The following is a 55,533-nucleotide window of genomic DNA, read 5'->3' as shown; positions in this document are numbered from 1 at the left end:
AGGTGGTTGTACACCGCCAGCGAACCGGCCTGACCGGGCTTGTTCTCGATCGTCGCGACGACCGCGCCTTCGGCGTCGAGGAGGTTGAGCGCCGCAAGGTGCGACACCTTGGGCAACTGCTTGAGATTGTCGGCAAACGCCATTCCTGGCTTCCTTTCCGTTATTGCAATGGAAACGCCACCCGCAGGTGGGGTTCGTCGTCAGGGACCGTGCCGGCCGCGGCCGGCCGACGCTCAGATGCGCTTCGCGAGCTCCGCCGCCTTACCCGCGTAGCTCGCAGGCGTCATGGCGAGCAGGCGCTGACGGTCGCCTTCCGGGATCGCCAGCGTGCGGATGAAGTCCTGCAGCGCCTCGCGCGTGATGCCCTTGCCGCGCGTCATCGCCTTCAACTGCTCATACGGGTTCTCGATGCCGAAACGGCGCATCACCGTCTGCACCGGTTCCGCGAGGACCTCCCAGGCGCCGTCGAGATCGGCCGCGAGACGCGCCGGATCGGCTTCCAGCTTGTTCAGCCCGCGCAGGCAGGAATCGAGCGCCAGCACCGTGTGGCCGAAGCCCACGCCCATGTTGCGCAGCACCGTCGAGTCGGTGAGGTCGCGCTGCATGCGCGAAACCGGAAGTTTTTCGGTGAAGTGGCGCAACACGCCGTTGGCGATGCCGAGGTTGCCCTCGGCGTTCTCGAAGTCGATCGGATTGACCTTGTGCGGCATCGTCGACGAGCCGACCTCGCCCTCCTTCAGCTTCTGCTTGAAGTAACCGAACGAGATGTACATCCAGATGTCGCGGCAGGCGTCGATCAGGATCGTGTTGGTGCGCGCGATCGCATCGAAGAGCTCCGCCATCGCGTCGTGCGGCTCGATCTGGATCGTGTAGGGGTTGAATTCCAGCCCCAGCGATTCGATGAAACGGCGGTTGAAGCCTTCCCAGTCGAATTCCGGCCAGGCCGACAGGTGCGCGTTGTAGTTGCCGACCGCGCCGTTGAACTTCGCCGTCAGCGACACCGCGGCGATCGCGGCGCGCGTGCGGAGCAGGCGCGCCGCAATATTGGCCATCTCCTTGCCCAACGTCGTCGGACTTGCCGGCTGGCCATGCGTGCGCGAGAGCATCGGCAGGTCGGCGTGCAGGTGCGCGAGCGCGCGGAAGCGCGCGATCACCTGGTCGAGCGCGGGCAGCAGCACCGCGTCGCGGCCTTCGCGCAGCATCAGCGCGTGCGAGGTGTTGTTGATGTCTTCGGAAGTGCAGGCGAAGTGGATGAACTCCGACACCTTGGTGACTTCGGCGTTGTGGCCCAGGCGCTCCTTGAGCCAGTATTCCATCGCCTTCACGTCATGGTTGGTGGTCGCCTCGATGGCTTTTACCGCGGCGCTGTCGGCCGGGGAGAATGTTGCGACGACGCCGTCGAGCTCCGCCACCGTCGTCGCCGAGAACGGCGCGATCTCGGCCAGCCCGGGCTCGCCCGCCAGCGCCTTGAGCCATTCGATCTCGACGCGCACGCGATTACGGATCAGACCATGCTCGGAGAAATGCTCGCGCAGGCCCGCGACCTTTTCATGGTAACGGCCGTCGAGCGGGGAAAGAGCGGTCAGGGGTGATACGGACATGGCGGAGTTTCCGGACAAAAGTGCTATTTTAACCTCCTGCGCCGCCCTCGAGTGTTCGACGATCCCGAGCGCCCCGGGCAATGGCGCCTACCTGAGAGACTCCGTCAATGAGCGAATCGGAAAAATACCGGATCAAGGTTACCGCGGCGGCGGAATACGTACCGGGCCAGTCTGCGCCGGAGGAAGACCGCTACGTGTTCGCCTACCACATCACGATCAGCAACGTCGGCACCGTCGGGGCACAACTCCTCAGCCGCCACTGGATCATCACGGATGGCGCTGGAAAAGTGCAGGAGGTGCGCGGCCAGGGGGTGATCGGCGAACAGCCGGCGCTCGCCCCCGGCGAGCAGTTCAGCTATTCGAGCGGCTCGGTGCTCGAAACGCCGGTCGGCACGATGCAGGGCAGCTACCAGATGGTCGCAGCGGACGGACACCGCTTCGACGCCGAGATTCCGGCCTTCGTGCTGGCGATGCCGCGCGTGCTGCACTGAGGTCCGGCACTACGCGGTCGCCCCCTCCTGGAGCAGCCGCACCGGCAGCACGACCTGCACGGCGGTGCCCTTGCCGGGCTCGGATTCAACGCGGACGTGGCCGTCGTACAGGTGGGTCATCGTGTGCACGACGGCCAACCCCATGCCGGTACCCTGACCGACATCCTTGGTCGTGAAGAACGGCTCGAACAGTTTCTCGCGGTGCTCGGGCGCGATCCCTACTCCTACGTCCGTCACCGTGATCGCCACATAACTCCCCCTGAACTCGTGACCACAGGAGTCGCAACGCTGCGTGCCCTCGAAGGACGCGCGGCGGGCCGTCAGGCGAATCGTGCCGATGCCGGCGATCGCGTCGCGCGCATTGATCAGCAGGTTCATCATGATCTGATGGAGATGCGCCGGATCGACGGAGAGCCGCGGCAGGTCGGGGTCGATTTCGGCAACCACCGCAAGCGTATCCGGCAGGGTCGCGCGCAGCAGGCCCACCGCCTCACGGCCGATCACGGCAAGTTCGGAACTCCCCGGCTGCACCGCGCCGCCGCGGCGGAAACTCAGGAGTTGCTGGATCAGTTCCCGCGCACGCTGGCCGGCCGAGCGGATCTCCTCGACGTACTTCAGCACGCGCGCCTGCCCGCCGTCCTGTTTGAGCTGCGTGGCCGCGAGCTGCGAGTAGCCGAGGATGGCAGCGAGGACGTTATTGAAATCGTGCGCGATGCCGCCCGCCAGGGTGGCAACGAGTTCCATGCGCTCGAGCCGCGCGACGCGCTCGAACAGCTCATGGCGTCGGCGTTCGTCCTCGCGCAGCTGCGTGATGTCTTCCTTCAGCGCGACGAAATGACGGACCTCGCCGCGCTCGTCCCGCACCGGCGACACGGATACCGCCTCGCGGATCAACCGACCGTCGCGGCTGCGATTCGACATCTCGCCGCGCCAGGTCTCTCCGGCGAGAATCGTGCGCCACAGGCTTGCGTACTCCTCGTGCGTCGTTTCGCCGGACTTGAAAATGCTCGGCCGCGCCCCGATCAGCTCGTCCTCGGTATAACCGTAGGCCTTGCAGCAGGCGGGATTCACGTATTCGATGCGCCCGTCCTTATCCGTAATAAGGACCGAGCAGCCGGACTGCGCGATCGCTTCGGCAAGGGTCCGGTTGCGCACCTCGCTCGCCCGTAGCGCATCCTCCGCACGCTTGATGGGCGTGATGTCCGCGAAACTGGTGATCACGGACGTGATCCGGCCCGTCGTATCGGCAATCGGCTGACTGTTAACCTGGATCCACACCGCTTCGCGCCCGGAATGGGCAATGCCCATGACAACGCCGCGCTGGGGCTGTCCGGTACGGAGCGTGACCATTGCCGGATGGCGCTCGGGCGGACACGGCGAGCCGTCCTCGTGTAGAAAGGCGACAGGGAGTGTCGCGGCAGTCTGCCCTTCCAGCTCCCCGGCCGAAAGCCCGTATATCTGTTGCGCCGTGCGGTTGCAGGCGATGATTCGCCCGGCGCCGTCGCGCACGACGACACCTTCGAGCATCACATCAAACAGGGGGGACAGATCGTCCTGCCCCCTCGTCTGTAGCAGGAACCGCAACTCGTCGGCCATCGCGCGCATTATCGGTCTGGAAATTCGATTATACGTTCCGCATACGATCACATCCACTCGAATTTCAGCGACACAATCCACACCGCCCCAACGCGCCTGACACGCCGAATCGCTTCCTTGGCAGGCCTCTATCAAGAGACGACCGGAGATCCGGGCAACGGTCGACATCGCGAAGGCAACGTCACCGCACGAGGTCAGTTCGGTGCGGGCACCCGACTGCTACGCGGCGCGACTACCGCCCCCTCGGAGCCAGAACGCGTCGCGTGCGCACGACCACACTCCGTGCGCCCTGCGAGGAAGCCTAAGCGCCCAGGGCCGTCGGACTGTCTATGCCGGGAACCTGCGTCAGGACGACGGGCAGCAGCACCTCCACGCGAGTACCGCCCCCGGGCTCCGACTCGATCCGGACATGCCCGTCGTAGAGATGCGTCATGCCATGTACGACGGGCAGGCCCATTCCGGTACCACGCCCCGGCTCCTTCGTCGTGAAAAAGGGTTCGAACAGGCGCGATCGGTTCGACAGGGGAATGCCGCAACCGTTGTCAGAGACAGACAGAACGATGAATTCGCCGTCGAACTCGCGGCGACACGACGCACAGACCGGGCAATCGGCAGCGAGCACCCTGCGCGCGCCGACACGGATCGTGCCGCGCCCATTGACTGCATCGCGCGCATTGACGAGGAGATTCATGATGATCTGGTATACGTGCGCCGGATCCACTGACAGGGCGGGCAGGTCGCGCTCGATCTCGTCGATCACCGCCACGGAGTCGGGCAATGTCGCGCGCAGCAGGCCGACCGCTTCGCGACCGACCGACTCGAGTTGCGTCAGTCTCGGCTGTGCGGTACCGCTGCGACTGAAATCCAGAAGTTGCTGGATGAGCCCACGCGCGCGATTGCCTGCGATGCGGATTTCGTCGATATAGCCCTCGACGCGGGGCAGGCGGCCATCGACCTTCAGATGCGCGTCGGCCAGCTCCGAATAGCCGAGGATCGCAACCAGGACGTTGTTGAAATCGTGGGCAATTCCACTCGACAAGGTAGCGACGAGTTCCATGCGCTCGAGCCGTGCGACACGTTCGAACAACTCGTGGCGCCGCCGCTCTTCGGCGCGCATTTGGGTAATGTCTTCCTTGACGGCAACAAAATGACGCACGACGCCCGCCTCGTCACGGAGCGGCGCAACGGAAACAGACTCGCGGATGAGGCAGCCGTCACGGCTGCGGTTCGACAATTCGCCGCACCACACCCTTCCCGCCAGTATCGTCTGCCACAGTTCGGCATAGACCTCGGCAGATGTTTCACCGGACTTGAAGATGCTCGGCTTTGCGCCGAGCAGCTCCTCCTCCGCATACCCGTACGCCCTGCAGCACGCCGGATTGACATATTCGATGCGACCGTGGCGATCGGTTACGACAACAGCGCAGCCCGCCTGCGCGATCGCCGCAGCGAGCGTGCGATTGTGCGCCTCGGCTGCGCGCAATGCCGCCTGCGCGCTCTTCATCGGCGTGATATCCGCAAATGTCTCGACAACGCCCACGAGCGCTCCGTCGGTGTCACGCAGAGGCTGGCTGTTCAGGTTGATCCAGCAGATCTCCCCAGCGGCACGCACGACACCGAGCACGACTCCGTGCAAGGCTTCGCCACTGGACAAGGTCAGGTTGGCCGGGTGCTCATCGAGCCGAAGGATGGAATCATCCTCCCGGAGATAGTCGGGCATCGGAGCCAGCAAGCCTCCGGCGAGAAGATCGCCCGACGGCAACCCGAGGATGCGGCGGGCCATGCGATTGCAGCCGACGACCCGACCATGCGCATCTCGCACGACGACTCCTTCGAGCATCGCGTCGAACAGGGGCGCTAGGCTGATCGCAGGATTGCCGTCGCCCAATGCCTGCAGCACTTCAATCATTCGTCTCGATCCTTAACGGCGACGTCCGGGCCGATGTCCGCATGACTGGAGCTTAAGGCCTCGCTACTAATAATCCATACGGAAAAGCCACCGGATCTACGGATTTCTACTTAGACCGGGTAAAATATTCTTTTACAAATCAGTCAAATGCATGCCCGCAAATATACCCCACGCTTCCATATACATCGTCGACGATGACGATCAGGTACGGCGCTTCCTCGAGGAGGTGTTCAGAAGCGTTGGCATGCAGGTTTTCGCTTATGCGACGGGCGAGGCCTTTCTCCGCGATTGGCACCCGAGCCCCCCCTCCTGCGTGCTGCTCGATCTGCGCATGCCGCACATGGGTGGCACCGAGGTGCACGACGTGCTTCGCACACGCCACCCCCATGTACCGGTGATCTTCGTCACGGGAAATGCCGACGTACCGACCGCCGTCAGCGCAATGCGGTTCGGTGCCTTCGACTTCATCGAGAAGCCCTTCAACATCCAGCATCTGATCGAGCGCGCGCAGGACGCGCTGCGCCACAGCAGCCAGCACCCGGCCGAGCGTCCTCATGGCATTGCCTGGATGGACACGCTGACCCCGCGCGAACGCGAAATACTGAACGGCATCGTTGCCGGTCATCGCAACAAGGCGATCGCCATCGACCTCGGAATCAGCGAGCGCACGGTGGAAACGCATCGTGCCAATATCATGCAGAAGTCGGGGGCACATTCGGTCGCCGAGCTCGTTGCGATCGTGCTTGCCCGTCCCGCCGCCCGCTGAACCTACGCTTCCGTCCTGCATACACCGGCGAGTCCGATGCGTACTTGTACCGAACTCAACGGGAAGTCCCGATTGGCATAGGCAACCCGTCGGAATACGGTTAACCCCGTAAGTCCAGCTGATGCCAATTGCACGTCGCAGCGAGCCCAATCGCATATGCGGCGCAGGGAAATGGGAAGCGCAAATATGTCCAAGACAGTCTTTCTTGTTGACGACTCGGCAACGATCCTGCTGAGCATCTCGGGCATCCTGACAAAGGCGGGTTTTGCAGTCGAAAAGGCGGCCAGCGCGGAGGAGGCATTGAAGAAATTCGGCGCCTCGGTGCGTGCCGACCTGCTCATCACTGACCTCAACATGCCCGGGATGAACGGCATCGAACTGATCCGCGAGGTGCGCAAGCTGCCCGCGTACAAATTCATGCCGATCCTGTTCCTCACCACCGAATCACAGCAGAGCCGCAAGATGGAAGCCAAGGCAGCAGGGGCTTCCGGCTGGATCGTGAAGCCGGCGACCGCCGACGAACTGCTCAACACGATCAAGCTCGTGATCAAGTAAGAAGGAGCCGGCCATGAGTGCGCACAGCCCTCTCGGCGAACGTTACCGGGTCTATCGCAAGCGGTCGCTGGTCGCCGGGATCGCGTCCGTGGTGACGATCGCCCTGCTGCATTTCCTCATGCATGACTGGTACCACGAGGCCCTCGGCATCTCCGACCGGACTCTCGACACCGCGGCTGTCGCCGTTGTCGTCGTCATCTTCACTGCGATGCAGCGCGCACTGTCGTCCGGTCTTTACCAGGACACCTGCTTCGGCTTGGAACCAGACCTGAAGGACGAGAACCTCCATTGCCCGTCCAGCAGGGCATGCAGGCGCATTGCGGTGCCGGAGCTGCGCGAAATTCCGACCTACACGCAGGTGCTGTCACGGCATCTGGTCAGCGTCACCGAACAGACGGAGACGGCTGCTTGCGAGCTGACGATGCGCCTGCAGACCATCGACGAGGTGGTTTCCGAACTCAACCGTTTCGTAGCCAACGAGGCCGCCGAGTCGGAATCGATGTCCGAACAGTCCGCACACCAGATCGACGAGAACCGTGATCTGATCGCGCGTCTCGAAGCGTTCATTCAGAGCCGAATCGAGGAAGCGCGACTGGACGAGGAACGCGCCGCGGCCGCGGTGCGCGAGACCCGCTCGCTGCAATCGCTGGTGGAGCTGATCAAGCACATCGCCGGGCAAACCAATCTGCTCGCCTTGAACGCCGCCATCGAGGCAGCGCGGGCGGGCGAATCGGGACGCGGCTTTGCGGTGGTGGCGGACGAGGTGCGCAAGCTCTCGCAGGAAACCGAGGCGGCGGTCAGGAAGATCAACGACGGCATCATCTCGGTCGCGGCATCGATCGAAGGCCAGTACCGCGACAAGGCCGCCAACAGCCACATCGGCGAGGAACAGGACAGCCTGCACCGCTTTGCCGAGCAACTCAGTTCGCTGGGCGAGTCGTATGCGCACCTGAACGAACGGGAGCGGAGCACCCTCGGCACCATTACCGCGAGCAGCAGCCGCCTGTCCGAAATGTTCGTCCACGCGATGGCCAGCGTCCAGTTCCAGGACGTAACGCGGCAGCAGATCGAGCATGTGATCAAGGCACTGCAACGTCTGGACGCGCACACCGAAGCGCTCGCGGACGTGCTCGAGCGTGGCGAGGATGCGTCAAGCGAGGACTCTGTGGTGCCGCTATCGACGCAGCTCGCGGAGATCTTCGACAGCTACGTGATGAACCAGCAGCGCCACACGCACGACGCCGCGATGCGGGGCGGGAACGCGCCGGCAGCTGTCGCGAGCGCCTCGGCTGGCAATGTGGAACTCTTCTGACGGAAGCGCCATGACTACCGAAACAGCGACACCGATGCCCGGCCGGCCTTCACGAATCATGCTCGATACGGACATGACGATCTATCGCGCCAGCGAACACAAGGACGCGCTGCTGCATGCCCTCGGCGAAACCGAGAACCTCGAGATCGACCTGTCCGCGGTCGGCGACATCGACACCGCCGGCCTGCAGTTGTTGATCCTGCTGAAACGCGAAGCCCGCGCCAGCGGCAAACAACTGGCCCTCAGCGGTCACAGCGCTGCCGTGCGGCAAGCGATCGATTTCTGCAACCTCGCGGCCGCGTTTGGCGACCCGATGGTGATTCCGGCCTGAGCGCGGGGACTTACGACATGGACGAACTCACCAGCACTTTTGTCACCGAAAGCCGCGACATGCTCGCGGAGATGGAGGCAGGCCTGCTGCGCCTGGAACAAGCCCCCGACGACGGCGACAACCTCAACGGCATATTCCGCGCCGCACACACGATCAAGGGCGGTTCGGGCGTCATCGAATGCCATTTCATCGAAAACTTCACGCACCAGGTGGAGAACCTCCTCGATCTGTTGCGCAACGGCCGCATTCCCGTCACGGGCGAACTGGCGACGCTGCTGCTATCGTGCTGCGATCAGCTCGGTGCCCTCCTCGACACCCTTGCAAGCGGACAGGCGGAACCATTGGCAGAGGTGCTCTCCCGCGGTGACGAATTGACCGCGGCGCTGCGGCGATGTGTGCCGCCCGACGAAGCGACGGAGGAAGGTGGCGTGCCGGCCGAACGCCCGCCGGAAGTCCGCAGTTGCGGCGGTGGCGTGGTTTCCACCGACGGCTGGCACATCTCGGTGCGCTTCGGCGAGAACGTATTGCGTGGCGGCATGGATCCGCTGTCCTTCCTGCGCTACCTGGGCACGCTGGGCGAAATCCTGTCGCTCGAAACGATCAGCGATGCAATCCCACCTGCCGAGCAGATGGACCCCGAATCGTGCTATCTCGGCTTCGAGATCCGTCTCCAGACCCGCGCCAGCAAGGCCGAGATCGAACACGTGTTCGAATTCGTGCGCGACGACTGCAGCCTGCGCATCCTGCCGCCCCGATCGAAGGTGCAGGACTACATCCAGCTGATCAACGAATTGCCCGAGGACACGATGCGCCTGGGCGAAATGCTGCTGCGTTGCGGAGCCCTGACACCGGCGGAGCTCGATGCGGGCCTCGCCGCACAGCAGCCCCCTGCTCTGCCCGCAGCCGAGGGAGAGTTCGACGATGCGCAGGCGCTGCCAGCTCCGCCCATCGGCGAAGTGCTCGTCGAACAGCAGGTCGTGCATCGCGAGGTCGTCGAGGCCGCAGCCTCGCGTCAGGCCGCCGTAAGCGAGAAGAAGGCGATCGAGTCGCGCATGGTTCGCGTGCAGGCCGACAAGCTCGACCAGTTGATCGACCTCGTCGGCGAACTCGTGATCGCGGGTGCGAGTGCGAACCTCCTCGCACAGAAGAGCGGACAGGTCGAACTCGTGGAGAGCACGTCGGTGCTGTCCCGCCTTGTCGAGAACATCCGCGATGCGGCACTGCAACTGCGCATGGTTCAGATCGGCGAAACCTTCAACCGCTTCAACCGGGTCGTGCGCGACGCCTCGCGCGAGCTCGGCAAAGACATCGCGCTGGTGGTGACCGGGGCCGAGACCGAACTCGACAAGTCGGTCGTGGAAAAGCTGGGCGATCCGCTCATGCACCTCGTGCGCAATGCGATCGACCACGGCATCGAACCGGCGGCGGTGCGACTCGCTCGCGGCAAGAGCAAGAAAGGCAGGGTGGGGCTGAATGCCTATCATGATTCGGGTTCGATCGTCATCGAGGTAAGCGACGACGGTAGCGGGCTCTCGCGCGAGCGCATTCGCCACAAGGCGATCGAGAAAGGGCTGATCGACGAGTCGATGCCTCTTGGCGACGACGAACTCATCAACCTGATCTTCGAAGCCGGATTTTCGACCGCCGAAAAGGTCACGAACATTTCCGGACGCGGCGTCGGCATGGATGTCGTACGCCGCAATATCCAGGCGCTGCGTGGCACGATCACGGTCTCAACGCGCGACGGCGAGGGCTCGACCTTCACGATCCGCCTGCCGCTGACGCTGGCAATCATCGATGGTTTCCTCACCAGCGTCGATAAATCCTCCTACGTGATCCCGCTCGACTCCGTCGTCGAGTGCATCGAACTCGGCGCAGAGCGGCTGGACCGCAACTACCTCAACCTGCGCGGCGAAGTGCTGCCCTTCGTCAATCTGCGCGAACTGTTCGAAATCGACGGCGAGCCCCCGTCCCGCCGCAGCGTAGTCGTGGTGCAGTACGCCGGCAGCAAGGTCGGCATCGTCATCGACAAGCTGCACGGGGAGTTCCAGACCGTCATCAAACCGCTCGGCGCCCTCTTCCGTCACCTGCGCGGGATCGGGGGGTCGACCATCCTCGGCTCGGGCGACGTGGCACTGATCCTCGACGTGCCGGCCTTGGTCGACATCGCGTCGCGGCGCGAGCGAAGCGTCTGTCTCACCACCTCCGCCGTCCGTTAAGCGGAACGGATCGACCGCAATAATCACTCATCGCAAACACGTGGGAGTCAATAACATGAAGAACCTTCGAATCGGGATCCGCCTCGGGCTGGGCTTCGGCTTCGTCCTGCTAATGCTCGCTATCCTGTCCATGGTGTCCTACGTGCGCGTCGGGCAGATCAGCGGCGCGGTCGATGACTTGGCAAACGACAAATTCCCCGAGACGGTCTGGGCCAACGACATCATCGATCAAGTTAACCTCGTCGCACGTGCGACCCGCAACGCCGTGCTTGTCAGCAGCGCCACTGACGTGCAGAAGGAACTCGCACGCATCCCCGACGCCTCCAAGCGCATTTCCGAACGCATCGAAAATCTAGAGCGCACGATTACGACCCCGGACGGCAAGAAACTGCTGGCCACGATGACCGAGACGCGCACGCACTACCGCAGCGATCTCGCGAAACTCACGGGCCTGATCAATGACGGCAAGAAGCAGGACGCGATTGACCTTCTCATGGGCTCGATGCGCAAGAGCCAAGCCGATTACCTCGAAGCGATCAACAAACTGATCGAACGCCAGACCGAGCTGATGCACGAATCGGGCAAAGAGGCGGTCGGTGTAGCCACCCAGACGCAGAACATCATCGTCGCGATCGCGATCGCGGCGTTCGTCCTCGCTGCCGCGTTTGCATGGTGGGTCACGATCTCGATCACCCGCCCGGTTGGCGAGGCGGTCGGTGCGGCCAACCGCCTCGCGGATGGCGACCTGACCGTGCGGGTCGAGGCGAATTCGAAGGACGAAGTCGGCCAGCTAATGGCTGCGATGCAGAACATGGTGAACAAGCTCGCGGGAACGATCAGCGAAGTCCGCACCGCCGCCGACAATCTTTCTAACGCGGCGGGTCAGGTATCCGCCACCGCACAGTCACTATCGCAATCCTCGTCCGAGCAGGCGGCTTCGGTCGAAGAAACCACTTCCAGCATGGAGCAGATGACCGCGTCGATCGCCCAGAACACCGAGAACGCCAAGGTCACGGACGGCATGGCCTCGAAGGCCGCCGTCGAGGCCGGCGAAGGCGGCGCCGCCGTCACGGAAACCGTCGAAGCGATGAAGTCCATCGCCGAGAAGATTTCCATCATCGACGACATCGCCTACCAGACCAACCTGCTAGCGCTGAACGCCGCAATCGAGGCGGCCCGCGCCGGCGAACACGGCAAGGGCTTCGCGGTTGTCGCCGCGGAAGTGCGCAAGCTCGCCGAACGCTCGCAGGTCGCCGCGCAGGAAATCGGCAACCTTGCGGGCTCGTCCGTCAAGCTCGCCGAACGCGCTGGCTCGCTGCTCCATGAGATGGTGCCGTCGATCAAGAAGACTTCCGATCTGGTCCAGGAAATCGCCGCCGCCTCGCAGGAGCAGACTGCCGGCGTCGGCCAGATCAACGGCGCCATGGGACAGCTCAACCAGGCTACGCAACAGAACGCCTCGGCATCCGAGGAGCTCGCCGCGACAGCCGAGGAAATGGGCGCACAAGCCGAACAATTGCAGCAGCTGATGTCGTTCTTTCAGCTCGAACAGGGTTCGTCCGCGGCACGCAGCGCACGCCCGGCCCTGCGCGTGGCGTCGGCGGCACCCGCCGCTTCCGCCGCACCGGCCCCCGTCCGCCAGATGGCCATGCGTCAGGCCGTCGCAGTCGGTGAGCGCGACTTCGAGCGCTTCTGACATGGAGCCAGTGATGACCCAGCTCACGACCTCCACCAGGGCTTCGGTGCCCACGCCAGCCCCGGCTTCGGTCCACGATGCCGCACAGGGCGCACAGCAGTACCTCACGTTTTCGCTGTCGGGCGAGATGTTCGCAGTCGGGATCCTGCATGTGAAGGAAATCATCGAATACGGCAACCTGACCGAGATTCCGATGATGCCGGCCTTCATTCGCGGAGTGATCAACCTGCGCGGAGCCGTCGTCCCGGTCATCGACCCGACGGCACGCTTCGAGGGGCGGCGCAGCGAAGTCGGGCGGCGCACCTGCATAGTCATCGTCGAGGTGCGCGAAGGCGAGTTCACCCACGACATCGGCATCATGGTCGATGCCGTTTCGGAGGTGCTGGAGATTCCGGGCAGCGAAATCGAGCCGCCGCCGGCGTTCGGCGCGAAGATCCGCACCGACTTCATCCTCGGCATGGGCAAGGTGGGAGGCAAGTTCGTGATCGTTCTGAACATCGACCGCGTCCTCTCGGTCGAGGAGATCGGGGCCCTCGCCAATGTCGCCAACGGTGCGGATGACGGCGCCTACCGCACCACGGCCTGAAACATCATGGCCGATCCACGCGAACTGGAACGCACCGCGCGCACGATCGGGCCCGGCGGATGGGCAGTCGAATCCGAACGCCCGATCGCAACCCTGCTGGGTTCCTGCGTGGCGGTATGTCTTTGGGACACGGGGTCGCGGATCGGCGGCATGAACCACTTCATGCTGCCACGCAGTGATGGCCGCCATGCGCGACCGGACATCGATACCCTGCTTTGCGGCGACTTTGCGATGGAAACCCTGCTCAACGGCATGCTCGGACGCGGCGGACGACGCAGTCGCCTGCAGGCGAAGGTCTTCGGCGGGGGCGCCGTCGTCGCGGGCCTCACGCACGTGCACATCGGCGAGCAAAATGCGACCTTCGCCCGCGACTGGCTCACGCGCGAGAACATTCCGCTCGTGGCGTCTGACCTCCTCGGTCGATGGTCGCGCAAGGTCGTTTTCGACCCGTGCACGGGCGATGCGTTCTGCCGCCGTGGCGAGGAAGTGACGAGTTCCCTGATCCACGCCGAACAGCGCTACGAACGTACGCTGCAAAAACCCCGCCAGACGAACATCGAACTGTTCTGACACACGGCGCGCCTCCCCGACACGCCGCGCACGGGCCAAGCCCGCAACAATGCCATTCCCGCCCAACCCGGACGGTCGCCTCATGGACGCCACGATCACCGATCAGGAATTCGCACTCTTCCAGCGCCTCATCTACCGCATCGCCGGCATCAGCATGTCGTCGGCAAAAAAGATCCTGCTGGTGGGGCGTCTATCGAAACGCCTCAAGCATTACGGTTTCACCAGCTTCTCGGAGTATTACCGCCTGCTCGCCTCGGGGGCCCCCGGCGACGAACTGCAGACTTTTGTCGACCTCCTCACCACGAACGAAACCTATTTCTTCCGCGAGCCGCAGCACTTCGAATACCTGCGGGATAGCATCCTGCCTGCGCGCCGCACCAGCAATCCGCTGCGCATATGGAGTGGAGCATGCTCCAGCGGCGAGGAACCGTATACGATAGCAATGGTACTCGCCGCGAACCTGCCGAACACGTCATGGGAGATATTCGCGTCGGACATCAGCCTGGCGGTGCTCGCCCGCGCCCAGGACGGCATCTATCCGCTCGAACGCGCGCACGGCATCCCGCCGGAATATCTCCGGCGCTACTGCATGAAGGGTGTTCGATCGCAGGAGGGCAAGCTCCTCGTCCGCCCGGACCTGCGCCAGCGGGTACGCTTCGGACAGGTGAACCTCACCGGACCGATCACAGGCATCGGCGAATTCGACGTGATCTTCCTGCGCAATGTCATGATCTACTTCGATGCGGAGACGAAAACCAAGGTGGTCGAGAACATGTTGCCAAGCCTCAAGCCGGGCGGCTACTTCATCGTCGGCCACTCCGAATCGCTGAACGGCATCACTGACCGTTTGCGCTCGCTGCGGCCAACCGTTTACCAGAAACCACAATAGGGTCGATGCGGTGAACACGAGGAGGGGCTTCGCAGCACCCATCCGGGTGATGATCGTGGACGACTCTGCCGTGGCGCGCCAGGCGATCGCCTGCGCGATCACAAACGCCCCCGGCCTGGCGGTTGGCGGAACCGCCTCCGACCCGATCCTCGCGCTGCGACGCATGCGCGATGCATGGCCCGATGTGATCATCCTGGACATCGCAATGCCGCGCATGGACGGCCTGAGTTTCCTGCGCCACCTGATGGCGGAGCGCCCGACGCCGGTGATCATCTGCTCGTCGGTCGCCGAGCAAGGCAGCAAGACCGCCCTGGACGCCCTGACGGCGGGCGCCTTCACCGTCATCGCAAAACCCCGTGCGAACCTCCGCGACTTTCTCGCCGGTGCCGCCGACGACATCATTGCAGCCATCCGCGCCGCCGCCGTCGCCAATCTCCGCCCGCTCTCGCGGCCGACGCTGCCGCCGCCGCCCCCGAAACTCAGCGCCGACGCCTTGATCGGCCCCCGCACTGCGGGCGAAATGCATGCAACGACAGAAAGGATCATCGCGCTCGGCACGTCGACCGGCGGCACGCAGGCGCTGGAAGCCGTCCTAACCCGTCTGCCCGCGACAGTCGCCGGAATCGTCGTTGTCCAGCACATGCCTGCACGCTTCACGGCGATGTTCGCCGAGCGTCTGGACGCCGTGAGCGCCATACACGTCCGCGAAGCCCGCAACCATGACCGCGTCTTGCCGGGACAGGCCCTCATCGCTCCCGGCGGTCGGCACCTGATGGTGAAGCGCGCGGGGGCGCAATATTACGCCGAAGTCGTTGACGGTCCCCTCGTCAACCGGCATAGACCTTCGGTCGATGTGCTTTTCCGGTCGGTTGCCCGATTCGCCGGTCGCAATGCACTCGGTGTGATCATGACGGGCATGGGAGACGATGGGGCACGCGGCCTGCTGGAAATGCGCGACGCGGGCGCCACAACGATCGCGCAGGACGCAGCCTCGTCGGTCGTCTTCGGGATGCCCGGGGAGGCGATCCGGAGGGGCGCGGCGGGCAACGTCCTTCCGCTGGACGACATCCCCGCCGCGCTGGTGAGATTCAGCTGCGGTAGTCGGCGTTGATCTTCACGTAGTCGTAGGAAAAGTCGCAGGTCCACACCGTGGCGCGCTCGAGGCCGCGGCCAAGATCGACACGCACGGTGATCTCGGATTCCTTCATGACGCGCGCACCGGCGTCCTCGCGATACGTTGCCGCACGGCCACCGTTCTCGGCAACCAGCACCTCTTCGTGCGCGCTGCCCAGCCACACGCGCAGGCTGCTCACGTCGAGATCGTCGATGCCCGCGTAGCCGATCGCGGCGAGGATGCGCCCGAGGTTGGGGTCGGAGGCGAAGAAGGCGGTCTTGACCAGCGGCGACTGGCCGATCGCATAGGCCACCTTGCGGCACTCGGCGCGGTCCTTGCCGCCCTCGACGGCAATCGTCATGAACTTGGTGGCACCTTCACCGTCGCGCACGATCGCCTGGGCGAGGCTGATCGAGACGTCGATGATCGCATCGCGCAGCGCACCGAAGTCCTCGCCCAGCGGATCGTTGATCTCGGCGTTGCCGGCCTTGCCGGTCGCGATGATGATGAACGAGTCATTGGTCGAGGTATCGCCGTCGACGGTGATGCTGTTGAACGACAGGTCGGCCGCCTCGAGGGCGAGCGCGTCCAGCAGGGACTGCGAGATTGCCGCATCGCACGCGAGGAAGCCGAGCATCGTCGCCATGTTGGGCTTAATCATGCCCGCGCCCTTGCTGATGCCGGTCAGCGTCACCGTGCGCCCCGCGATCGTCACCTGACGCGACACGGCCTTGGCCACGGTATCGGTCGTCATGATCGCGTGCGCCGCATCGAACCAGCCGTCGGCACGCAGATTGGCCTGCGCAGCAGGGAGTCCGGCCACCAGGCGGTCGACGGGCAGGGGCTCGAGAATCACGCCGGTGGAAAACGGCAGGACCTGCTCGGGCGCAATGCCCATCAGCCCGGCCACGGCCGCACAGGTGGCGTTGGCGTTCGCCAGCCCTTCCTCGCCCGTCCCCGCGTTGGCGACGCCGGTATTGATCACGAGCGCGCGGACGTTGCCGCCGGGAAGGTGATCCTTGCACACCTGGACCGGCGCGGCGCAGAACCGGTTGAGCGTAAACACGCCCGCCACACGGCTGCCGGACGCAACTTCGATGAGGGTCAGATCGCGACGGTTCAGCTTGCGGATCGCGGCTTCGGCAACACCAAGGCGAACGCCTGCGACCGGGCGCAGGTCCGCGGCAACCGGGGTCGAGAGGTTAACGGGCATGACGGGTCTCCATCGGACAAAGGGCGGCAGGTGCCGCCGCGGGTTCATTGGATGCCGGCAACGGCATCACCGCAGTGCCTCGCATCAGCCGTTCTGGCGCGAGGACGAGGCTGCCGTGACGGCGAGCGAGACTTGCTGGGCAAACAGCTGGAAGGCTTCGAAACGTTCGTCGTCGATACCCTCCGCGGAATGGGTGCGGTCGGCGTAAAAAAGGCCGATCGGGCGTCCCTGCGCGAGAATGGGCGCAATGCAGGCGCAGGCGGCATCGGTCACCTGCAGCAGGCGGTCGAGGCGGATTCCCGGCGGCGTCTGACCGGGGCCGAAACGCATCGCCCGCGGGTTGCGAAAAAATTCGTTGAACAGATCCCCGGCCGTGCCGTCGAGAGAAAAGATGAAAGCCTGCCGCAAGGCCTCGGCGCCGCTGCCGAGCGAGGTCTTGCCGACCAGTTGCAGCCGGTTCTGCGACATCAGCGCGAACAACACGCGATCGAAGCCGACGCCGCGATAGATGCCTTCGAGCACGAGCTGCAGGATTTCATTGAGGTTCGCCCCCGCCGCGATGCGGCCCGAAATCTCACGCAGGATCCTGAGCTGGAGATGCGGATCGGGCTCCATCGTGAGCGTCTCCGCCGCGTCGGCCTCGTCGGGTTCCGGGGTTCCCGCGGCGGGCGTCGGCCGCGGAATCAGCTCCCCGGCTTCGGCGGCACCGAAATATCCGGCAATGCGCGCCGCCTCGACGCTGTTGGCCGCGAGCTCCTCGCGCATCGCCTCGCACGAAAGCCCGGCAAAGGTCGCCAGGCCGCGAACGATCTTTTCCAGGCCCGGGCTGTCCCAGCCGTTTTCGACCTCGACCGCGAAGCGGTGGGCGAAGTGGATGGCCTGCTCCGGCACGCCTCCGCGACTGCTGCCATCGAGCACGGACTGCAGCAGCGGCCCGAGCTTCCACTCGCGCGCCAGCCCCTGCGAGAGCTGGCGCAGGCGAAAGCCGAGCACGCTCATCTGCGCCTCGTCGTCGGACTGGCCTGCGGCAAGGGCCTCGTCCAGCCGCTGCGCGAGCTTGCCGCCGAAGCACCAGAACGCCATCTCGCCCACGCGGGACAGCAGCGCGGCAATGAAGACCTCTTCGCTGCGTCCGTCGCGTCGCAGCGCGGCCAGTGCGCGCGCCTGGACCGCCGCATGGAACACGCGCGCCATCTCGTTCACGACACGCTGGCGGACACCGCCCGCCAGCAGTGCATCGATCACCCGGATTGCCACCGCGATCTCCGCAACGGCGTTGAAGCCGAGCACCACGATGGCGCGGCTGATCGTACTCACGACCTGACGCGATGGGTTGTACAGGACGCTGTTGGCGAGCTTGAGCACCTTCGCGGTCATTGCCGCGTCCTGCAGGATGGCTTGGGCGAGCTTGCCGGTCGGGGATTTTTCATCCTCCGTGACGGAATGGATCAGCGCGACCGTCGCGCCGAGCGCAGGCATCTCCTGGTCGCGAATGAAGGCGACCCACTCACCGAGGCCGCGCGGCTCGCGCTCCGCTTGCCCGGCGGTATCCACGGGAACGCCGAGCTGCAGCTCCGGAAACAGCGCGGGCTCGCCGGGGCGCCTGCCCTTGGGATCGGCCGGGCCGGTCATGGACGGAAACGCTGCGCGTGAAGCCTACAACGGTCCGCGCTGGGCCGTTCGGGGACGCGGCGGGGAAGCGTCGTGCCGCCCATCGTGCCTCAGCTCAGCTTGCCGTGGCAGTGCTTGTACTTCTTCCCCGAACCGCAGGGGCACGCGTCGTTGCGCCCAACCTTGGGCGCCTGCGCAACGGCAACGCCACCTTCCTGCGCCTGCGACGCGGAGCCGAGCGCCTCGTCGTAGTCGGCGTGGTGATACTGCACGTTATCCAGCTCGGGCGGACGCTCGGCCTCCTCCAGCTGCGACTCGGTGCGGACCTGGACGGTCATCAGCAGCTTGGACACTTCGCTGCGCACGGACTCGAGCAGCGCTTCGAAAAGCTCGAATGCCTCGCGCTTGTACTCCTGCTTCGGGTTCTTCTGGGCGTAGCCGCGCAGATGGATGCCTTGCCGCAGGTGGTCCAGCGCTGCCAGGTGCTCGCGCCAGTGCGTGTCGAGGCTCTGCAGCATCACGTCGCGCTCGAACTTGTGCCACGCCCCCGCATCGACCTGGGCGATCTTCGCTGCATAGGCCTCGTCGGCGGCGGCAAGGATGCGCTTGAGAATGGCCTCGTCATCCAGATTCGACTCGCCCTTCAGCCACTCTGCCACCGGGAGACGGAGCTGGAATTCCGCCGCGAGGGCCTGTTCCAGCGCGGGGATGTCCCACTGCTCCTCGACGCTGTCGACCGGCACGTAGATGCGGAAGGCGTCGTGCAGCACCCCCTGGCGCATCGCATGGATCGTGTCGGAGATGTCCTCGGTCTCGAGCAGTTCATTGCGCTGCTGGTAGATCACCTTGCGCTGGTCGTTCGCGACGTCGTCATACTCGAGCAGCTGCTTGCGGATGTCGAAGTTGCGCTGCTCGACCTTGCGTTGCGCAGACTCGAGCGAGCGCGTGACCATCGCATGCTCGATCGCCTCGCCCTCGGGCATCTTCAGGCGCACCATGATCGCGTTCAGGCGCTCACCGGCGAAGATCTTCATCAGCGGATCTTCGAGCGAGAGGTAGAAGCGCGAGCTGCCCGGGTCGCCCTGGCGGCCGGCACGGCCGCGCAGCTGGTTGTCAATGCGGCGCGACTCGTGGCGTTCGGTGCCGACGATGTGCAGGCCGCCCGCCGCGAGCACCTGCTCGTGCACTTTCTGCCATTCCGCGCGCATCTCTGCGATGCGCGCGTCCTTCTGTTCCTGGGTCAGCACTTCGTCGTCGCGGACCGCCGCGACCTGGCGCTCGATGCTGCCGCCGAGCACGATGTCGGTACCGCGACCGGCCATGTTGGTCGCGATCGTGATGATGCCGGGGCGCCCCGCCTGCGCGACGATCTCGGCTTCATGTTCGTGCTGCTTGGCGTTGAGCAGCTGATGGGGCAGCTTCTCGCGCTGCAGCAACCCGGACAGGAATTCGTTGATCTCGATCGAAGTCGTGCCGACCAGCACCGGCTGGCCGCGGCCGACGCACTCGCGGATGTCGGCGATCACCGCGTCCCACTTTTCCTTCGCGGTGCGGTACACCTTGTCGTTGTCGTCGCGGCGCTGCATCGGCCGGTTGGTCGGGACCACGACCGTTTCCAGGCCGTAGATCTGATGGAACTCGTAGGCTTCGGTGTCGGCCGTTCCGGTCATGCCGGCAAGCTTGCCGTACATGCGGAAGTAGTTCTGGAAGGTGATCGACGCGAGCGTCTGGTTCTCGGCCTGGATGCGCACGCCTTCCTTGGCCTCGACCGCCTGATGCAGGCCCTCGGACCAGCGGCGGCCGGCCATCAGGCGGCCGGTGAATTCGTCGACGATCACCACCTCGTTGTTCTGCACGACGTAGTGCTGGTCCTTGAAGTACAGCGCGTGCGCGCGCAAGGCCGCGTAAAGATGGTGCACCAGCAGGATGTTGCCCGGGTCGTACAGGCTCGTTCCCTCGGCCAGCAGACCCATGCGCGTGAGGATCTGCTCGGCGTTCTCGTGCCCCTGCTCGGTGAGGAGCACCTGGCGTGCCTTGAGGTCCAGCGTGTAGTCGCCGGGCTTGGTGACTTCCTCGCCCTCGCCCTCCTGCTGCGTGAGCACCGGGGCCACCTGGTTGAGCTTGAGGTACAGCTCCGTGTGGTCCTCGGCCTGGCCGGAGATGATCAGCGGTGTACGCGCCTCGTCGATCAGGATCGAATCGACCTCGTCGACGATCGCGAAGTTGAGGCTGCGCTGCACGCGCTCGCTGGTGGAATACACCATGTTGTCGCGCAGGTAGTCGAAGCCGAACTCGTTGTTCGTGCCGTAGGTGATGTCGGCTGCGTAGGCAGCCTGCTTTTCCTCGTGCCCCATGCGCGACAGGTTGCACCCCGTCGTCAGCCCGAGGAAGCCGTAGATGCGCCCCATCCAGTCGGCGTCGCGGCTCGCCAGGTAGTCGTTGACGGTGACGACGTGCACGCCCTTGCCGGCGAGCGCGTTAAGGTAGGCCGGCAGCGTCGCGACAAGCGTCTTGCCTTCGCCGGTGCGCATTTCGGAGATCTTGCCGTTGTGCAGCACCATGCCGCCGATCAGCTGCACGTCGAAATGGCGCATGCCATGAACACGCTTGGCCGCTTCGCGCACGACCGCGAAGGCTTCCGGCAGCAGGCTGTCGAGGTCTTCGCCGTTGACGACGCGCTGCCTGAATTCGTCCGTCTTGGCCCGCAGGGCCTCGTCCGTCAGGACCGAGATCGTCGGCTCCAGGGCATTGATGGTGCGTACCGTCTGGGAATACTGGCGAATGAGGCGGTCGTTGCGACTACCGAAAATTTTCTTGAGCAGGCCGGAAATCATGTGGGTATCTGGTGGGACCGATTCGGCAAAGCAGGAAGTTTAGCATGCCGGCCGCAAGGCCCCGCAGCGGATGCGGCGACGCAATACGGGGCGCGGCCGGGAAGGTCCGCGCTTGCGGTAGCGGACTCCCCGACCTACCATCTGGACGCAACCAGACTTCGGCCCCCTCATGACCCAGCTCATCCAGCGCTTCCTGGGCACCGGCGACGCTCTCGCACGCCTGAAGGACCACGCAGCGCGCCTGATGCGCTTGCAGACCCTGCTCCAGCAGCACCTTCCGCCCGCGCTCGCGTCGGCCTGTTCGGTCGCCAACCTGAAGGGCGACACGCTGGTGCTGCTCGCCAACGGCGGCGCGGCCGCCGCACGCCTGAAGCAGATCGCACCGTCGCTGGCCCAGCAGTTCGCCACTGCCGGGCTGCAGATCAAAACCGTGCAGGTGAAGGTGAAGGTGCTCGAGACGCGCGAGGAACGACGCCCTCCGCCGCAGCGCACGATCTCCGAAGACGGCAGTCGCAGCATCGAGGATTTCTCGGCAACGCTGCCGGCAGATTCGCCACTGCGCGAATCACTCGAGCGCCTGGTGCGGCGCAGCCGTCGCGACTGATTATCGATCTGGAGTACCGAAGGTCCGCGCGCGCCTAGACGTTTGCGGCCGGAGCCGAATCGCGCAGTCGGCGAAGGCTACATGAACGGCACGAACACGCGCTCGAGCGCGAACAGTGCGAGGAACACGAACAGGACGACGATCCCGACGCGAAAGCAGTTCCACGCCCACAGGCGGTACTTGGGATTGCCGGTGAGCATCCACGCGACCAACGACGCGCCGACGCCGATCACCGCAAGGATGGCGAACAGGCGGACCACCAGCATCGCCGGGCGCTCAGGCGAGCGAGAGTTCGAACTGGTGGCTGACCGCCGCCGGGGTCGCTGCGTCCTGTTCGAACGTCACGATCTCCCAGGCGCTGCTGTCTTCCAGCAGCACGCGCAGCACCTGGTTGTTCAGCGCATGGCCGGCCTTGTGCGCGGAATAGCGGGCGAGGAGCGGATGGCCGCACAGGTAGAGGTCGCCGATCGCATCCAGGACCTTGTGCTTGACGAACTCGTCCACGTAGCGCAGACCTTCCGTATTGAGCACGCGGTACTCGTCCATCACGATCGCGTTGTCCAGACTGCCGCCTAGCGCCAGGCCGTTGGCACGCATGAACTCGACGTCCTGCATGAAACCGAAGGTACGTGCGCGGGCGACGTCGCGAACGTAGGAGTGTTCGGCGAAATCGATACTCACCTGCGTCGAGGTCTTGTCGATCGCCGGGTGGTTGAACACGATGGAGAAATCCAGCCTGAAGCCGTCGTACGGTTCGAGGCGCACCCACTTATCGTCCTCGCGGTACTCGACGGCCTTCTTCACGCGCAGGAAGCGCTTCGGTGCCTCCTGTTCCTCGATACCCGCCGACTGCAGCAGGAACACGAAGGGCCCGGCGCTGCCATCGAGAATGGGAATTTCCGGCGCGTCGACGTCGACGTGCAGATTGTCGATGCCGAGACCGGCAAGGGCCGACATCAGGTGCTCGACGGTGCCGACCTTGGCGCCATCGCGCTCGAGGCCCGAGCACATGCGCGTGTCGCATACCGAATAGGGGTCGGCCGGGAAATCCACGGGCGGATCGAGATCGACGCGGTGGAAGACAATGCCCGTATCGGGCGCAGCCGGACGCAGCACCAGCTGGACCTTGCGCCCGCCGTGCAGCCCCACGCCGGTGGCCTTGATGAGCGATTTGAGGGTGCGCTGCCTGATCATTATTAAATTCCCGTTACACGACAGCAGTTTAGCACGCACACGCGGCATCACACGGCAAGTTTGGTTGCAACGCAACATGCAACACAGCGTTGCAGTGAATCGCCATCAAGCCCATGCCCCGCTGGCAGGAACGGAAACGGGCGCATGCCGCGGACCGGAGGCGACGGTCCACAGCACGCGCCCGTAAAGGGCGAAGCCGGCGGTGCTCAGTCGGCCTGCTTGCGCAGGAAGGCCGGAATGTCGTAGGTGCCCATTCCGTTGGCGCTCATCGCCTCGACCGTCGTGCGACGGTTGGTGCGAATGACCGCCGGAACGTCCAGGTTGGTCATGTCGATGCCGCCGACCGACGGGCCGTAGGTGCCCGTGCCCTGCACCACCTGCATCACCGGCTGGCGCGCAGCGCGCGGCACGCCGAGGCCGGTCGCGACGACGGTGACGCGGACGCAGTCTTCCATCGATTCGTCGAACACCGTGCCGTACTTGACGAAGGCTTCGGGCGCGGCGAAGGCCTGGACGGTCTTCACGGCGTCGCGCACTTCGGACATCTTCAGCGAGCGGCTGGCGGTGATGTTGATCAGCACGCAGCGGGCGCCAGACAGTTCGGTCCCTTCGAGCAGCGGGCTCACTGCGGCCTGCTCGGCGGCGATGCGTGCGCGGTCCATGCCGGAGGCTTCGGCCGAACCCATCATGGCGCGGCCCATCTCGCCCATCGCGGTGCGCACGTCCTGGAAGTCGACGTTCACCAGGCCCGGCACGTTGATGATCTCGGCGATGCCGCCAACGGCGCTGCGCAGCACGTTGTCGGCGGAGCGGAAGCAGTCTTCGAAGCCGGCGTCGTCACCATACACTTCGAGCAGCTTGTCGTTGAGGACGATGATGAGCGAGTCGACGTAGCGGGTCAGCTCCTCGACGCCGCTTTCCGCGACGCGCAGGCGGTTCTCGAAGTCGAAGGGTTTGGTCACCACGGCGACGGTCAGGATGCCCATCTCCTTGGCGATCTCGGCCACGACGGGCGCCGCGCCCGTGCCGGTGCCGCCGCCCATGCCGCCGGTGATGAAGCACATGTGCGCGCCGTCGAGTGCCGCCGCGATCGCTTCGCGCGAATCCTGCGCCGCGGCACGGCCGGCTTCGGGCTTCGAGCCCGCGCCCAGACCCGAGTTGCCCAGCTGGATCTTGTTCGGGGCGAGGCAGCGATTGAGCGCCTGCGCATCGGTGTTGGCGACGATGAATTCGACGCCCTGCACCCCTTCCCGGATCATGTGATCGACGGCATTGCCGCCGGCACCACCGACACCGATCACCTTGATGATCGTGCCGGTCTGCTCCTTCTCAACGATTTCAAACATTTGCCTCGCCTCCTGAAAAACAACCCCGATACGCACCGAGCCGCCGCCGAGTCTACATCTAGTAATAAATCAAAAGTTTACAACTAAATAAGGGGACCTGAACAACAACTCATTCAATTTGGCTGAAAAAAAACACGCCGTTCCGTCAAAAATTCTTCTCGAACCACGCCTTCATGCGGCCGAACACCTGCTTAACGCTGCGGGTGTCGCGCGCCAGCATGCCGCGGCGGCGCTGAGCATGGCCTTCCATGACCAGACCCATGGCAGTGGCATAGCGCGGATGACACACGACATCCGCGAGGCCGCCCGAATACTGCGGCGCGCCCACGCGCACCGGCATGTGGAACACTTCCTCGCCGAGTTCGACCATGCCGAGCATCACGGACGAGCCCCCGGCGAGCACGATGCCCGAGGAGAGCAGCTCTTCGTAGCCGCTGCGGCGCAGCTCGGCCTGCACGAGTTCGAACAGTTCGGACACGCGCGGCTCGATGACGTCGGCGAGACGCTGGCGCGACAGCGGACGCGGCGGGCGGTCGCCGACGCCGGGCACCTCGATCATCTCCTCGGGATCGGCCAAGGTGTGCATCGCGACGCCGTGGCGGATCTTGATCTCCTCGGCTTCGGAGGTCGGCGTGCGCAGTGCCATCGCGATGTCGTTGGTGATCTGGTCGCCCGCTACCGGCAGCACCGCCGTATGGCGGATCGCGCCGTGCGTGAAGACCGCGATGTCGGTCGTGCCGCCGCCGATGTCGACGAGGCACACTCCGAGTTCCTTCTCGTCCTCGGTCAGCACCGCGTAGCTCGAGGCGAGCGGCTGCAGGATGAGATCCATGACCTCGAGTCCGCAGCGGCGCACGCACTTGATGACGTTCTGGGCCGCCGACACGGCGCCGGTGACGATATGAACCTTAACCTCGAGCTTGACACCGCTCATGCCGATCGGCTCGCGCACGCCGCCCTGCCCGTCGATGATGAATTCCTGGGTGAGGGTGTGCAGGATCTGCTGTTCCGCGGGCACCGGCATCGCGCGGGCGACCTCGATCACGCGCTCGACGTCGAGCGGGGTGACCTCCTTGTCCTTGATCGCGACCATGCCGTTGGAGTTGAAGCTCTTGATGTGGCTGCCCGCGATCCCGGTATAGACGTCGCGGATCTTGCAGTCGGCCATCAGCTCGACTTCCTGGATCACGCGCGAGATTGCATCGACCGTGGCCTCGATGTTCACGACCACGCCGCGCTTCAGGCCGCTGGTCGGCTGCGTGCCGACGCCGACGACGTTGAGCCGCCCGTCGGGACGAACCTCCGCGACCATGCACGTGACCTTGGCGGTACCGATGTCCAGCCCGACGATCAGGTCCTTGTATTCCTTGCTCATTGCTTGCCTTTCGCTGCCTTGAAGTCCCCCACCGGGGTGAGGGCGAATCCGCTCGGGTAGCGGAGATCCGCTACCGCCACCTGTACACCAACCTTTTCCTTCGCCTGCGGCCAGGCGCTCACGAAGCGCTCCAGACGCTCGCCGATCGGCGCCTTTTCCTGATCACGTCCGAGCATGATCACCATGCCGTCGTCGAGCTTGAGTTGCCACGCCTCGCGCGCCGAGAGCGCGAGGCCGACGAGCTTGCGGCCGAGCGGCTCGAGCATCGCGCCGAATTCGCGGTGCTTCGCCTGGATGTAGGCTGCCGACCCCTGCGGCCCGGAGAAGGACGGCAGTTCGGCGTTGCTCGCTGCGACAAAGACCTCGCCCTGGCGGTTGACGAGTTGCGAGTCGCCGCTTTCGGACACGGTCCAGTAGGCCGCGGCCTGGTGTTCCTCGAGGCGCAGTTCCAGCACGTCGGGCCAGCGGCGGCGGACTTCGGCGCGCCGGACCCAGGGCAGTTTCTCGAAGGTTTCGCGCACGGTTTCGAGGTCCACCGAGAAGAAGTTGCCACGGATCGCACTGCGCGCCACGTATTCGAGCTGTTCGGTGGTCACCTGCGCGGGAGGGGTCAGCACGACTACCTCGCGCAGCGGAAACAGCGGACGCGACAGGAACCACGCAACGAGCGCGTAGCCGAACGCAACCGCCGCGAACAGCATCAGGACATCCGAGAACAGGTTGAGCACGGCCGGCCGATGCCACACGCCCTCGCGCTCATGCGCGCGACCGGGCATCCGGCTGGTGCCGGAAAGCCCGCGCGCGGCAAGCGGAGAACGCAGGCGAAGTTCAGCCAAGGCGGGCATCCTCCAGGATCGCGAGACACAGTTGGGTGAAGTCCATGCCGGCCACCCGCGCCGCCATCGGCACGAGGGAGTGGCCGGTCATGCCGGGACTGGTGTTCATTTCCAGCAAATAGGGACGCCCGTCCTCCGTCAGGATCAGGTCGGCACGGCCCCACCCGCGGCAACCGAGCACGCGCGCGCTCTGCATGATCAGCGCCTGCAGGGCCTGCTCCTGCGCAGCGGGCAGCCCGCAGGGGCACAGGTAGCGGGTGTCGTCGGTAAAATACTTGTGCTGGTAGTCGTAGTTGCCGCCGGGCGCCTCGATGCGGATCAGCGGCAGCGCCCGATCATGCAGGAAGGGCGCGGTCAGTTCGGCCCCGGAGATGAACTCCTCGGCGATCACGAGATCGTCGAAGCGGGCCGCGAGCTCCCATGCTGCCTTCAGCTGATCGGGCTCGGTAACCTTGGTCGCACCCATGCTGGAACCTTCATGCACCGGCTTGACGAAGATCGGCAGGCCGAGCTCGGTGACGACCGCATCCCAATCGGTGTCGGCGTTCAGGATCGCGTAGCGCGGGGTAGGCAGGCCGCAGGCCGCCCACACCATCTTCGTGCGCCACTTGTCCATCGCCAGCGCCGACGCCATCACGCCGCTGCCCGTGTAGGGGATCTTCAGCAGTTCGAGCATGCCCTGCACGGTGCCGTCCTCGCCGCCGCGGCCGTGCAGCGCGATGAAGGCGCGGTCGTACCCCTGCTCCTTGAGGATGTGCAGATCGAGCTCAGCCGGATCGAAGCCGTGTGCGTCGACGCCTGCAGCACGCAGGGCCTCGAGCACGGCGCCGCCCGACATCAGCGAGACGTCCCTTTCGGCCGAGGTGCCGCCCAGCAACACTGCGACCTTGCCGAATTTCTCACGCATGGCCGGATCGACCACGGCCTTGTCCATCACGTCGCCGCTCACGCCACGTCCTCGTTGTTCGCCAGTTTTCCGGGCACGGCACCGATCGAGCCCGCCCCCATCGTGATCACCACGTCGCCGTCGCGCACCGCCGAGAGGATCGTCGCAGGCATGTCGCCGATATCCTCGACGAAGACCGGCTCGACCTTGCCCGACACGCGGATCGCACGCGCCAGCGAACGCCCGTCCGCCGCGACGACCGGTGCTTCGCCGGCGGCATACACCTCGGCCAGCAGCAGGGCATCGACGGTCGACAACACCTTGACGAAGTCCTCGAAGCAATCGCGCGTGCGCGTATAGCGGTGCGGCTGGAAGGCAAGGACGAGACGGCGACCGGGGAACGCGCCGCGCGCCGCGGCCAGCGTTGCGGCCATCTCGACCGGATGGTGGCCGTAGTCATCGACCAGCGTGAAGCTGCCGCCCTCGCTGCCATCCTCGCCGCGCAGCGCAATCTCACCATAGCGCTGGAATCGCCGCCCGACCCCCTTGAACTCGGAGAGCGCCTTGATGATCGCCGCGTCCGGCACCTGCGCCTCTGTTGCCACGGCGATCGCGGCGAGCGCGTTGAGCACGTTGTGCAGGCCCGGCAGGTTCAGTTCGATCGGCAGGCGGCTGGTCGTGCCGTTCACTCGGACGGCGTCGAACAGCATGCGGCCGCCTTCGGCACGGATGTTCTCGGCGCGGATGTTCGCGGTCTCCGACAGGCCGTAGCGGACGATCTGCTTCGACACCAGCGGCATGATCGAACGCACGTGCGGGTCGTCCTCGCACAGCACCGCGACGCCGTAGAACGGCAGGTGCTGCAGGAAATCGACGAAGGCCTGCTTGAGGCGGGCGAAATCGTGCCCGTAGGTGTCCATGTGGTCGGCGTCGATGTTCGTGACGACCGAGATCACAGGGGTGAGCAACAGAAAGGATGCGTCGGACTCGTCCGCCTCGGCGACAAGGAAATCGCCCTTGCCGAGCCGCGCGTTCGCGCCTGCTGCGTTGAGCTTGCCACCGATCACGAAGGTGGGATCCAGACCGCCTTCCGCAAGGATGCTCGCGACGAGCGAGGTGGTCGTGGTCTTGCCGTGGGTGCCTGCGATCGCGATACCCTGCTTGAGGCGCATCAGCTCGGCGAGCATCTGGGCGCGCGGCACCACCGGGGTGTGGCGCGCGCGCGCGGCCGTCACTTCGGGGTTGTCGTTGCGCACCGCGGTGGAGATCACCACAGCGTCCGCCTCGGCGACGTTCTCGGCCGCGTGGCCGGACACGACACGCGCGCCCAGTGCGCGCAGGCGGCGCGTCGCCGCGTTCTCGCCGAGATCCGAGCCGCTGACGGTGTAGCCGAGGTTGAGCAGCACCTCGGCGATGCCGCTCATGCCGGCGCCGCCGATGCCGACGAAATGGATGCGTTTGACTTTGTGCTTCATTGCTTTCTCCCTGCCGCGAGGTCTTCGCAGACTTTCGCGACCGCCTCGGCGGCGTTCGGCTTTGCCAGCGCGCGCGCCTTCGTGGCCATGTCGAGCAGGCGCGTGCGATCGAGGCTCGCGAGGATGCCGGCCAGCCGCTCGGCGTTGAGTTCGGTTTGCGGGAGCAGGTACGCAGCTCCCTGATCGGCGAGGAATCGCGCGTTGCCAGTCTGGTGGTCGTCCACCGCATGCGGGAACGGCACCAGCAGGCTCGCGGCACCCGCAGCCGCCAGCTCCGCGACGGTCAGCGCGCCGGCGCGGCAGATGACGAGATCGGCCTCGGCGTATTTCGTCGCCATGTCGTCGATGAAGGGCAGCAGCTCGCCTTCGACACCCGCAGCGGCGTAGGCACTGCGCAGCGCGTCGATCTGCTTCGCGCCGGCCTGGTGCGTGACGAGCGGACGCTCGGCCGGCTGCATGCGCGCGAGCGCCTGCGGCACCGTTTCGTTGAGCACCGCCGCGCCCAGACTGCCGCCGACCACGAGCACCCTGAGGGCGCCGCTGCGGCCGGCAAAGCGCTCGGCAGGAGCCGCGACGGCGGCAATTTCGGCACGCACAGGGTTGCCGACCCAGGGGGCCTTCTTGAGCACCTTCGGGAATCCGGCGAGGACGCGGTCGGCGACGCCGGCGAGCACGCGGTTCGCGAGCCCGGCGACGGAGTTCTGTTCATGCAGGACAAGCGGACGCCCCGTAAGTGCGGCCATCATGCCGCCCGGGAAAGTCACGTAGCCGCCCATGCCGAGCACGACGTCGGGCCGGATGCGCCCCAGCTCGCGCAAGGCCTGCCAGAATCCGCGCAACAGGTTCAGCGGCAGCAGCAGCTTGCGCACGATGCCCTTGCCGCGCAGCGCGGTGAAGCGCACCCATGCGGTCTCGTAGCCACGCTCTGGGACGATGCGCGCCTCCATGCCGTCGGGGTTGCCCATCCACACGATGCGCCAGCCACGCGCGCGCAGCAGTTCCGCCACGGCGATGCCGGGGAAGATGTGACCGCCCGTGCCACCGGCCATCACGAGGAGCGTCTTCATGAGCGCCCCCGCATCACTTGGCGGTTCTCCCAGTCGACGCGCAGCAGGATCGCAAGCGCGATACAGTTCGCCACGATGCCCGAGCCGCCGAAGCTCATGAGCGGGAGCGTGAGCCCCTTGGTGGGCAGGAGGCCCGTGTTCACGCCCATGTTGATGAAGGACTGAACGCCGATCCACAGGCCGATACCCATCGCGACGAGGCCCGAGAAATAACGTTCGAGCTTGATCGCCTCGCGCCCGATCATCATCGCGCGATGCACGAGGATCGCGAACAGCACGACGATGGTCAGCACGCCGACGAAGCCGAGTTCCTCGGCGATCACCGCGAGCAGGAAGTCGGTATGCGCTTCGGGCAGGTAGAAAAGCTTTTCGACACTCGCGCCGAGGCCGACGCCGAACCACTCGCCGCGGCCGAATGCGATCAGAGCGTGCGAAAGCTGGTAGCCCTTGCCGAAGGCGTCCTGCCACGGATCCATGAAGCCGAACAGGCGGTCGCGGCGGTAGGGCGAGAGCCACACCAGCAGCGCGAGCCCGATCACTGCGACGATCGCCAGCAGGACAAAGACGCGTACGTTGATGCCGCCGAGGAACAGCACCCCGAAGGCGATCGCGGCGACCACGACGAAGGCGCCGAAGTCCGGCTCGCGCAGCAGCAGGAAGCCGACGAGGACGATGGTGATCGCCATCGGCAGGAAACCACGGCGGAAGCTGCCCATGTCGGGGAGCTTGCGCACCGTGTAATCCGCAGCGTACAACGCAGCGAAGAGCTTCATCAGCTCGGACGGCTGCAGATTGACGGGGCCGAGCGGCAACCAGCGCTGCGCACCGTTGACTTCCCGGCCGACCCCGGGGATCAGCACGACGACCAGCAGTGCGAGGCCGGCGAGGAACAGCAGCGGCGCAAACTGCTGCCACTGGCGCATCGTCACCTGAAAAGCCATCAGTCCGGCGACCACGCCGATCGAGAGGAAGATCGCGTGGCGGATCGCGAAGTAGTAAGGCTGGTAGCCGGTGAACTTGCTGCCTTCGGCAATCGCGATGGACGAGGAATAGACCATCACGAGACCGATCAGCAGCAGCGCGGCCGCGGACCAGATCAGCAGCGGATCGAGGTCGCGGGCGGGGGTCTGCGGACGCATCAGGCGATTGACCGCGCGACTTGTGTCCGAACCGATGCCGCCAGTGTTGCGCGAGGCGATCCAGCCGCTCAGGGCCGTCACGAATTTCATGTCGCGCTCACTCCCGGCTGACGAAGCACCGCCGCGACGAACACCTCGGCACGATGAGCGTAGTTGCGGAACATGTCGAGACTCGCGCACGCGGGCGACAGCAGCACGACATCGCCCGGTTGCGCTAGCGCCGCGGCGCGGGCAACGGCCGCATCCATGTCGGGCGCACGCTCGGTCGGCACACCGGAACCGGCCAGCGCCGCATCGATGAGCGCGGCATCGCGACCGATGAGCATCACGGCGCGGGCGTGACGCGCAACGGCCGCGCGCAGCGGCGAAAAATCCTGGCCCTTCCCATCGCCGCCGGCGATCAGGACGACCTCCCGGCCGAGGCCTTCGAGCGCGGCCAGCGTCGCGCCCACGTTGGTGCCCTTGGAATCGTCGTAGAACACCACGCCGTCGTTACGCCGCGCAACGGGCTCGACCCGGTGGGGGAGCCCGCGGAAGGCCTTCAGGCCCTCGATCAGCGCGGGATAGGGAAGGTCGATCGCGCGGGCGAGTGCCAGGGCCGCCATCGCGTTCGCCGCATTGTGGGCACCGGCGATCGAAAGATCGGCGATACGCACGAGGCGCTGCGCACCGCAGGCGAGCCATGCGACGCCGTCCGCATCGGTGACGATGCCGTAGTCGTCGGGGCCCGTCGGGACGTCCGTTCCGAAGGACACGACGCGCCGCCCGGCCTGCGCCATCACCATTACACGCGCGTCCTGGCGGTTGAGCACCTGCACGCCGTCACCGTCGAAGATGCGCGCCTTGACCGCGGCGTAGGTGCCGAGGTCGCCGTGACGGTCGAGGTGATCGTCGGTGACGTTCAGCACCGTCGCACCTTCGGCGTTCAGGCCGGCGGTGGTTTCGAGCTGGAAGCTCGACAGCTCCAGCACCCAGCATTCGGGGAGCGCTGCGCCACGATCGAGCCGCTCCATGAGCACCGTCAACGCAGCCGGGCTGATATTGCCTGCGGCGACGGCATCCAGTCCGGCCGCGCGACACAATGCCGCCGTCAGCGCGGTGGTTGTGGTCTTGCCGTTCGTGCCCGTGATCGCAAGGATTCGGGTGCGGGCGCGCCCCTGCCCCGCGAGCGCTTCGGCAAGCAGCGTCATCTCACCGACGATCGCGATGCCGCGGCGACGCGCTTCGGCGAGCAGCGGGGTGCGCGCGTCTATCCCCGGACTGAGCGCAATGCGCCCAACGCCATCGAGGAGGCGGTCCGCGAACTCGCCGAGGACGACTTCGGCCACCGGCACGCTCGCCCTGAGCACGGAGAGCCCCGGCGGCTCGCCGCGGCTGTCGGCCACGCGCACGCGCGCGCCCTGGCGTACGCACCATTGCGCCATCGCCAGACCGGACTCGCCGAGCCCGAGAACCAGTACGAGCTTGTCGGATGCGGCGCTCATCTCAGCTTCAGGGTCGAAAGGCCGAACAGCACGAGCATGATCGTGATGATCCAGAAGCGCACCACGACCTGGGTTTCCTTCCAGCCGCCCAGCTCATAGTGGTGATGCAGGGGCGCCATGCGGAAGATGCGCTTGCCGCCGCTGTACTTGAAGTACAGCACCTGCGCCATCACCGACATCGTCTCGGCGACGAAGAGCCCGCCCATGATGAAAAGCACGATCTCCTGGCGCACGACGACCGCAACCGTTCCCAGCGCAGCCCCCAGCGCCAGCGCACCGACGTCGCCCATGAAGACTTCCGCCGGATAGGCGTTGAACCACAGGAAGCCGAGGCCCGCGCCGCACAGGGCGCCACAGAACACCGCGAGTTCGCCCGCGCCATTGATGTAGGGCACACCGAGATACTTCGAGAAACCGGCATGTCCGGCCACGTAGGCGAAGATCGCGAGCGCGCCCGCAACCATCACCGTCGGCATGATCGCGAGGCCGTCGAGCCCGTCGGTGAGGTTGACCGCGTGGCTGGTGCCGTTGATGACGAAATACGAAAGCGCGATGAACCCGTAGATGCCCAGCGGGTAAGACACGGCCTTGAAGAAGGGCACGATCAGTTCGGTCTGCGCCGGCTCGTGCGCCGTCAGGCCGAGGAACAGCGCCGCGGCCAGCGCGATCAGCGAAGTCCACAGGTACTTCCAGCGGCTCGGCAGACCCTTCGGGTCGCGATGCACGACCTTGCGCCAGTCATCGACCCAGCCGACCGCGCCGAAGCCCAGCGTGACGAGCAGCGTCACCCACACGTACTGGTTGCGCAGATCGCCCCACAGCAGGGTCGTGACCGCGATCGCGATGAGGATCAGCGCGCCACCCATCGTGGGCGTTCCGGCCTTGGTGAGGTGCGACTTGGGGCCGTCGTCGCGCACGGCCTGGCCGATCTTCTTCGCTGCCAGCCAGCGGATCAGCGACGGGCCGAAGACGAAGGAAATGATCAGCGCGGTAAGCGCAGCAAGGACCGTGCGCAGCGTGATGTAGCCGAGCACGTTGAAGGTGCGGATATCCTGACCCAGCCAGAGGGCGAGTTCGAGCAGCATGGACTAATGAGACTCCTGTGAAGGGGCGCCATTGTGCACCGCCGCAAGCCCGTTCGCCACCCGCTCCATCCGCATGAAACGGGAGCCCTTCACCAGCACCACGGTGTTCGCATCGAGCCGCGGCGCCAAGGCGGCCAGCAGGGCCTCCGCGGTGGCAAATTTCTGCCCCCCGTCGCCGAAGTTGTGTGCCGCGACCGCGCTCATTTCCCCCAGGGCGTAGAGTTCGTCGACACCCTTGCTCTTGGCGTAGCCTCCGACCTCGTCATGCAGTTGCGCGCTGGTCGTGCCGACTTCACCCATGTCGCCGAGCACTAGCACCGTATGCCCGGCCGTCGAGGCCAGCACGTCGATCGCAGCGCGCACCGAATCGGGATTCGCGTTGTACGTGTCGTCGATGACCAACGCGCCGTTGAGACCGGCACGCCGCTGCAGGCGCCCGGGCGCGCCGCTAAAGCCGGACAGCCCCTCGACGACCGCAGCCAGCGATGCGCCGGTGGCAAGGCATGCCGCAGCGGCACCTGCCGCGTTGCGCACGTTGTGCTCGCCCGGCACCGGCAGGTCGAATTCCACGCCGCCCGCCGCGGTGGTCAGCATGAGGCGGGCGCCGAGCCCATGCAGATCGGCCGTCGCCTTCACGTCCGCAGCCTGGCCGGTCGCGAAAGTGACGATGGTGCGTCCGCGGTTCAGCTCCCGCCACAACGCGCAGTGGGAATCGTCGGCATTCACGACGGCGACACCGTTCTCGCCCAACCCGGCGTAGATGGCCCCCTTCTCCTTCGCGATCTCCACGAGCGAACCCATGCCCTGCAGATGGGCACGCTGCGCGTTCGTGACGATCGCCACGGTCGGTCGGGCCAGGGCGGTCAGGTAACCGATCTCGCCCGGATGGTTCATGCCCATCTCGATCACCGCCGCACGGTGGTGATCGCGCAGCTCGAGCAAGGTCAGCGGCAGACCGATGTCGTTGTTGAGGTTGCCGGTCGTCGCGAGAACACAGTCCGCCGTATGCCCGTCACGTCGGGCCTGGGCGCGCATGATCGCGGCGCACATTTCCTTGACCGTGGTCTTGCCGTTGCTGCCCGTCACTCCGATCAGCGGGATGTCGAAGCGGCTGCGCCAGTGCGCCGCAAGGGCGCCGAGCGCGAGGCGGGTATCGCGCACGACGAGGCGCGGAAACTCGACGTCCTCATGCTCGCGCTGCCACGCCTCATCGACCAGCGCGGCGACGGCACCCTGCGAAGCGGCCTGTTCGACGAAGTCATGCCCGTCGAAATGCTCGCCACGCAGCGCGACGAACAGCTGGCCGGGACGCACGCGCCGGCTGTCGGTGCCGACGCACGAAAAGGTCGCGTCGCCGACCACGCGGAACCCGCCGAGTTGCCCGGCTTCCTGGAGGCTCAGCACGCGCCCGCCCCCCGGACTCGACTCCACTCGCGCAGGGCGATCTGCGCCTGCTCGACATCCGAAAAGGGCAGACGCACGCCCAGGATCTCCTGATAAGGTTCGTGCCCCTTGCCGGCAAGCACGACGACATCGTCGGTACCGGCTTCTCCGACCGCGATGCGGATCGCCTGCGCCCGGTCGTTCACCCGCTCGGCCTGCGGACCCGCACCTTGCATGATGGCGTCGATGATCTTCTCCGGATCCTCGGAGCGCGGATTGTCGCTGGTGACGATCACCCGATCGGCCAGTTGGCGGGCAGCCTCGCCCATCAGCGGACGTTTGCCCGGATCGCGGTCTCCGCCGCAACCGAAGACGCACACGAGACGCCCGCCGCGCGTCGCGACCGTTGCGCGCACGGACTCCAGCACTTTCGCCAGGGCGTCCGGCGTATGCGCATAATCGACGACGATCAGCGGCTCGGCGACGCCGCCCACAAGCTGCATGCGCCCCTGTGGCGGCGTCAGATGCGCGATCGCATGCACGATCTCGTCCAGCGGCATGCCGCGCGCGAGGAGCGCCCCGGCAACGGCAAGCAGGTTGGACACGTTGAACGGCGCGACCATGCGCACGTCCAGTTCGCGCCGCACGCCTTCAAAGACGATCGCGAAGCGCAGGCCCGACGCCGACATGCGCACATCCTGCGCGCTCAACTGGCGCACGCCGTGCGCTGCCGTCGCCGCGGCGGACTGCGTGTAACCGATCACCGGCAACCCCGTGCCGGAAAGACGATGTGCCTGATCCAGGCCGAAGGCATCGTCCAGATTGATCACCGCACAACCCAGACCGGGTTGAGCGAACAGCCGGGCCTTGGCTGCACCGTAGGCCTCCATCGTGCCGTGATAATCGAGGTGGTCGCGGCTCAGATTCGTGAACACCGCGACGTCGAATGCGACCGCGTTGACACGCTCCTGGTCGAGGCCGATCGACGACACTTCCATCGTCGCCGCGCTCCCGCCCGCAGACAGGAAGTCGCCCAGGACGCGATGAACTTCGAGCGCATCCGGCGTCGTATTCAGCGTATCGGCAAGCTGCCCGGGGAAGCCATTGCCCAGCGTTCCGATCACGCCGCACTTTTCCCCGAGCCGGGCCAGGGCTGCAGCCAGCCACTGAGTAACGGTCGTCTTGCCGTTGGTGCCGGTCACCCCGACGGTCCACAGCCTGTCGGAAGGGCGGCCATGGATCAGGTGCGCGAGATAACCCCCGAGGCGGCGCAGTTCCGCGACGGGAATTGACGGGACCGGCAAGCCGTCCACGCGAAAACCGCCGCGGTCGTCCCACAGCACCGCAGCGGCGCCGCGTTCGACGGCGGCACCGATGAACCTGCGTCCGTCCGAGGCTAGCCCGGGCCAGGCGGCGAACACATCCCCCCCGCTTACGCGGCGCGAATCGGCCGTGATGCCGGCCGGCACGACACCGGCCTTGTTAAGCCGTTCGAGGATCGCGGATGCGAGGTCGACGCTCACATGCTCTCCCGGGCGGGCACGGCAATCCCCTGCTTCTGCGCGAGCTGCAGCGGCACCAACGGAGCATCGGGCGCCACACCGAGCGCGCGCAGCGCTCCTTCGGTAATCTGGGCAAACACGGGCGCTGCAACAGCACCGCCGTAATACTGTCCCGCAGACGGTTCGTCGATCATCACGGCAACGATAAGCCGCGGATCCGAGGCGGGGGCCAGTCCGACATAGGACGAAACATATTTGTTCGTGTAGTGCGCGCCTTCCAGCTTGATTGCCGTGCCGGTCTTGCCCGCCACGCGGTACCCGGCGACCTGCGCCTTGGGCGCCGTACCGCCGGGACCGGACGCAAGCTCGAGCATGCCGCGCATCTCGCGCGCCGTCGCCGCCGAGAAGATGCGCTTGCCACTGACGGGCGGCGCTTCGAGACGGGTCAACGACAAGGGCACCAGCTCGCCATCGCGCGCGAATACTAGATAGGCGTGCGCCATCTGGATAAGGCTCACCGAAACGCCATGTCCGTAGGACATCGTCGCCTGTTCGATCGGTTTCCACGTCTTGGCGGGACGCAGGCGCCCGCCCGCCTCGCCGGGAAAACCGAGATTCAGCGGCTTGCCGAAACCGAGATCGTCGTACAGACGCCACATCTCATCGGGCGAGAAATGCATCGCAACCTTGACGGTGCCGATGTTGGACGACTTCTGGATCACCTGCGCCACGGTCAGCGCGCCGTTGCGGTGCGAATCGGAAATCGTCGCCCGCCCGATCGTCATGCGGCCCGGTGACGTATCGATGATCGTGCCGGGCTGCACCTTCCCGCGATCCAGCGCGAGACCGACGATGAAGGGTTTCATGATCGAACCCGGTTCATAGACGTCGGTGAGGACGCGGTTGCGCAGCTGCGCCCCGCTGAGGTTCGTGCGATTGTTCGGGTTGTAGGTCGGCGCATTGACCAGCGCGAGCACCTCGCCTGTGCGCGCGTCGAGCACCACCGACGCACCGGCCTTCGCCTTGTGCGTCTGCATCGCCTGCCGCAGCGCCGAATACGCGAGGTACTGGATCTTGGCGTCGATCGACAGCGCAAGATCCTGCCCGTCGCGCGGCGCGCGGATGGCCTCCACGTCCTCGATGATCTGCCCGCGACGATCGCGGATCACGCGCCGCGCGCCCGGCTTGCCGGCAAGGGTGCCGTCGAAGGCGAGCTCCACGCCTTCCTGCCCCTTGTCGTCGACACCGGTGAAGCCCAGCACGTGGGCCATCACCTCGCCGCCGGGGTAGTAACGGCGATATTCCTGCTGCTGATGGACGCCGGCGAGCTTCAGGTCGGCGATCTGTTCAGCAATCTCGGGCGACACCTGACGTTTCAGGTAGACGAAATCGCGCCCGGCGGCGAGACGGCGATTGAGTTCCTGCACGTCCATTTCCAGCAGGCCCGCAAGCTTGCGCGTGTCCGGCGGGGCGAGATTCACGTCGGTGGGAATCGCCCAGATCGAACGCACCGGCGTGCTCACGGCCAGCATGTCGCCGTGGCGATCCGTTACGCGGCCGCGCGTCGCCGGCACCTCGAGCACCCGCGCGTAGCGCGACTCGCCCTTGGCCTGCAGGAACTCGTTATTGACTCCCTGCAGGTACATCGCACGCCCGATCAGCGCCAGCGAGCACGCCATCAGGCCCAGCATCACCGCGCGCGGACGCCAGGCAGGCAGGCCGTGCCGCAGCAAGGGGTTGTGATTGAAGGTCACCGTCCGCTGTTTGCTCATTTGACGCCCTCGATCGAAAAGACCTGCCCCGGTACCGGCGCGCGCATCCCGATACGCTCGCGGGCGATCTTCTCGACGCGCGCATGCGCGGCCCAGGTACTCTGCTCGAGCTGCAACTGGTCCCACTCCACTTCGAGGCCATGAGCGCGCGTCTGCTCGCGCTCGAGTTCCGAGAACAGCTTGCGGGCCTGATGCTGCGATGCGACCACGCCCAGCGCGCTCGCCACCGCCACCGCCACGAGGAAGGCGTCGGCGCGGATCATCCCTGCGCCTCCGTGCGCTCGGCCACGCGCATCACCGCGCTACGCGCACGCGGGTTGGTGGCCACCTCCGCGTCGCCGGGCCGCACGGCCTTGCCGACCAGCGCCAGACGCGGCTTGGGCAGGTCGGCGGCGCGCACCGGCAGGCGCGACGGCAATTGCGGCGGACGCGACTCGTCGCGCATGAAACGCTTGACGATGCGGTCTTCGAGCGAGTGAAAGCTGATCACGACGAGCCGTCCGCCCGGCTTCAGCCGCGCGACGGTATCGGGCAGGATCAGCGACAGCTCTTCGAGTTCCTGATTGATGAAAATCCGTAGAGCCTGGAAACTGCGAGTCGCCGGGTGCTGCCCCGGCTCGCGTGTACGGACCGCTTTTTCCACGATCGCGGCAAGCTGTCGAGTGGTTGCAACAGCCCCCCCTGTCCGAGCAGCTGCAATCGCCTTTGCAATCGCATGAGCAAACCGTTCTTCCCCATAATCCCTGAGCACCTCCGTGATTTGCGCGACAGACGCGTCTGCCAGCCATTGCGCCACGGTCTGCCCGCGGCTCGTGTCCATGCGCATATCGAGCGGCGCATCGAAACGAAAACTCATACCCCGCTCCGGCTCGTCGAGCTGCGGAGAGGACACACCAAGATCGAGTAGCACACCGTCGACCCAGCTGACGCCGAGTGCGTCGAGCTCGTCGGCGAACGAACTGAAAGGCGCATGGACGAGGGTCAGGCGAGGATCTGCGATTTCGCGACCGACCGCGATCGCCGACGGATCGCGATCAAAAGCGATGAGCCGCCCCGCAGGCCCGAGCGCTGCAAGAATCGCCCGACTGTGACCACCGCGACCGAAGGTGCCGTCGACGTAGACGCCATCGGGCCGGATCGCCAGCGCATCGACAGCTTCGGAAAGGAGCACGGTCACGTGCTTGGGCAGCAGGCTCACAGCGCGAGGCTCTCGAACCCTGCCGGCAGGGCGGCACCGGACAGCGCCAGCATCGCCTCCTGCTGCTTCTGCCAGCCGGCATCCGACCACAACTCGAAATGGGTTCCCTGGCCGACCAGCCACACCTGCTTGTCCAGCCCGGCCCACTGACGCGACGACGGGGCGATCAGCACACGCCCCGCACCATCGAGCTCTTCCTCCTGGGCAAAGCCGATCAGCAGACGCTTGAGTGCCGCAGCATCGGGATTGAGGCCGGGCATGGCCGCGACCTGCGCGCGGATCGGCTCCCAGACTGCCTGCGGATAGACCAGCAGGCACTTGTGGGGATGTGCAGTGACGACCAGCGGCGCCCCGTCGGGAACGAGGGCGTCACGATGCCGCGCAGGGATCGCAACGCGACCCTTGGCATCGAGACTGAGCGCAGCGGCTCCCTGGAACATTCCACCCCCTGTTTTTCTCGCCGAGGCGGCATGCAAATGCCACGTCGACCCACTTTTTACCACCAGACCCCACTTTAGAGTAAAGGGAATGGAGGGTCAAGCCGAGCCCAGGGAGTTTTCCGTTGCTACACAATGACTTATGGACGAGCAAAGCGCCGCCATAAACCCTGAAAAATCAAGGCAGATAGCGCAACTTCATGAGAAAAACGTAGAGATTCGGGCGCCGGACGGGCCCTAAGTGGGGAAGCGTGGGAAAACGCACACGAAAGTGGGGAAAAACAGCTCGGCGAGGGAAGGGAAGTTCGCCGATAAGCCGGGTTTTGTCGAGCGGCCGCGACCTGTTGGCCGCAACCGCCGGGCAGTCATTCCTCTGGGGGCCGTGTTGCCACGGCGCTCTAGCAGCCTACCCGGGAGCAGCGCGAGCCACGCCATTGCTCCCCTATTTGGCCTTGCCCCGGATGGGGTTTACCGTGCCAGTCCTGTCGCCAGTCCTGCGGTGGGCTCTTACCCCACCATTTCACCCTTACCTGTGCCTGCGAACAGGCCATCGGCGGTTTGCTTTCTGTTGCACTTTCCGTCGCCTCACGGCGCCCGGCCGTTAGCCGGCATCCTGCTCTGCGGGGCCCGGACTTTCCTCCACGCACACAAGGTACGCAGCGACTGCCTGGCGAACTTCCCGCTGCCGATTATACGCGACGCGCGCTCACTTGCCCGCAGGGATGAAGGCCGCGACGCCGTCCTTGAAGCGGAAGGTGCCGAGCGAAGGCCCCGGAGTGGAGCCTGCGGCGTTTTCCCAGTCCTGCACCTGGCACTTGTCGGTTCCGACGAGGTACCAGCGGTTCCCCTGGCGGAGCGCCCACAGTCGTTCGCCCGCCTCGAACACTTCCATCGGCGTCAGCTCGGTGCCATCCGGATGAATCGGGACTCGCCTCTGGCAGTGCGGCAGACGCGACGCGATGACCGCCTGATTGACCGTGCTCTGCCAGAAATAGGGCTTCTCGCGCACCAGGATCAGTGCGTGCTGGCTTCCCTCGATCATGAAGGCGGTCGCGCTGTTCTCGCATGCCGCGAGCATCGGCAACATCCCCAGCGCGACAATCGCTTTGGTCCGGGCACTCGGCATAGGGCCTCCCGATCAGAGCAGACGCCAGGCGATGGTCTCGCCGGCACGCAGGGGCACCAGCGGATCGCCGGCGAGATAGTCGTAGGCGGCCGGAACCTCCCACACCTGCTTTGCCAGCGTGATGCGCCCGGAATTGGGCGGCAGGCCATAGAACGCCGGTCCGTTGAGACTCGCGAACGCCTCGAGCCTGTCGAGCGCCCCGGCCTGCTCGAAGGCCTCGGCGTACAGTTCGATCCCGGCGTGCGCGGTGTAACAGCCCGCACAGCCGCAGCCCGCCTCCTTCGTTGAGCGCGCGTGCGGCGCCGAGTCAGTGCCGAGGAAAAATTTCGCACTGCCGGAGGTCGCCGCCTCGACCAGCGCGCGCCGGTGGGTCTCGCGCTTGAGTACGGGCAGGCAGTAATGATGCGGCCGAATGCCGCCGGCGAAGATCGCGTTGCGATTGAGCAGCAGGTGGTGGGCGGTGATCGTCGCGCCGACATTGTCGCCCGCCGCCTTCACGAACTGGGCGGCATCGGCGGTGGTGATGTGCTCGAACACGACGCGCAGCCCCGGAAATTTCTGCGTCAGCGGGGCAAGCACGCGCTCGATGAACACCTGCTCGCGATCGAAGACGTCGACATCGCCCTGCGTCACTTCACCATGCACGCACAGCACCATGCCGACGCGCTCCATCCGCTCCAGCACCGGATAGACCTTCTCGATCGCCGTCACCCCCGCGTCCGAATTGGTCGTCGCGCCTGCCGGGTAGAGCTTTGCCGCCACCACCGCACCGCTCGCCCGGGCACGGTCGATTTCGTCCGGCGCCATGTTGTCGGTGAGGTACAAGCTCATCAGCGGTTCGAATTCGATGCCGGCCGGCACCGCCGCGCGGATGCGGTCGCGGTATTCGAGAGCCAGCGCCGTCGTGGTCACGGGAGGCCGCAGGTTGGGCATGATGAGCGCACGGCCGAAGCGCTGCGCGGTGTGCGGCACGACGGCCGCGAGCGCGGCGCCGTCGCGTACGTGCAGATGCCAGTCGTCGGGGCGGATAAGGGAGATTTTGTGCATGACGTTCCAGGATCAGGATGCGGGCGCCGTTGGTCGCGCCAATTATATATGCGGGTTCAGTTGCCCTTCAGCTCCAGCGCGCGCGCATACAGCAGCTTGCGCGACGCGCCGGTGATGTCGGCAGCGAGCCGCGCGGCGGTCTTGACCGGAAGCTCCTCGAGCAGCAGCGCAAGGGCACGTTCGGCATCCGCACCGAGGCCTTCGACTTCGGGCGCAGCGGCGACGACCAGCACGAACTCCCCGCGGCAGCGGTTCGCATCGGCCGCCAGCCATGCCGGCGCCTCGCCCAGCGGCATGCGGGCGATCTGCTCGTAGATCTTCGTGATTTCGCGCGCGATCACGATGTCGCGCGACGGCTCCAGCACTGCCGCGAGATCTGCGACACATTCGACGATGCGGTGAGGCGATTCGTAGAACACCAGCGGCACCTCCTGCGCGCGCAACTCCTCGATCCGCGCCCGCCGCGCCGCCTGCTTGGCCGGGAGGAAGCCGACGAAGCGGAAACCGTCGTCCACGAATCCGGACGCGGACAGTGCCGCGATGGCCGCACAGGGACCGGGAACGGGCACCACCGGGAAGCCCGCCTCGCGCACACGCGCAACCGCCCGCGCACCGGGATCCGAGATTGCCGGAGTGCCGGCGTCGCTGATCAGCGCGACGTGCTGCCCCGCTTCCAGCATCCGGATCACCTGCCCGACGGCGGCCTGCTCGTTGTGCTCATGCAGCGGAAAGAGCCGGGTACGGATGCCCAGCGCATCGAGCAGACGTTGACTGTGGCGCGTATCCTCGGCGGCGATGGCGCCGACTTCCGTCAGTACGCCCTGCGCACGCATGCTGACGTCCTGAAGATTCCCGAGCGGGGTCGCCACCACATACAATGACGGCGTACTTGAAAGCGGAGACGGGTTGTTCGACATGGACATCGGGGATCGCAGCAAGAGGGAAGGCATTGTCCGGCGGCCGGCGCCTCTCACGCAAGCACGCGGCAAGGCCGGCGAGGAGCTCGCCGAGCGATTCCTCGCGCGCCGCGGTCTCACCGCTCTCGCACGCAACGTGCGCTGCCGCGGCGGAGAAGTCGATCTCGTGTGCCTGGACCGCGGCACCGTGGTGTTTGTGGAGGTCCGTCTGCGCAGCAATCCGGGCTTCGGCGGCGCGGCGGCGAGCATCACCGCGACGAAGCGCCGGCGCGTCGTGCTGGCGGCACGCTGGTGGCTCGCGGGCGCGGGTCGTCGCTACGCACAAAGCCCCTGCCGCTTCGACGCGGTGCTCATGAGCTCACTCGACGAAGCAACGGTGGAATGGCTGCGCGGCGCGTTCGACGCCGACGCATGGTAAGGGTCTGTAAGGAAACCCACCGCTGCAATGCCCGGCACGGCACACTTGCGCCGCACGGCGGCCGCTGCGGGACCGGCGTCCGCCTCGTGCTAGACTTTTGCCCCCGACAGAAGTGACCCGAGCCCCTCATGGACCTGATTCACCGCATCTCCCGACAATTCGAAGACAGCGCCCGCACCAAGCTCGACTCGCTGGAGGCGCTGGCCGCCCCGATCGCGGGAGCGGTGGAGATCATGACCGGCAGTCTGCTCAACAACGGCAAGATCCTCGCCTGCGGAAACGGCGGCTCGGCTGCCGATGCGCAACATTTCGCCGCCGAGCTGGTCAACCGTTTCGAGATGGAGCGACCGCCGCTCGCTGCCGTGGCGCTGACGACCGATACCTCGACACTGACCTCGATCGCCAACGATTACGACTACACCCAGGTATTCTCCAAGCAGGTGCGCGCGCTCGGACAACCGGGCGACGTCCTGCTCGCGATTTCGACCAGCGGCAATTCTCCCAACGTCATCGCTGCGATCGAGGCCGCCCACGAACGCGAGATGCGCGTCATCGCGCTGACCGGCAAGGGCGGCGGCCGGATGGGGGAAATGCTCGGCGACGGCGACATCCATCTGTGCGTGCCCGCCGACCGCACGGCACGCATCCAGGAAGTTCATCTGCTCGTCCTGCACTGCCTGTGCGACGGCATCGATTGTCTGTTACTCGGAGTTGAAGACTAATGAACAACAAGACCCTTCAAGCCAGCCGGCGCACCCTGATTCTCGGTCTGGGCGCAGCGGCGACGCTGCCGCTGCTGCAGGGCTGCTTCCCGCTCGTCGCGGGCGGGGTCGGAGCGGGCGCGGCCATGGTTGCCGACCGCCGCACCTCGGGCGCCTATGTCGAGGACGAAGGCATCGAATGGCGCACCTCGAGCGCGCTGCGCGATCGCCTCGGCGATGCCGTGCACGTCAACGTGACGTCCTTCAACCGCAACGTGCTGCTCACCGGGGAAGCCCCCAGCGAGGCGCACCGTGCCGAAGCCGAGCGCGTGGCCGGCAGCATCGCCAACGTCAAGGGCATCGTCAATGAGATCCAGGTCGCCGGCACCTCATCGCTGACCTCACGCGGCAACGATTCGCTGATCACGTCGAAGGTCAAGGCGCGCTTCGTCGATTCGGCGCAGTTCAGCGCCAACCACATCAAGGTCGTGACCGAAGCGGGGACCGTGTTCCTGCTCGGCATCGTGACGCGCCGCGAGGCGGATGCCGCAACCGAGGTGGCGCGCCGCACGGACGGTGTGCGCAAGGTCGTGAGGGTGTTCGAGTACATCACCGACCAGCAGGCCCGCCAGCTCGAAGGCAAGAAGGACTGAAGCGCCGGATTACCGGCTGGAGCGGCTTCGGCTAAGCCGCTCCCACCTTTCTCAACCCGCCGTGCGGGAACGCAAAGCGGCGAGCAGCTTGTCGTGCACGCCTCCGAAACCGCCGTTGCTCATCACCAGCACGTGATCGCCGGGGCGGGCCTCGGCGACGACGGCCGCCACCAGCTCGTCCAGCGAATCGAAGGCACCGGCCCGCCCTCCCAGCGACGCGAGCGCTTCGCCCGCATCCCAGCCCAGAGCGTTCGCGTAGCAGTAGACGCGGTCGGCCAGCGCCAGGCTGTCGGGCAGGCGACTCTTCATCACCCCCAGCTTCATCGTGTTCGAGCGCGGCTCGAGCACCGCGAGGATGCGCCCCTGCGGCTCGCGTCTGCGCAGCCCCTCGACCGTCAGCGCGATCGCCGTCGGATGGTGGGCGAAATCGTCATAGACGGTGATCCCGTCTACGCGACCACGCACCTCCATGCGACGCTTGATCCCCTGGAAGCGCGCGAGACTCGCGATCGCCTGCGCCGGCGTCACGCCGACGTGACGGGCCGCGGCGATGGCCGCCAGTGCATTGCTGCGATTGTGACTGCCCGACATCGGCATCGCGATGCGCCCCAGTACCTCACCGCGCAGCCTGAACACGGCCTCGCCCTCGCCGTCCGCCGCACCCGGTTCGACCGACCACTGCGCGGCGTCGCCGAACCACTCCAGCTCTGACCAGCAGCCGCGCGCGAGCACGCGCTTCAGGCTCTCTTCGCCGCCATTCGCGACGATGCGGCCGGATGCCGGAATGGTCCGCACGAGGTGATGGAACTGCGTCTCGATCGCCGCGAGGTCCGCAAAGATGTCCGCGTGGTCGAACTCGAGATTGTTGAGGATCGCCGTGCGCGGACGGTAATGCACGAACTTCGAACGCTTGTCGCAGAACGCCGTGTCGTACTCGTCCGCCTCGATGACGAAAAAGGGCGAATCGGTGAGGCGCGCGGACACGCCGAAGTTGCCCGGCACGCCGCCGACGAGGAAGCCGGGATTGAGCCCCGCGTCCTCCAGCATCCACGCGAGCATGGAGGTGGTCGTGGTCTTGCCGTGCGTGCCCGCGACGGCCAGCACCCAGCGCCCCTGCAGGACATGCTCGGCCAGCCACTGCGGGCCGGACACATAGGGAAGTCCGCGCTCGAGGATCGCCTCCAGCAGCGGGTTGCCGCGCGAGATGGCATTGCCGACGACGAACACGTCGGGCGCGAGGTCGATCTGCGCGGCATCGTAGCCTTCCGTCAGGCCGATGCCCTGCGCTTCGAGCTGGGTGCTCATCGGCGGATAGACGTTTGCGTCGCAGCCGGTGACGGTGTGCCCGGCCGAACGCGCGAGCAGCGCCACGCCGCCCATGAAGGTGCCGCAAATTCCAAGGATGTGGATGTGCATCGAAACTCCGGGACTGACGGACCGCTGCAATGTGCGTGAAACGGGTCCGTGTAGAATGGTGCGCATTCTACATCGACCCTCATCCGGACTCGCGACCATGACTTTCCGCGCGCCCCCCTCCCGCTCCGGAACCCTGAGGCGTGAAATCGCCGCCACGGCGGCCCGCATGATGGCCGAGGACGGCATCAGCGATTTCGGCTTCGCCAAGCGCAAGGCCGCGCGCCAGCTCGGCGCGTCCGACACGGACTCCCTGCCCAACAACGCCGAGATCGAAGCCGAGCTGCGCGCCTGGCAGGCGCTTTACCAGGACGAGGAGCTGGCCGAACGCCTGCTCGAGATGCGACGCGCCGCCGTCGGCGTGATGCGCCTGCTCGACGAGTTTCGCCCCTACCTCACCGGCGGCGCGCTCGACGGCACCGCGGGTCGCTACACCGAGGTCGATATCGAACTCTTCGCGGAGAGCGCCAAGGAAGTCGAGATCTTCTTCCTCAACCAGGACATCGCCTACGAACACCGCGAACCGCGCCGTCCCGCGCCGCACGCGCCGGAAGCGATCCTGAGCTTCGAGTGGGAGCAGGTGCCGATCCGCCTGTCGATCTATCCGGCCGACGCCGAACGCTCCAACCGGCGGCATGCGGACAGGGCGCGCTTGCCTGCGGTCGAGGCGCTGCTGGCTCCGGGCGGCAGCGAAGCCGAACCCGAACCGGTACGCTGAATCGATCGCGCCATGCAGCCACTCGTCCGCAATGCCTTGATCCTCGCCGTCGCCGCCGTAGCGGGGCTCGCCGGCTATCTCGTCCAGCGCGCCTCGTCGCCCGCCCACCCTGCACCGGCGCAGGTCGCCCGCGAGGCGGGCGCACCGATACTCGCTCTGAACCTGCCCGACAGCAATGGCCAACCCCAGGCGCTCTCGCAGTGGCAAGGAAAAGTGCTGGTGGTCAATTTCTGGGCGACATGGTGCCCGCCCTGCCTGCGCGAGATTCCCGAATTCGCCGCGGTGAGCCGGCGCTTCGCGGATGCGCCGGTGCAATTCGTCGGCATCGGCATCGACCAACCCGACAACGTGCACAGATTCGCCGAGGACAACAAGGTCCCCTACCCGCTGCTGAGCGCCCCGCTGCAGACGCTGGCCGTGACGAGCGCACTCGGAAACACGTCCCAGGCACTCCCGTTCACCGCAATCTTCGACCGGCACGGCGAACTGGATTTCGTGAAGCTGGGCACCTTGAATGAAGCGGAACTTGAAGGCAGAATTCGCGCACTCCTCGCTTCGCGCTGACGTGCCCGGAACGCTTTCACTGGACAAAGTGCAGCGATCTGCGGCAAACTTGCCGTCATGACGCGCTCAAAACGCAGCAAAACCACCGAGGCCCCACCGCCTCCGCAGACTCGAATCCTGGTTCTGCACGGCCCCAACCTGAACCTGCTCGGCACTCGCGAACCCGATGTCTATGGCCGCACCACGCTGGCCGACATCCATTCCGCAATGGATGCGCGTGCCCGTGCAGCCGGGGTCATCGTCGAGTCCTTCCAGAGCAATCATGAAGGGCAGCTCATCGACCGCATCCAGGCTGCAGCCGTGGAAGCGATCGACTACATCATCATCAACCCGGCCGGCTACAGCCACACGAGCGTCGCCCTGCGCGACGCGCTGGCCGCGGTGGCGATTCCCTACGTGGAAGTACACCTGTCCAACATCCACGCGCGGGAACCGTTCCGCCATCACTCCTATTTTTCCGATCGCGCCATCGGTGTCATCTGCGGGCTGGGCGCATACGGCTACATGGCCGCACTCGAATTCGCCCTCACGCAACTGCGGGAAAGCTAAACACAAAACCCCTCTGGCGGCCCAGCAAGGCGCCGCATTGTCCGGAGAACAGCATGGATCTGCGCAAGCTGAAGAAACTGATCGACCTCGTCCAGGAATCGGGCATTTCCGAACTGGAGGTTACCGAGGGCGAAGAGAAGGTACGCATCGCCAAGCATATCGCCGCCCCCACGGCTCCCGCTTACCTGGCCGCCGCACCCGTGGCCGCTCCGGCTGCAGCCCCCGCGACAGATGTGGTCGTGGCGCCGGCGGCCAACGCCCTGCCCGAGGGCAACGTCGTCAAGTCGCCGATGGTCGGCACCTTCTACCGCGCAAGCGCGCCGGGCGCGAAGCCGCTGGCCGACGTCGGCCAGAGCGTCTCCGTGGGCGACCGTCTGTGCATCATCGAAGCGATGAAGCTCATGAACGAGATCGAGTCGGAGTTCACCGGCACGATCAAGGCAATCCTGGTCGAGAACGGCCAGCCGGTCGAGTACGGCCAGCCGCTGTTCGTCATCGCCTGATCGGCACGCCATGTTTGAAAAGATCCTGATCGCGAACCGCGGCGAGATTGCGCTGAGGGTGCTGCGCGCCTGCCGCGAGCTCGGCATCCGCACCGTCGCCGTGCATTCGGTCGCGGACACCGAGGCCAAGTACGTGAAGCTCGCCGACGAGTCGGTGTGCATCGGCCCCGCCGCGTCGGCGCAGAGCTACCTCAACGTCCCGGCCATCATCTCGGCGGCGGAAGTCACCGACGCCGAGGCGATCCATCCCGGCTACGGCTTCCTGTCGGAGAACGCCGACTTCGCCGAGCGCGTCGAGCAGTCCGGCTTCGCGTTCATCGGCCCGCGCGCCGAAACGATCCGCCTGATGGGCGACAAGGTCAGCGCGAAGGATGCGATGAAGGCCGCGGGCGTGCCCTGCGTGCCGGGTTCCGACGGCGCCCTGCCGGACGACCCCAAGGAGATCGTCAAGATCGCGCGCGCGGTCGGCTATCCGGTGATCATCAAGGCGGCCGGCGGCGGCGGCGGGCGCGGCATGCGCGTGGTGCACACGGAAGCTGCGCTGCTGAACGCCGTGCAGACGACCCGCGCCGAAGCGCAAGCGGCATTCGGCAACCCGGTCGTGTACATGGAGAAGTTCCTCGAGAACCCGCGCCATGTTGAGATCCAGGTGCTCGCCGACGAGCATGGCAATGCGGTGTATCTGGGCGAACGCGACTGCTCGATGCAGCGGCGCCACCAGAAGGTCATCGAGGAAGCGCCCGCGCCCGGCATCGACCGCAAGGCCATCGCCAAGGTTGGCGAGCGTTGCGCCGAAGCCTGCCGCAAGATCGGCTATCGCGGCGCCGGCACCTTCGAATTCCTGTACGAAAAAGGCGAGTTCTTCTTCATCGAGATGAACACGCGCGTGCAGGTCGAGCACCCGGTCACCGAACTGATCACCGGCATCGACATCGTGCAGGCCCAGATCCGCATCGCGGCAAACGAAAAGCTGTGGTTCGGTCAGAAGGACATCGTCTTCCGCGGTCACGCGGTCGAATGCCGGATCAACGCCGAAGACCCGTTCAAGTTCACCCCCTGCCCCGGCAAGATCACCAACTGGCACACCCCGGGCGGCCCGGGCATCCGCGTCGATTCGCACGTCTACAACGGCTACACGATCCCGCAACACTATGACTCGATGATCGGCAAGCTGATCGCCTACGGCGACACGCGCGAGCAGGCGATCCGCCGCATGCGTATCGCGCTGTCGGAAATGGTCGTCGAAGGCATCAAGACGAACGTGCCGCTGCACCAGGAACTGATGCTCGACGCACGCTTCATCGAAGGCGGCACCAGCATCCACTACCTGGAACACAAGCTGGCCGACCGCAACGAAGTCAAGAAGAGCTGACGAGCCGGAGCCGCCGCTCATGTGGATTTCCGTGACCCTGCAGGCCGAGGCGAAGAAGGCCGAGGCGCTGTCCGAGGCGCTGATGGAGGCGGGCGCGCTCTCGATCAGCATCGAGGACGCCGACGCCGGCACCGATGCGGAGAAGCCGCAATTCGGCGAGCCGGGCCATCACCCGGTCGGCCTGTGGGACCACAGCCGCGTCATCGCGCTGTTCGCCGCCGACGCCGACCTCACGGTCGCCCTCGCGCGGGCAGCCGCCGACGCGGGCTTCGACGCGGTGCCGCCCTTCACGCTGGAAGATGTCGCGGAACAGAACTGGGTGCAGCTCACGCAAAGCCAATTCGACCCGATCCGCATCACCGAGCGGATGTGGATCGTGCCTTCCTGGCATACCGCCCCCGATCCGGCCGCCATCAACATCGAACTCGATCCTGGCATGGCCTTCGGCACGGGCTCGCACCCGACCACGCGCCTGTGCCTCGAGTGGCTGTGTGACGCGGTCACGCCCGGCGCCGCCGTGCTCGATTACGGCTGCGGCTCAGGCATCCTCGGCATCGCCGCGGCAAAACTGGGCGCCGCCGACGTGCTGGGCATCGACATCGACGACAAGGCACTCGAAGCCGCGCAGGACAATGCGCAGCGCAATGGCGTGACGATGCGCCTGCAGCATTCGCGCGAAACGCTCGATGTGCAGTTCGACATCGTTGTCGCAAACATCCTCACCAACCCGCTGTGCGTGCTTGCGCCCCTGCTGGCCGCGCGCGTGGCGCCCGGCGGACGGATCGCGCTGTCGGGCGTACTCGACACCCAGACCGATCAGGTCATCGCCGCCTACGCGCCCTTCATCGCACTGCGCGTCGGCGCGACCCACGAGGGCTGGGCGCGACTGGAAGGCACCCGGCCCGCCACCGGGGCCGGCAACGACTGATGCTCGCCCGCTGCCCGGCCTGCCACACGGTATTCCGGGTTCGGAGCGAGCAGCTGCGCGCACACCATGGGCAGGTGCGCTGCGGCAGCTGCCTGCTCCCGTTCGACGCGCTCGACAATCTGATCGAAGACGCCCCCCCGCCTGCAGCGCCCAGGGCGCCGGAACCGGCACCGGACCGCTCCGATCGCTTCTTCGTACTGGAAGAGAAGGCAGACGACACGTTCTCCGGCGAGCTCGATTTCGAATTGCCCGACGCGCTCGTCCCGCAGCGCACGGCGCAACGCGAGCTTAACGTTGCGCGACAGGAACCCGAGGAACGCACGCCCGCGCCACCGATCTTTCCGCTCGATGCCGTCGGAGCAGAGGGGCACGTAGCGCTTGAACCAGCCGCGCCACTGCAGAGCCTCGAACCGGAAACCGACGAACGGCACACAGCGACCGGGAAGCCCGAGCCGGAGTACCGGGGAGAGGAAGACACCGACACCCTCGCGCGCCAGTCATGGCGGGAGGATGATGTGGTGCGGCAGGAGCCTGCGGAGGAATACGCGCCCGCCCCCCTGATGCACGGCCCGGCGACGTCGGACCGCCTCGAGCCGGGTTTCGCGACGCCGCCGCGCATCGAAGATGATTTCCTTGCCGAAGAACCCGCGCCTGCACCCACCGAACCGGCAACAGACACCCAAGACGAGTTCGCGGACTATGCACCGCCGGTGCCCCCGCCTGCCCGCCACGGCCTCACCGGCCTTGCCATCGGCCTGCTGAGCGGGATGCTCGCGGCACAGTTGCTCTATCTGTTCCGCGCCGACCTCGCACGGGAGTGGCCGTCCTTGCGGCCAGCGCTGGTCACGGCATGCCACGCCTTGGGCTGCACGGTCGAACTGCCGCACATCGCCGGGCTGATCAGCGTCGAATCCTCGGACTTGCAGTCCGAGCCCGGCAAGACGGCCAACCTCGTGCTGAACGCGACGATCCGCAATCGCGCCCCCCATCCGCTGGCCTGGCCGCACCTCGAACTGACCCTGACCGACGCGCGGGATCGTCCGCTCGTGCGGCGCGTACTCACGCCACAGGACTGGTTTCCGGGCGCAGATCTCGAACAGGGATTTGCCGCCGGACGCGACATCGCCGTGACCTTGCCCTTTTCGGCGGACGGACTGGGCGCGACCGGATACCGGATCTACGCCTTCTACCCCTGACACTCACGCGACGCCGCCCCATGACCCAGCCGCAGCACGAGCATCACGAAAGCCCGTTCAAGGGCAAGACCGGACTCACCCGCCTGTTCAACGCCCTGCGCTATTCGTTCGACGGGCTGAGCGCAGCCTTCCGGCACGAGGACGCCTTCCGCCAGGAGTGCATCCTCGCAGCGATTCTCATCCCGCTCGCGCTGTTCATGCCCGTCACCGGGGCAGGTAAGGCCCTGCTCATAGGCAGCGTGCTGTTCGTGATGATCGTGGAGCTGATCAATTCGGCGATCGAGGCGACCGTCGACCGCGTTTCCCTCGAACGCCACCTGCTCGCCAAGCGGGCGAAGGACATCGGCAGCGCCGCCGTCCTGCTTGCGCTCGTCAATCTTGCCTGCGTGTGGGGACTGGTCCTGCTCGGCTGAACTGTACCCTGGCCGGGCCCAGGCTCAGCGCGTCACGCGCGTCGTCGATCCGTCGCGCACGACGCGGACCGAATCGCCGGAACGGAAATCCTCGCCCTTGTCGTCCTGGACGACCGCCATGAGCTGATTGTTATCGAGCCGGACGGTGACCTCGACACCCTGGGAGCGCGTCGCGCCTTCCTCGATCGCCGAACCGGCAAGGCCGCCCGCGACCGCGCCGATCACCGTCGCGATCGCCGCACCACGCCCTTCACCGATGCCACTGCCCGCAATGCCGCCGATCGCCGCCCCCCCGAGCGCGCCGATCGGGGTCTTGGTTCCCTCGAGTTTCACGTAGCGAACCGATTCCACCACACCGTACTGCACCGTCATTGCCCGGCGCGCTTCGCCGCGCGAATAGGTTTCCCCGCCCAATCCGGTCGCGCAACCACCGAGCCCAAGCACCGCCGCGGCAAAGGCCGCCGCAACGGCACGCTGCCTTGCACCCATCACCATAATGCCTCTCCAAATACCTTCGCATAACGTGCGCCGATCTCCGCACGATCCGGCGCGTGATTCTGCCCGCCGCGACTGGCGATCTTGATCGATCCCATCAGCGACGCCAAGCGCCCGGTCCGCGTCCAGTCATAACCTTCTGCAATCCCGTACAGCAGACCCGCGCGGTAGGCATCGCCACATCCAGTCGGATCGACCACTTCATCGGCCGGCGCGCACGGAATCTCGATGCACCGACCGTCCGCATAGATGCGCGACCCCTCGGGTCCCAGCGTGACGACCAGCGCCTCGACGCCTTCCGCCAACTGTTCGACCGTACGCCCGGTCCGGTCGCACAGCAGGCGCGCTTCGTAATCATTGACCGTGCAATAGGTAGCCTGGTTCAGGCAATGCAGCAGCTCATCGCCCGAGAACAGCGGCATCCCCTGGCCCGGATCGAACACGAAAGGGACGCCCGCATCGGCGAACTGCGCGACATGATTCAGCATGCCGTCGCGACCGTCCGGCGACACGATGCCGAGCTTCACGCCGTTCGCGTCCTGCACCCGGTTGAGGTGCGAGTGGTTCATCGCGCCGGGGTGGAAGGCCGTGATCTGGTTGTCGTCGAGATCGGTGGTGATGAAGGCCTGCGCGGTGAAGCTGTCCGGCACGTGCTTCACGTGATCCTGGCGCAGCCCGAGCTGCTGCAGGCGCTGACGGTAGGGCTCCGCGTCATCGCCCACGGTCGCCATGATCAGTGGGTCCGCGCCCAGCAGGTTCAGGTTGTAGGCGATATTCCCTGCGCACCCGCCGAATTCGCGCCGCATGTCGGGCACGAGAAACGACACATTCAGGATGTGGATCTGTTCGGGAAGGATGTGGCGCTTGAAACGATCATGGAACACCATGATCGTGTCGTAAGCCATGGAGCCGCAGACGAGGATGGACATTCGGGGACCCGGGTCGGAAAAATCCCCCCATTATAGGGTGCGGTGGCGCCATTCACCCGCGAACGGCTTGCGGCTCCGGGGCAATCTCACGGCTTCGGGTAGGGCGGGAGTAGCCGAAGGCGTATCCCGCCACACGGCGGCCGGGAGGATTCCGACGCATGGATTGGCGGGATGCGCTACGCTCCTCCCGCCCTACGGATGCCCCCGACCTTACAGCGCCGCGCGGAGCTTCGCCGCCATCTCCTCGAGCGCCTCACGCGGAGGATTCTTCGCCGGCCACGCCAGCCCCATGCCGTCACCCTCCCAGCGCGGCACGACGTGGATGTGGAAGTGGAAGACGGTCTGGGCCCCGGCCTTCTCGTTCGCCTGCAGCAGCGTCACCCCCTCGCAGCCGAAGACGGCCTTCACCGCACGCGCCATGCGGGCCGCGGTGCGGAAAGCGGCCGCGGCCAGCTCGTCGTCGAGCTCATAGATATTCGCGCGGTGCGGCTTCACCACCACCAGCATGTGTCCGGGATTCACCGACTGCAGGTCCATGAACACCAGCGTGGACTCGTCTTCGAACACCCTGGAGGCGGGCAGCTCCCCCTTCACGATGCGGCAGAACACACAGCTTTCCATTGACTCTCCCCAAGCGGACGGACCCGATTACGTCATCCCATCGTAACGCCCTCGTCATGGCGCCGCAATGCAGCATTTCGACAATGCAAGCCACACGCCAAAGCAAGGATGAAAGCCATGCTTCAGAAACGGCAGCACACTGCGGAACGCCGCAGCCGCAACCTGCACGTAGGGCTCGCGGGCTGCGAAACCGAGATCCTCGAAGCGCAGAAGCTGCGCTACCGCGTATTCGCCGACGAAATGGGCGCCCGCCTGCCAAGCCGCACACCGGGCGTCGACCGCGACATCTACGACCCCTACTGCGAGCACCTGATCGTGCGCGACGAGGCTGCCGGACGCATCGTCGGCACCTACCGCATCCTGTCGCCCGTTGCCGCGCGCAAGGTCGGTGGCTACTACTCCGAAAACGAATTCGACCTCACGCGCCTGCAGCACCTACGCAACCGCATCGTCGAAATCGGCCGCTCGTGCATCGACGCCGACTACCGCAGCGGCGCCGTCATCACGCTGCTGTGGGCCGGCCTCGCCCGCTACATGCGGGAAAACGGCTACGACTACCTGATCGGCTGCGCCTCCGTCAGCATGGCCGATGGCGGACACACTGCCGCGAGCCTGTACAATCGCCTGAAGGACGAGCACGGCGCCCCGCTCGAGTACCGCGTCTTCCCGCGCTGCCCCCTGCCCCTCGGGCACCTGCGCAAGGACCTGCCGGGCGAGGCCCCGCCGCTCGTCAAGGGCTACCTGCGCGCGGGCGCGTGGATCTGCGGCGAACCGGCGTGGGACCCCGACTTCAACACCGCCGACCTGCCCATCCTGCTGTCGATGAACCGGCTCGACGGACGTTACGCCAAGCACTTCATGGAACGCCAAGACTGACAACGCACGCCGCTCAAC

At 66.0% G+C, this 55,533-nt stretch carries 55 protein-coding genes and 1 other RNA gene (1 of these 56 only partly in view); 24 read left to right on the top strand and 32 right to left on the bottom strand.

Annotated elements, in window-relative coordinates:
- Positions 1–143, bottom strand: partial view of a DUF2322 family protein gene (locus tag GPA27_RS10825; RefSeq protein ID WP_169140330.1) — the beginning only. Its footprint begins 175 nt before the window's first position; the window shows 143 of its 318 coding nt (coding positions 1–143); the start codon lies at positions 141–143; its stop codon lies off the left edge, out of view.
- A gap of 90 nt (positions 144–233) precedes the next feature.
- Positions 234–1,601: an adenylosuccinate lyase gene (purB, locus tag GPA27_RS10820; RefSeq protein WP_169140328.1), complete on the bottom strand. Its 1,368-nt coding sequence runs from the start codon at positions 1,599–1,601 to the stop codon at positions 234–236.
- Between the two features lie 107 nt (positions 1,602–1,708).
- On the opposite strand from purB, the gene apaG reads away from it, so the two are divergent.
- On the top strand, positions 1,709–2,092 hold the full coding sequence (gene apaG / locus GPA27_RS10815) for a Co2+/Mg2+ efflux facilitator ApaG/CorD (RefSeq protein ID WP_169140326.1): 384 nt from the start codon (positions 1,709–1,711) through the stop codon (positions 2,090–2,092).
- 9 nt (positions 2,093–2,101) lie between these two features.
- Here apaG and GPA27_RS10810 read toward each other — a convergent pair whose 3' ends face one another.
- Positions 2,102–3,697: a hybrid sensor histidine kinase/response regulator gene (locus GPA27_RS10810; protein ID WP_256222896.1), complete on the bottom strand. Its 1,596-nt coding sequence runs from the start codon at positions 3,695–3,697 to the stop codon at positions 2,102–2,104.
- 292 nt (positions 3,698–3,989) lie between these two features.
- Positions 3,990–5,597, bottom strand: a complete 1,608-nt coding sequence (locus GPA27_RS10805; RefSeq protein ID WP_169140322.1) for a PAS domain-containing sensor histidine kinase — start codon at positions 5,595–5,597, stop codon at positions 3,990–3,992.
- A 151-nt stretch (positions 5,598–5,748) separates the two neighbouring features.
- Between GPA27_RS10805 and GPA27_RS10800 the strand changes: the two genes are divergently transcribed.
- The 10 genes from GPA27_RS10800 (at position 5,749) to GPA27_RS10755 (ending at position 15,632) form a co-directional block, all read left to right on the top strand.
- A complete protein-coding gene (locus GPA27_RS10800) occupies positions 5,749–6,363 on the top strand; it encodes a response regulator transcription factor (protein WP_169140320.1) in 615 nt (204 codons plus the stop codon).
- Between the two features lie 186 nt (positions 6,364–6,549).
- Entirely contained in the window at positions 6,550–6,918 is a 369-nt protein-coding gene (locus tag GPA27_RS10795; protein ID WP_169140318.1) for a response regulator, read from the top strand.
- A 13-nt stretch (positions 6,919–6,931) separates the two neighbouring features.
- Positions 6,932–8,230: a methyl-accepting chemotaxis protein gene (locus GPA27_RS29360; RefSeq protein WP_169140316.1), complete on the top strand. Its 1,299-nt coding sequence runs from the start codon at positions 6,932–6,934 to the stop codon at positions 8,228–8,230.
- A 10-nt stretch (positions 8,231–8,240) separates the two neighbouring features.
- Positions 8,241–8,561: an STAS domain-containing protein gene (locus GPA27_RS10785; protein ID WP_246261034.1), complete on the top strand. Its 321-nt coding sequence runs from the start codon at positions 8,241–8,243 to the stop codon at positions 8,559–8,561.
- 17 nt (positions 8,562–8,578) lie between these two features.
- Positions 8,579–10,780 (top strand): chemotaxis protein CheA, encoded by a 2,202-nt coding sequence (locus tag GPA27_RS10780; protein WP_169140314.1) that lies wholly within the window; start codon positions 8,579–8,581, stop codon positions 10,778–10,780.
- Positions 10,781–10,835: 55 nt separating this feature from the next.
- Positions 10,836–12,476 carry a methyl-accepting chemotaxis protein gene (locus GPA27_RS10775; protein ID WP_169140312.1) on the top strand — a complete coding sequence of 547 codons (1,641 nt, stop codon included), beginning with the start codon at positions 10,836–10,838 and terminating at the stop codon, positions 12,474–12,476.
- A 13-nt stretch (positions 12,477–12,489) separates the two neighbouring features.
- Entirely contained in the window at positions 12,490–13,062 is a 573-nt protein-coding gene (locus GPA27_RS10770) for a chemotaxis protein CheW (RefSeq protein WP_169140310.1), read from the top strand.
- 6 nt (positions 13,063–13,068) lie between these two features.
- Complete coding sequence (locus tag GPA27_RS10765) at positions 13,069–13,632, top strand: chemotaxis protein CheD (protein WP_169140308.1); 564 nt, start codon at positions 13,069–13,071, stop codon at positions 13,630–13,632.
- 82 nt (positions 13,633–13,714) lie between these two features.
- Positions 13,715–14,521 (top strand): CheR family methyltransferase, encoded by an 807-nt coding sequence (locus GPA27_RS10760; RefSeq protein ID WP_169140306.1) that lies wholly within the window; start codon positions 13,715–13,717, stop codon positions 14,519–14,521.
- Between the two features lie 49 nt (positions 14,522–14,570).
- Entirely contained in the window at positions 14,571–15,632 is a 1,062-nt protein-coding gene (locus GPA27_RS10755) for a protein-glutamate methylesterase/protein-glutamine glutaminase (protein ID WP_169140391.1), read from the top strand.
- Here GPA27_RS10755 and argJ read toward each other — a convergent pair.
- The 3 genes from argJ to secA all read right to left on the bottom strand — a co-directional run bounded on the left by argJ (position 15,610) and on the right by secA (position 21,293).
- Positions 15,610–16,848 carry a bifunctional glutamate N-acetyltransferase/amino-acid acetyltransferase ArgJ gene (gene argJ, locus GPA27_RS10750; RefSeq protein ID WP_169140303.1) on the bottom strand — a complete coding sequence of 413 codons (1,239 nt, stop codon included), beginning with the start codon at positions 16,846–16,848 and terminating at the stop codon, positions 15,610–15,612. The two genes, GPA27_RS10755 and argJ, sit on opposite strands and share 23 nt — an antisense overlap.
- A gap of 84 nt (positions 16,849–16,932) precedes the next feature.
- Positions 16,933–18,480, bottom strand: a complete 1,548-nt coding sequence (locus GPA27_RS10745; protein ID WP_169140301.1) for an HDOD domain-containing protein — start codon at positions 18,478–18,480, stop codon at positions 16,933–16,935.
- An 89-nt stretch (positions 18,481–18,569) separates the two neighbouring features.
- Positions 18,570–21,293 carry a preprotein translocase subunit SecA gene (gene secA / locus GPA27_RS10740; RefSeq protein WP_169140299.1) on the bottom strand — a complete coding sequence of 908 codons (2,724 nt, stop codon included), beginning with the start codon at positions 21,291–21,293 and terminating at the stop codon, positions 18,570–18,572.
- 169 nt (positions 21,294–21,462) lie between these two features.
- On the opposite strand from secA, the gene GPA27_RS10735 reads away from it, so the two are divergent.
- A complete protein-coding gene (locus tag GPA27_RS10735) occupies positions 21,463–21,897 on the top strand; it encodes a DciA family protein (RefSeq protein WP_169140297.1) in 435 nt (144 codons plus the stop codon).
- A gap of 77 nt (positions 21,898–21,974) precedes the next feature.
- Here GPA27_RS10735 and GPA27_RS10730 read toward each other — a convergent pair whose 3' ends face one another.
- From GPA27_RS10730 to rsmI, 21 genes are all read right to left on the bottom strand, one after another.
- Positions 21,975–22,163 (bottom strand): hypothetical protein, encoded by a 189-nt coding sequence (locus GPA27_RS10730; RefSeq protein ID WP_169140295.1) that lies wholly within the window; start codon positions 22,161–22,163, stop codon positions 21,975–21,977.
- 10 nt (positions 22,164–22,173) lie between these two features.
- On the bottom strand, positions 22,174–23,091 hold the full coding sequence (gene lpxC, locus GPA27_RS10725) for a UDP-3-O-acyl-N-acetylglucosamine deacetylase (RefSeq protein ID WP_169140293.1): 918 nt from the start codon (positions 23,089–23,091) through the stop codon (positions 22,174–22,176).
- 206 nt (positions 23,092–23,297) lie between these two features.
- On the bottom strand, positions 23,298–24,437 hold the full coding sequence (ftsZ, locus tag GPA27_RS10720; RefSeq protein WP_169140291.1) for a cell division protein FtsZ: 1,140 nt from the start codon (positions 24,435–24,437) through the stop codon (positions 23,298–23,300).
- Positions 24,438–24,582: 145 nt separating this feature from the next.
- Positions 24,583–25,812, bottom strand: coding sequence for a cell division protein FtsA (gene ftsA, locus GPA27_RS10715; RefSeq protein WP_050417316.1), 1,230 nt, complete (start codon positions 25,810–25,812; stop codon positions 24,583–24,585).
- Positions 25,809–26,657 (bottom strand): cell division protein FtsQ/DivIB, encoded by an 849-nt coding sequence (locus GPA27_RS10710; RefSeq protein WP_169140289.1) that lies wholly within the window; start codon positions 26,655–26,657, stop codon positions 25,809–25,811. The genes ftsA and GPA27_RS10710 overlap by 4 nt, the downstream gene beginning before the upstream one ends.
- Positions 26,641–27,555 (bottom strand): D-alanine--D-alanine ligase, encoded by a 915-nt coding sequence (locus GPA27_RS10705; protein ID WP_169140389.1) that lies wholly within the window; start codon positions 27,553–27,555, stop codon positions 26,641–26,643. The genes GPA27_RS10710 and GPA27_RS10705 overlap by 17 nt, the downstream gene beginning before the upstream one ends.
- A gap of 38 nt (positions 27,556–27,593) precedes the next feature.
- Positions 27,594–29,009, bottom strand: coding sequence for a UDP-N-acetylmuramate--L-alanine ligase (murC, locus tag GPA27_RS10700; RefSeq protein WP_169140287.1), 1,416 nt, complete (start codon positions 29,007–29,009; stop codon positions 27,594–27,596).
- Entirely contained in the window at positions 29,006–30,076 is a 1,071-nt protein-coding gene (gene murG / locus GPA27_RS10695) for an undecaprenyldiphospho-muramoylpentapeptide beta-N-acetylglucosaminyltransferase (protein ID WP_169140285.1), read from the bottom strand. Before murG ends, murC begins: the two co-directional genes overlap by 4 nt.
- Positions 30,073–31,305 carry a putative lipid II flippase FtsW gene (gene ftsW / locus GPA27_RS10690; protein WP_169140283.1) on the bottom strand — a complete coding sequence of 411 codons (1,233 nt, stop codon included), beginning with the start codon at positions 31,303–31,305 and terminating at the stop codon, positions 30,073–30,075. The genes murG and ftsW overlap by 4 nt, the downstream gene beginning before the upstream one ends.
- Positions 31,302–32,699 carry a UDP-N-acetylmuramoyl-L-alanine--D-glutamate ligase gene (gene murD / locus GPA27_RS10685; protein WP_169140281.1) on the bottom strand — a complete coding sequence of 466 codons (1,398 nt, stop codon included), beginning with the start codon at positions 32,697–32,699 and terminating at the stop codon, positions 31,302–31,304. Before murD ends, ftsW begins: the two co-directional genes overlap by 4 nt.
- A complete protein-coding gene (gene mraY, locus GPA27_RS10680; protein WP_169140279.1) occupies positions 32,696–33,784 on the bottom strand; it encodes a phospho-N-acetylmuramoyl-pentapeptide-transferase in 1,089 nt (362 codons plus the stop codon). The genes murD and mraY overlap by 4 nt, the downstream gene beginning before the upstream one ends.
- Positions 33,785–33,787: 3 nt before the next feature.
- On the bottom strand, positions 33,788–35,188 hold the full coding sequence (locus GPA27_RS10675) for a UDP-N-acetylmuramoyl-tripeptide--D-alanyl-D-alanine ligase (protein ID WP_169140277.1): 1,401 nt from the start codon (positions 35,186–35,188) through the stop codon (positions 33,788–33,790).
- On the bottom strand, positions 35,182–36,690 hold the full coding sequence (locus tag GPA27_RS10670) for a UDP-N-acetylmuramoyl-L-alanyl-D-glutamate--2,6-diaminopimelate ligase (RefSeq protein ID WP_169140275.1): 1,509 nt from the start codon (positions 36,688–36,690) through the stop codon (positions 35,182–35,184). Before GPA27_RS10670 ends, GPA27_RS10675 begins: the two co-directional genes overlap by 7 nt.
- A complete protein-coding gene (locus tag GPA27_RS10665; protein ID WP_169140273.1) occupies positions 36,687–38,441 on the bottom strand; it encodes a peptidoglycan D,D-transpeptidase FtsI family protein in 1,755 nt (584 codons plus the stop codon). The genes GPA27_RS10670 and GPA27_RS10665 overlap by 4 nt, the downstream gene beginning before the upstream one ends.
- Entirely contained in the window at positions 38,438–38,704 is a 267-nt protein-coding gene (gene ftsL, locus GPA27_RS10660; protein WP_169140271.1) for a cell division protein FtsL, read from the bottom strand. Before ftsL ends, GPA27_RS10665 begins: the two co-directional genes overlap by 4 nt.
- Positions 38,701–39,639, bottom strand: a complete 939-nt coding sequence (gene rsmH, locus GPA27_RS10655; RefSeq protein ID WP_169140270.1) for a 16S rRNA (cytosine(1402)-N(4))-methyltransferase RsmH — start codon at positions 39,637–39,639, stop codon at positions 38,701–38,703. Before rsmH ends, ftsL begins: the two co-directional genes overlap by 4 nt.
- Positions 39,636–40,079, bottom strand: coding sequence for a division/cell wall cluster transcriptional repressor MraZ (gene mraZ / locus GPA27_RS10650; protein ID WP_169140269.1), 444 nt, complete (start codon positions 40,077–40,079; stop codon positions 39,636–39,638). The genes rsmH and mraZ overlap by 4 nt, the downstream gene beginning before the upstream one ends.
- A 293-nt stretch (positions 40,080–40,372) precedes the next feature.
- An RNA gene (gene rnpB / locus GPA27_RS10645) (RNase P RNA component class A) lies at positions 40,373–40,755 on the bottom strand.
- 27 nt (positions 40,756–40,782) lie between these two features.
- Complete coding sequence (locus GPA27_RS10640; protein WP_169140268.1) at positions 40,783–41,202, bottom strand: hypothetical protein; 420 nt, start codon at positions 41,200–41,202, stop codon at positions 40,783–40,785.
- A 12-nt stretch (positions 41,203–41,214) separates the two neighbouring features.
- Positions 41,215–42,249 carry a dihydroorotase gene (gene pyrC, locus GPA27_RS10635; RefSeq protein WP_169140267.1) on the bottom strand — a complete coding sequence of 345 codons (1,035 nt, stop codon included), beginning with the start codon at positions 42,247–42,249 and terminating at the stop codon, positions 41,215–41,217.
- A 56-nt stretch (positions 42,250–42,305) separates the two neighbouring features.
- Positions 42,306–43,166 (bottom strand): 16S rRNA (cytidine(1402)-2'-O)-methyltransferase, encoded by an 861-nt coding sequence (gene rsmI / locus GPA27_RS10630; RefSeq protein WP_169140387.1) that lies wholly within the window; start codon positions 43,164–43,166, stop codon positions 42,306–42,308.
- Between rsmI and GPA27_RS10625 the strand changes: the two genes are divergently transcribed.
- The 3 genes from GPA27_RS10625 to GPA27_RS10615 all read left to right on the top strand — a co-directional run bounded on the left by GPA27_RS10625 (position 43,165) and on the right by GPA27_RS10615 (position 44,938).
- Positions 43,165–43,584 (top strand): YraN family protein, encoded by a 420-nt coding sequence (locus GPA27_RS10625; RefSeq protein WP_169140385.1) that lies wholly within the window; start codon positions 43,165–43,167, stop codon positions 43,582–43,584. The genes rsmI and GPA27_RS10625 overlap by 2 nt on opposite strands.
- 128 nt (positions 43,585–43,712) lie before the next feature.
- Positions 43,713–44,306 (top strand): phosphoheptose isomerase, encoded by a 594-nt coding sequence (locus GPA27_RS10620; RefSeq protein ID WP_169140266.1) that lies wholly within the window; start codon positions 43,713–43,715, stop codon positions 44,304–44,306.
- A complete protein-coding gene (locus GPA27_RS10615) occupies positions 44,306–44,938 on the top strand; it encodes a BON domain-containing protein (protein WP_169140265.1) in 633 nt (210 codons plus the stop codon). Before GPA27_RS10620 ends, GPA27_RS10615 begins: the two co-directional genes overlap by 1 nt.
- 51 nt (positions 44,939–44,989) lie before the next feature.
- Here the strand turns inward: GPA27_RS10615 and mpl are convergent, their stop codons facing one another.
- Positions 44,990–46,354, bottom strand: coding sequence for a UDP-N-acetylmuramate:L-alanyl-gamma-D-glutamyl-meso-diaminopimelate ligase (mpl, locus tag GPA27_RS10610; RefSeq protein WP_169140264.1), 1,365 nt, complete (start codon positions 46,352–46,354; stop codon positions 44,990–44,992).
- Positions 46,355–46,520: 166 nt separating this feature from the next.
- Here mpl and GPA27_RS10605 point away from each other — a divergent pair, with 166 nt between their 5' ends.
- Genes GPA27_RS10605 through GPA27_RS10570 form a run of 8 tightly spaced genes read left to right on the top strand, consistent with a single transcriptional unit; the run spans position 46,521 to position 52,594 of the window.
- Complete coding sequence (locus GPA27_RS10605) at positions 46,521–47,069, top strand: hypothetical protein (RefSeq protein ID WP_211164935.1); 549 nt, start codon at positions 46,521–46,523, stop codon at positions 47,067–47,069.
- Between the two features lie 12 nt (positions 47,070–47,081).
- Positions 47,082–47,633 carry a TlpA family protein disulfide reductase gene (locus tag GPA27_RS10600; protein WP_169140261.1) on the top strand — a complete coding sequence of 184 codons (552 nt, stop codon included), beginning with the start codon at positions 47,082–47,084 and terminating at the stop codon, positions 47,631–47,633.
- 57 nt (positions 47,634–47,690) lie between these two features.
- Positions 47,691–48,182, top strand: a complete 492-nt coding sequence (gene aroQ / locus GPA27_RS10595; RefSeq protein ID WP_169140259.1) for a type II 3-dehydroquinate dehydratase — start codon at positions 47,691–47,693, stop codon at positions 48,180–48,182.
- A 53-nt stretch (positions 48,183–48,235) separates the two neighbouring features.
- Positions 48,236–48,685 (top strand): acetyl-CoA carboxylase biotin carboxyl carrier protein, encoded by a 450-nt coding sequence (accB, locus tag GPA27_RS10590; protein ID WP_169140257.1) that lies wholly within the window; start codon positions 48,236–48,238, stop codon positions 48,683–48,685.
- A 10-nt stretch (positions 48,686–48,695) separates the two neighbouring features.
- A complete protein-coding gene (gene accC / locus GPA27_RS10585) occupies positions 48,696–50,057 on the top strand; it encodes an acetyl-CoA carboxylase biotin carboxylase subunit (protein WP_169140255.1) in 1,362 nt (453 codons plus the stop codon).
- 19 nt (positions 50,058–50,076) lie between these two features.
- A complete protein-coding gene (gene prmA / locus GPA27_RS10580; protein ID WP_169140253.1) occupies positions 50,077–50,985 on the top strand; it encodes a 50S ribosomal protein L11 methyltransferase in 909 nt (302 codons plus the stop codon).
- Positions 50,985–52,181, top strand: coding sequence for a zinc-ribbon and DUF3426 domain-containing protein (locus GPA27_RS10575; protein WP_169140383.1), 1,197 nt, complete (start codon positions 50,985–50,987; stop codon positions 52,179–52,181). Before prmA ends, GPA27_RS10575 begins: the two co-directional genes overlap by 1 nt.
- A gap of 20 nt (positions 52,182–52,201) precedes the next feature.
- Positions 52,202–52,594: a diacylglycerol kinase gene (locus GPA27_RS10570; protein ID WP_169140251.1), complete on the top strand. Its 393-nt coding sequence runs from the start codon at positions 52,202–52,204 to the stop codon at positions 52,592–52,594.
- A gap of 24 nt (positions 52,595–52,618) precedes the next feature.
- On the opposite strand, the gene GPA27_RS10565 is transcribed toward GPA27_RS10570, so the two are convergent.
- The 3 genes from GPA27_RS10565 to GPA27_RS10555 all read right to left on the bottom strand — a co-directional run bounded on the left by GPA27_RS10565 (position 52,619) and on the right by GPA27_RS10555 (position 54,639).
- Positions 52,619–53,089, bottom strand: a complete 471-nt coding sequence (locus tag GPA27_RS10565) for an outer membrane lipoprotein (RefSeq protein WP_169140249.1) — start codon at positions 53,087–53,089, stop codon at positions 52,619–52,621.
- Entirely contained in the window at positions 53,083–54,018 is a 936-nt protein-coding gene (locus tag GPA27_RS10560) for a carbohydrate kinase family protein (protein WP_169140247.1), read from the bottom strand. Before GPA27_RS10560 ends, GPA27_RS10565 begins: the two co-directional genes overlap by 7 nt.
- A gap of 210 nt (positions 54,019–54,228) precedes the next feature.
- Positions 54,229–54,639 (bottom strand): HIT family protein, encoded by a 411-nt coding sequence (locus tag GPA27_RS10555; RefSeq protein WP_169140246.1) that lies wholly within the window; start codon positions 54,637–54,639, stop codon positions 54,229–54,231.
- Positions 54,640–54,756: 117 nt separating this feature from the next.
- On the opposite strand from GPA27_RS10555, the gene GPA27_RS10550 reads away from it, so the two are divergent.
- Positions 54,757–55,515: a GNAT family N-acetyltransferase gene (locus GPA27_RS10550; RefSeq protein WP_169140245.1), complete on the top strand. Its 759-nt coding sequence runs from the start codon at positions 54,757–54,759 to the stop codon at positions 55,513–55,515.
- Positions 55,516–55,533: the final 18 nt, after the last annotated feature.

It is taken from the genome of Aromatoleum toluolicum, from assembly GCF_012911005.2.
GTDB lineage: Bacteria > Pseudomonadota > Gammaproteobacteria > Burkholderiales > Rhodocyclaceae > Aromatoleum > Aromatoleum toluolicum.
The sequence above is the reverse complement of the archived record's forward strand: the minus strand, read 5'-3'. Positions and strand labels throughout refer to the sequence as shown.

What these genes read in the sequence shown, in the direction of transcription:
- purB (WP_169140328.1), bottom strand. Translation starts at nt 1,601, where the DNA reads ATGTCCGTATCACCCCTGACCGCTCTTTCCCCGCTCGACGGCCGTTAC.
- apaG (WP_169140326.1), top strand. Translation starts at nt 1,709, where the DNA reads ATGAGCGAATCGGAAAAATACCGGATCAAGGTTACCGCGGCGGCGGAA.
- GPA27_RS10810 (WP_256222896.1), bottom strand. Translation starts at nt 3,697, where the DNA reads ATGCGCGCGATGGCCGACGAGTTGCGGTTCCTGCTACAGACGAGGGGG.
- GPA27_RS10805 (WP_169140322.1), bottom strand. Translation starts at nt 5,597, where the DNA reads ATGATTGAAGTGCTGCAGGCATTGGGCGACGGCAATCCTGCGATCAGC.
- GPA27_RS10800 (WP_169140320.1), top strand. Translation starts at nt 5,749, where the DNA reads ATGCCCGCAAATATACCCCACGCTTCCATATACATCGTCGACGATGAC.
- GPA27_RS10795 (WP_169140318.1), top strand. Translation starts at nt 6,550, where the DNA reads ATGTCCAAGACAGTCTTTCTTGTTGACGACTCGGCAACGATCCTGCTG.
- GPA27_RS29360 (WP_169140316.1), top strand. Translation starts at nt 6,932, where the DNA reads ATGAGTGCGCACAGCCCTCTCGGCGAACGTTACCGGGTCTATCGCAAG.
- GPA27_RS10785 (WP_246261034.1), top strand. Translation starts at nt 8,241, where the DNA reads ATGACTACCGAAACAGCGACACCGATGCCCGGCCGGCCTTCACGAATC.
- GPA27_RS10780 (WP_169140314.1), top strand. Translation starts at nt 8,579, where the DNA reads ATGGACGAACTCACCAGCACTTTTGTCACCGAAAGCCGCGACATGCTC.
- GPA27_RS10775 (WP_169140312.1), top strand. Translation starts at nt 10,836, where the DNA reads ATGAAGAACCTTCGAATCGGGATCCGCCTCGGGCTGGGCTTCGGCTTC.
- GPA27_RS10770 (WP_169140310.1), top strand. Translation starts at nt 12,490, where the DNA reads ATGACCCAGCTCACGACCTCCACCAGGGCTTCGGTGCCCACGCCAGCC.
- GPA27_RS10765 (WP_169140308.1), top strand. Translation starts at nt 13,069, where the DNA reads ATGGCCGATCCACGCGAACTGGAACGCACCGCGCGCACGATCGGGCCC.
- GPA27_RS10760 (WP_169140306.1), top strand. Translation starts at nt 13,715, where the DNA reads ATGGACGCCACGATCACCGATCAGGAATTCGCACTCTTCCAGCGCCTC.
- GPA27_RS10755 (WP_169140391.1), top strand. Translation starts at nt 14,571, where the DNA reads ATGATCGTGGACGACTCTGCCGTGGCGCGCCAGGCGATCGCCTGCGCG.
- argJ (WP_169140303.1), bottom strand. Translation starts at nt 16,848, where the DNA reads ATGCCCGTTAACCTCTCGACCCCGGTTGCCGCGGACCTGCGCCCGGTC.
- GPA27_RS10745 (WP_169140301.1), bottom strand. Translation starts at nt 18,480, where the DNA reads ATGACCGGCCCGGCCGATCCCAAGGGCAGGCGCCCCGGCGAGCCCGCG.
- secA (WP_169140299.1), bottom strand. Translation starts at nt 21,293, where the DNA reads ATGATTTCCGGCCTGCTCAAGAAAATTTTCGGTAGTCGCAACGACCGC.
- GPA27_RS10735 (WP_169140297.1), top strand. Translation starts at nt 21,463, where the DNA reads ATGACCCAGCTCATCCAGCGCTTCCTGGGCACCGGCGACGCTCTCGCA.
- GPA27_RS10730 (WP_169140295.1), bottom strand. Translation starts at nt 22,163, where the DNA reads ATGCTGGTGGTCCGCCTGTTCGCCATCCTTGCGGTGATCGGCGTCGGC.
- lpxC (WP_169140293.1), bottom strand. Translation starts at nt 23,091, where the DNA reads ATGATCAGGCAGCGCACCCTCAAATCGCTCATCAAGGCCACCGGCGTG.
- ftsZ (WP_169140291.1), bottom strand. Translation starts at nt 24,437, where the DNA reads ATGTTTGAAATCGTTGAGAAGGAGCAGACCGGCACGATCATCAAGGTG.
- ftsA (WP_050417316.1), bottom strand. Translation starts at nt 25,812, where the DNA reads ATGAGCAAGGAATACAAGGACCTGATCGTCGGGCTGGACATCGGTACC.
- GPA27_RS10710 (WP_169140289.1), bottom strand. Translation starts at nt 26,657, where the DNA reads ATGCCCGCCTTGGCTGAACTTCGCCTGCGTTCTCCGCTTGCCGCGCGC.
- GPA27_RS10705 (WP_169140389.1), bottom strand. Translation starts at nt 27,555, where the DNA reads ATGCGTGAGAAATTCGGCAAGGTCGCAGTGTTGCTGGGCGGCACCTCG.
- murC (WP_169140287.1), bottom strand. Translation starts at nt 29,009, where the DNA reads ATGAAGCACAAAGTCAAACGCATCCATTTCGTCGGCATCGGCGGCGCC.
- murG (WP_169140285.1), bottom strand. Translation starts at nt 30,076, where the DNA reads ATGAAGACGCTCCTCGTGATGGCCGGTGGCACGGGCGGTCACATCTTC.
- ftsW (WP_169140283.1), bottom strand. Translation starts at nt 31,305, where the DNA reads ATGAAATTCGTGACGGCCCTGAGCGGCTGGATCGCCTCGCGCAACACT.
- murD (WP_169140281.1), bottom strand. Translation starts at nt 32,699, where the DNA reads ATGAGCGCCGCATCCGACAAGCTCGTACTGGTTCTCGGGCTCGGCGAG.
- mraY (WP_169140279.1), bottom strand. Translation starts at nt 33,784, where the DNA reads ATGCTGCTCGAACTCGCCCTCTGGCTGGGTCAGGATATCCGCACCTTC.
- GPA27_RS10665 (WP_169140273.1), bottom strand. Translation starts at nt 38,441, where the DNA reads ATGAGCAAACAGCGGACGGTGACCTTCAATCACAACCCCTTGCTGCGG.
- ftsL (WP_169140271.1), bottom strand. Translation starts at nt 38,704, where the DNA reads ATGATCCGCGCCGACGCCTTCCTCGTGGCGGTGGCGGTGGCGAGCGCG.
- mraZ (WP_169140269.1), bottom strand. Translation starts at nt 40,079, where the DNA reads ATGTTCCAGGGAGCCGCTGCGCTCAGTCTCGATGCCAAGGGTCGCGTT.
- GPA27_RS10640 (WP_169140268.1), bottom strand. Translation starts at nt 41,202, where the DNA reads ATGCCGAGTGCCCGGACCAAAGCGATTGTCGCGCTGGGGATGTTGCCG.
- pyrC (WP_169140267.1), bottom strand. Translation starts at nt 42,249, where the DNA reads ATGCACAAAATCTCCCTTATCCGCCCCGACGACTGGCATCTGCACGTA.
- GPA27_RS10625 (WP_169140385.1), top strand. Translation starts at nt 43,165, where the DNA reads ATGGACATCGGGGATCGCAGCAAGAGGGAAGGCATTGTCCGGCGGCCG.
- rsmI (WP_169140387.1), bottom strand. Translation starts at nt 43,166, where the DNA reads ATGTCGAACAACCCGTCTCCGCTTTCAAGTACGCCGTCATTGTATGTG.
- GPA27_RS10620 (WP_169140266.1), top strand. Translation starts at nt 43,713, where the DNA reads ATGGACCTGATTCACCGCATCTCCCGACAATTCGAAGACAGCGCCCGC.
- GPA27_RS10615 (WP_169140265.1), top strand. Translation starts at nt 44,306, where the DNA reads ATGAACAACAAGACCCTTCAAGCCAGCCGGCGCACCCTGATTCTCGGT.
- mpl (WP_169140264.1), bottom strand. Translation starts at nt 46,354, where the DNA reads ATGCACATCCACATCCTTGGAATTTGCGGCACCTTCATGGGCGGCGTG.
- GPA27_RS10605 (WP_211164935.1), top strand. Translation starts at nt 46,521, where the DNA reads ATGATGGCCGAGGACGGCATCAGCGATTTCGGCTTCGCCAAGCGCAAG.
- GPA27_RS10600 (WP_169140261.1), top strand. Translation starts at nt 47,082, where the DNA reads ATGCAGCCACTCGTCCGCAATGCCTTGATCCTCGCCGTCGCCGCCGTA.
- aroQ (WP_169140259.1), top strand. Translation starts at nt 47,691, where the DNA reads ATGACGCGCTCAAAACGCAGCAAAACCACCGAGGCCCCACCGCCTCCG.
- accB (WP_169140257.1), top strand. Translation starts at nt 48,236, where the DNA reads ATGGATCTGCGCAAGCTGAAGAAACTGATCGACCTCGTCCAGGAATCG.
- accC (WP_169140255.1), top strand. Translation starts at nt 48,696, where the DNA reads ATGTTTGAAAAGATCCTGATCGCGAACCGCGGCGAGATTGCGCTGAGG.
- prmA (WP_169140253.1), top strand. Translation starts at nt 50,077, where the DNA reads ATGTGGATTTCCGTGACCCTGCAGGCCGAGGCGAAGAAGGCCGAGGCG.
- GPA27_RS10575 (WP_169140383.1), top strand. Translation starts at nt 50,985, where the DNA reads ATGCTCGCCCGCTGCCCGGCCTGCCACACGGTATTCCGGGTTCGGAGC.
- GPA27_RS10570 (WP_169140251.1), top strand. Translation starts at nt 52,202, where the DNA reads ATGACCCAGCCGCAGCACGAGCATCACGAAAGCCCGTTCAAGGGCAAG.
- GPA27_RS10565 (WP_169140249.1), bottom strand. Translation starts at nt 53,089, where the DNA reads ATGGTGATGGGTGCAAGGCAGCGTGCCGTTGCGGCGGCCTTTGCCGCG.
- GPA27_RS10560 (WP_169140247.1), bottom strand. Translation starts at nt 54,018, where the DNA reads ATGTCCATCCTCGTCTGCGGCTCCATGGCTTACGACACGATCATGGTG.
- GPA27_RS10555 (WP_169140246.1), bottom strand. Translation starts at nt 54,639, where the DNA reads ATGGAAAGCTGTGTGTTCTGCCGCATCGTGAAGGGGGAGCTGCCCGCC.
- GPA27_RS10550 (WP_169140245.1), top strand. Translation starts at nt 54,757, where the DNA reads ATGCTTCAGAAACGGCAGCACACTGCGGAACGCCGCAGCCGCAACCTG.